The sequence below is a fragment of the Streptomyces sp. ADI96-02 genome, assembly GCF_003846185.1.
Taxonomy (GTDB): Bacteria; Actinomycetota; Actinomycetes; order Streptomycetales; family Streptomycetaceae; genus Streptomyces.
In genome coordinates this window covers 2,448,248-2,505,918 of sequence record NZ_ML123034.1, presented here as the reverse complement: position 1 = coordinate 2,505,918, position 57,671 = coordinate 2,448,248, and the positions used below count along the sequence as shown (strand labels likewise).

Below are 57,671 nucleotides of genomic sequence, written 5' to 3'. Positions count from 1 at the left end.
ACCCGGGCGTACCTTGACGCCACATCTGATGCGTCGTCAGCAAATGAGTGCCGGTGAACGATCCGGCGCGCGCGGCGACTCCCGGCAAGAGGGGAACACGAGGTGTCGAACCAGAAGCGGACAGCGCTCGCGCTGACGGCCGCACTGGCGGGCTCGGCGGTTCTGATGGCCGCGCCCGCCGCGCACGCCGAGGTCGTGAACGTCAACTACCAGTGCCAGACGCCCATCGGGCCCAAGGGAGCCGTGTCGCCCATCGACATCAAGGGCGTCAAGAGCGGCAGCGGCTACCGGCTCACCATGTCCTTCCGACAAGGCGTCTCCTCCAGTCCCGTGGAACTGGGCAAAGGGGCCGTGAACCCGAGCGCCGTGATCCGGCTCGGCGGGGCGGAGCAGGGCGAGGTGCCGGTCTCCGGGCCGGCGAACGCCGCAGCCATCCCGGCCAACTCCCCCATCAAGATCAACGACTTGTCGGGGACGTACACCCCGAAGAAGAGCGGCAAGGTCACGTTCACCGCCGGAGTGCTCACCATCAAGGCACTCGGTACGACCACGACGTGCACGCCCAAGAACAGCCCCGGCCCGTCTCTCGAACTCGACGTCCAGGCACCGGGCGGCTCCTCCTCCGGCGGCGGCTCGACGGGCGGCTCGACGGGCGGTTCCACCGGTGGTTCCACGGGTGGTTCGGCGAGCGGAGGCGCTGCCTCCGGCGGCGGTGAACTGCCCCGGACCGGGCCGCTCGACTCCGCGATGGCGCTCGGCACGCTCGGCGGCACCGTGCTGCTGACGGGTGCGGTCGGCGTGCTCTGGCTCACCCGTCGGGGCCAGCGCCCCACCGGCTGATCCGGCCCGCCGGTCCCGGGACCGACCGCCGCCACAGCCCCCGGAAACGGGACACCGGACACGGGCTCCGGACACGGGCTCCGGACACGGGGCGCCGGGCGCCGGGCACCGGGCACCGGAGATCCGAAAGCCGACCCCGCGCCCCAGGAGCCGACGACCGACACCCGCGCCGCAGGCGCCGGAAGCGTAAGGGAGCCGCCATGCCGCCGCTGACTCCGCCCGCCCATCAGGGACCGCTCGCCCTCATGGCCGTCCTCGCCGCCCTGCTGGGCGCGTTCGCCGCGCCGCCCGCGGCTGCCGACGACCGGCCCGCGCCGCCGGAGGGCTGGACCGCGCGGCCGGCGGGCGGCGCGAGCACCGGCCCGGACGTCCGGCCCTACGTCTATCTGGAGGGCGCTCCCGGAGCCGTCCTCCAGGACCGCCTCGCGGTCACCAACTCCGCGCGCACGCCCCTGACCGTACGGCTGCGGGGTGAGGGCCGGGCCGGGGCGTGGCTCCGGTTCGCCGCCGGGACGGTCACCGTGCCGGCCCGCACCCGTGCCGAGGTGCCGTTCGCCCTCACGGTGCCGCCGGACGCGACGCCCGGAGACCGTTCCGGGGCGGTGGCGGCGTCCGGGCGAGCGGACCCCGGCGAGGGCGGCCGGCCTGCGGTGCCCGGCGAGGTCCGGGTACCGGTGCGGCTGCGGATCGGCGGTCCGACACTGGCTGCGCTCACCGTGGAGGACGTCCGGGTCTCCGGACGCACCATCCACTACGCCCTCGTCAACCGCGGCAACGCCCCGGTCGCGCCGAGGCTGTCCGTACGGGCCGAGGGTCTGCTCGGCGCGCTCCTCGACCGGCCGGCCCGGCCGCTGCCCCTGCGACTGGCCCCCGGCCGGAGGGTGGAGCTGACCGAGCCCTGGCCCGACCCCCCGGCCCTGGACGCGGTCACCGTACGGCTGCGGGTGACCGCGACGGACGCCGTACCGGACGAGAGGACGGCGTCGGCGGCGTACGTTCCGCTCGTCCCGGTGGCCGGCGGAGGGCTGGCGGCGCTCGGCGTCCTCGGAGCGCTCGCCGTCCGGAAACGCCGACGGCGACGCGCCCGGACCGGAGCACTCCGGCCCCGACGCGGTGGCGACCGCGCCCCGGCCACGCGCCCGGCCACGCGCCCGGGAGTGCTCCCGCGCGTGCGGCGACGGCTCATGACCCCGGGGCTCGTCCTGCTCCTCGCCCTCCTGTCCGCCCTGACGGCCCTCGCGACCCCGGGCGCGCCCGAGGCACGGGCCGCCGAGGGCGAACCCTCCGTCAGCCTCTCCAAGAAGGAGGCGGGCAAGGGCGGAGAGATCACCGTCAGCGGCGACGGCTGGCGGCCCGAGACCCTGCTCACGCTGCTGATCTGCGGAGAGGCGACCCCGGAACAGGGCGTGGCCGGAGGCACCAACTCCTGTGCCAACGCCGACGGCCGGGCCGTCACCACGGACGAAAAGGGCGCGTTCAGCAAGAAGCTCCCGGTCGCCGAGCCGCCGAAGCCATGCCCCTGTGTGGTGCACGTCGCGACGGTCACCGGCGAACAGGCACTGGCGGACGCCGAGTTCGCCGTGGCCGGTCACCCGACAGCACCGCTGCCGCGGCGGACCGGCGGCGGGAAGCTCGCGGTCCTGGCCACCACCCGGCTGGAGGGCGACAGTTCGCTGCTCACCTGGTTCGGCGCGCCGCCGGCGCGGCAGTTGGTCCTCACCGTCGGCAACCTCGGGACCGACCCCGTCAAGGACCCGGTCTTCGCGATCGGAACCGCACACGGCGTCTACGCCCCGCAGTGGGAGGAACGCCAGTGGCGCGGCACGGTCGCACCCGGCGGCAGGGCGCAGGTGAAGCTCCCCGTCGAACTGTCCGCAGGCGCGCACGGCGACTACCAGATCTCCCTGCGGTACGGGAAGAGGGTGCTGGCCGAACAGCCGTGGGGCGTCGGCCGGCCGTGGGGCGTCACGCTGTTCTGGGTGCTGCTCTGCCTGGTCGTGCCGGCCGCCGTCTTCCGTACGGGTATGGCGGTCGTGGACAGGGTCCGGCCGCGCCCCGCCGGTTCTGCCGCACACCGCAGGCGGCGTACGAAGCCCCCCGGAACGCCGGAACGCGGCCCGGAACCTGCGGGCGCGCTCCCGTGGTTCACCCCGGACTCGGCCCCGTACCGCGCACCGGCCTCCGCACCGCACTCCGCACCGAACTCCCCACCGCTGGAGAACCGATCCACGACGAAGGGACAACCGTGAACACGCAACGGAGGATGAGCGCGGCCGGAGTCGCGCTGATGCTCGGCGGCGCGGGCATCGTGCTGGCCGCGAGCCCGGCCCGGGCCGCCGACGTCAGTTACGCGACGGAGTGCCTGCCGCCGCCGATCTCGGGGCTGCCGCCCGTCCAGGGAACGACGAAGGTCCGGTTGACCGCGCCGGCCGAGGCGAAGGTCGGCGACGAGATCGAGGTCGTCTGGAAGACGGTCGAGGCCGCGTCCAGGAACCCCGACATCCTGGACCTGGACAAGGACACGGTGAAGCCGACCGGCACGATCACGCTGGGCGGTGCGGCGAGCGGCGAGCTGAAGCTGGAGGGCCCGCGGCAGAACCCGCCGATCCCCAAGAACAGCCCCATGGTGCTGTCCGACATGAAGGCCACGCTGAAGCTGGAGAAGGCCGGCGAGATCACGCTGACGCCGGGCGCGTACAACCTCAACGTGTCCAAGCCCATCTCGACCGACACCAAGTGCGCGCCGACGGCGGCCGTATCGCCGGGCGCCACGATCAAGGTCACGGATGGCGGCTCGACCACCGGCGGGACCACCACGGGCTCCACGACGAACGGCGGCGCGGACACCGGCGGCTCGACCACCGGCGGCACGGCCACGGGCGGCGCGGACTCCGGCGGTACGGCCACCGGCGGGACCACGTCCGGCTCCACCGGCTCCTCCGGCTCCTCCGGCTCCACCGGCTCCAGTGGTTCCACCGGTTCGGGAGGCGCGGACGGCGGATCGACGGGCGGATCGAGCGGATCGAGCGGCGGCACGGGAGGCTCGACGGGCGGCGGGGGCGGTGAGACCGACTTCCCCGGCAAGGAGGTGTCGGTGGACTACACCTGCAAGACGCCGATCGGCGACAAGAACGCCACCTCGCCCGTCCGGATCAGCGCCAAGAAGAACGGCGGGTCCTACGACCTCACGGTGACGTTCGCCGAGTCCGTGATGAACAGCCCGATCGACATCCCCGCCAACCAGGTCAAGCCGTCCATGGCCGTCAAGCTCGGTGGGGCGGACAAGGGCACGGTGGCGGTCGAGGGCCCGCTCAACAAGGAGGTCATCAAGGCCGGTACCCCGATCCAGATCCCGGACCTCACCGGCTCCTACAAGCCCGGCGCCAGCGGCCGGTCGACGCTCAGCCCGGGTGTCCTGACGGTGATGGCCGCCGGTACGACGACGACCTGCACCCCGCCCGCCGACGTGCCCGTCTCCCTGGAGCTCGACACCGCCGCCCAGCCGGGCGGCGCTTCGGGCGGCACGGGCGGCGCGGCGGCCTCCGGCGGTGCGGCGGCCTCCGGCGGCGGCACGGACTCCGGCGGCGGCCTCGCGGCCACCGGGGCCGAGGACGACGGCGCGCTGCGGGCGCTGGGCCTGGTCGCCGGTACGGCGATCCTGCTGGGCGGAGCCGTGTTCACGTTCACCCCGTGGCGGCGGCTGCGCGGCCTGCGCTGACCACGGGCCCCGCCCCGTACGCGTACGGCCGGAGGCAGGCCACGACGGACGGAAGGGCCGCCACGCAACGGCAGCGGGTCCGCACGAACACCTCGTGCGGACCCGCGGCCCAGGGCCGTCCTGTGACGCTCAGGAGCGCGCGGCGGCCGGTGGGACTACTTGACGTTGCCCATGAGCTGCTTGACCTTGCCCCGGTACAGGAAGATCGCGATACCCGCCGACACCGCGAGGGTCGCCTCCAGGGCGACGACTCCGGTGCCGTTGAGCTCGACACCCGCGAGCGAGAGCAGCCCCGTGGTGCAGTCTCCGGCCGTGACCGCGAGGAACCAGACACCCATCATCTGGCCGGCGTACTTGGCGGGAGCCATCTTCGTGGTGACGGAGAGGCCGACCGGAGAGAGCGTCAGCTCGGCGACCGTCTGGATGAAGTAGATCGCGACCAGCCACATCGCGGCGGCCTTGTGGCCGTCGCCCGCGATGGTCAGCGGCATCAGGAAGACGAAGAACGAGGCGCCGACCAGCACCAGGCCGGAGCTGAACTTCACGATGGTGCTCGGCTCCTTGCCGCGCCGGTTCAGCGCCAGCCAGAAGGCGGCGAAGACCGGGGCGAGCGCCATGATCAGGACCGGGTTGACCGACTGGTACCAGGAGACCGGGAAGCCCCAGCCGAAGACGCTGTTCTCCGCCGAGGACTCGGCGAAGATGGCGAGCGTCGAGCCGCCCTGGTCGTAGATCATCCAGAAGATGGCGGCGGCGACGAAGAACCAGATGTAGCCGGACATCTTCGACTGCTCGGTGGCGCTGAGCTCCTTGTCGCGCTTGATGCGGACCAGGACCGTCACCGGAATGACCAGACCCGCCAGGGTGATCGGGACCAGCAGCCAGTTCAGCGTGTAGACGCCGGTGGCGACGGTGACTATGTAGAAGACCGCGGCGACGCCCAGCCAGATCATGGACTTGCGCAGGGTGGCCGACCGCTCGTCCGCGGAGAGCGGCTTCGGGACGACGAGGCTGCGCGGGTTCAGATGGCGGGTGCCGATCATGAACTGGAGCAGGCCGATACCCATGCCGAGCGCGGCCAGCGCGAAGCCGAGGTGCCAGTTGACGCTCTCACCGACGGTGCCGATGATCAGCGGCGCGGCGAAGGCACCCATGTTGATGCCCATGTAGAAGATGGTGAAGCCGCCGTCGCGCCGCGGGTCGTCCGGGCCGTCGTAGAGGTGGCCGACCATCGTCGAGATGTTGGACTTCAGCAGTCCCGAGCCGATGGCCACGAGGCCCAGACCCGCGAAGAACGTGCCGTCGGAGGGCAGCGCCAGGGTCAGGTGGCCGACCATGATGACGGCGCCGGCGACGGCGACGGTCTTGCGCGGGCCCCAGACCCGGTCTCCGAACCAGCCGCCGGGCAGGGCGAGCAGGTACACCAGCGACAGGTAGACCGAGTAGATCGCGGTCGCGGTGGCGGGGTTCATGTCGAGCCCGCCGGGGGCGATCAGGTACAGCGGGAGCAGTGCCCTCATGCCGTAGTAGCTGAAACGCTCCCACATCTCGGTCATGAAGAGAGTGGCCAGGCCGCGAGGGTGGCCGAAGAAGGTCTTTCCGCCAGCGGTGCTGGCCGAGTCCTTCGTCAGGCTGGACGCCATGGTCGATCCTTGCTGGTCGGGACGCGCCGTCTCATGAGCGGTACGCGCCCGGTGGGGGGCAGCCGGCACCGACGCGGACACACCCCGCCCCACGGCTGAGGGGGATGCGCCCCGGGCTCCGGGCTCCACGGCGGAGCGCTCGGCGGCGGGGCGGGGGGAGGAACCGCGTCGGGATCCACGCCCGTCGCGCGTCCTCGCGCTCCGGGCCCGGCTCACAGGTCATTCACTCGACGCCGGGTCGGCGTACCGACCAACACACAAAAGGGACCTTCGGCGGCCAAAACTGCCCAAAGGTCCTTGAGTAGTGCAACAGGCGTCGGAACACCATACGACATGACAGAGCGCCCTATGGAAGGACTTGAGAGATGGATCACAGGTGACGATGGAACCAAGCCCGCACATTCCGAGGTCTCCTGCCGCTTTGATCCACTGACTCACAGGGGTCGTCGCGGCCCTCACTTCCGGCGCTCCGTCCGGACTACCATCACTCCATGACCCGTGTACTGCTCGCCGAGGACGACGCGTCCATCTCGGAGCCGCTGGCCCGCGCCCTGCGCCGGGAGGGATACGAGGTCGAGGTCCGCCAGGACGGTCCGACCGCGCTCGACGCCGGACTCCAGGGCGGGATCGACCTGGTCGTCCTCGACCTGGGACTGCCCGGGATGGACGGTCTCGAAGTCGCCCGAAGACTGCGCGCCGACGGCCACACCGTGCCGATCCTGGTGCTGACCGCCCGCGCCGACGAGGTCGACACCGTGGTGGGCCTGGACGCCGGAGCCGACGACTACGTCACCAAGCCCTTCCGCCTCGCCGAACTCCTCGCCCGGGTCCGGGCCCTGCTCCGCCGCGGCGCGGGCGAGCCCGCTCCGCAGCCGGCCACCCACGGGGTCCGGATCGACGTGGAGTCGCACCGCGCCTGGATGGGCGAGGAGGAACTCCAGCTCACGGCGAAGGAGTTCGACCTGCTGCGCGTCCTGGTGAGGGATGCCGGCCGGGTCGTCACCCGCGACCAGCTCATGCGGGAGGTCTGGGACACCACGTGGTGGTCGTCCACCAAGACCCTCGACATGCACATCTCCTGGCTCCGCAAGAAGCTCGGCGACGACGCCGCCAATCCCCGCTACATCGCCACCGTCCGGGGCGTCGGCTTCCGCTTCGAGAAGAGCTGACGTACAGAGGAAACGTACCGAGGCAAGGCTCAGAAACACCGCAGAGAAGCACCGCCCGGAAGCACCGCCCGGAAGCACCGCCCAGAAGCACCGCAGAGAGCAACGCGCAGAAGCAGCTATGCGCCCTGACGTACGACAGGAGTGCCCATGCGCCGCCGGCTGATCAACTCCACCCTGGCCGTGGTGCTCGTGGTGATCGCCGTCTTCGGCGTGTCCCTGGTGATCGTGGAGACCCGCACCATCAGCAGCAGCGCCCAGGAGAGCGTCGACTCCGAGGCGCTGCGGCTGATCAGCGTGGTCGAGAGCCGGCTGCTCGGCTCCGAGCGGATCAACCCCGGCGTGCTCTCCGAGCAGATCGACCCCAAGCGGTTCGCCCTGATCGAGATTCCCGGACGCGCTCCGATCTCCGTCGGCGACCGCCCCTCGGGCAGCGTCCTGAGGGCCACCGAGACCGGTGAGCGGGGCGAGAAGGTCACCGTCGAGGAGTCCCGCTCGGCCGTCACGCGCGAGGTCGGGCGCACGCTGCTGATCATCGGGGCGGTGGCGCTCCTGGCGATCGTCTCCGCCGTGCTCCTGGCCGTACGCCAGGCCAACCGCCTCGCCTCACCCCTCACCGACCTGGCCGAGACCGCCGAACGGCTCGGCTCCGGCGATCCCCGGCCGCGCCACAAGCGGTACGGGGTCCCGGAGCTGGACCGGGTCGCCGACGTCCTGGACGCCTCCGCCGAACGCATCGCCCGGATGCTGACCGCCGAGCGGCGGCTGGCCGCCGACGCCTCGCACCAGCTGCGGACGCCGCTGACCGCGCTCTCCATGCGGATCGAGGAGATCTCCGTCACCGACGATCCGGAGACGGTGAAGGAGGAGGCCAACATCGCCCTCACCCAGGTCGAGCGGCTGACCGACGTCGTCGAGCGGCTGCTGACGAACTCCCGCGACCCGCGCACCGGCTCCGCCGTCGTCTTCGACCTCGACGAGGTCGTCAAACAGCAGATCGCGGAGTGGCGCCCCGCCTACCGCAGCGCGGGGCGGGCCGTCGTCTGCTCCGGCAAGCAGGGGCTCCAGGCCGTCGGCACACCGGGCGCGGTCGCCCAGGTGCTCGCGGCGCTGATCGAGAACTCGCTCATGCACGGGGGCGGCACCGTCGCCCTGCGCACCCGCGTCACCGGCAACCAGGTCGTCATCGAGGTCACCGACGAGGGCCCCGGCGTCCCCGCCGAGCTGGGGGCGCGGATCTTCGAGCGGACCATCAGCGGCCGCAACTCCACCGGCATCGGCCTGGCCGTCGCCCGCGACCTCGCGGAGGCGGACGGCGGCCGGCTGGAACTGCTCCAGCAGCACCCGGCGGTCTTCGCCCTCTTCCTCAGCCGCATCCCGCACGACCGCGGGGCCCCCGAACGCCCGGTGCGCTGAGCGTGGGGCGGACTCAGTTCCGTACGGGGTCGGGCGCTACCGGTTCCGAGGGCGCCCGGCGCTGCTCCAGAAACCGCTCCGTGCGGAGCACGGCCTCCTCTGCGGGCTGTACGGGCTCTGCGGGCTCTACGGGCAGGGCCTTGAAGACCCAGGTCCGGTAGGACCAGAAGCGGAACAGGGTCGCGATCCCGATGCCGACGATCTTGAAGACGTTGCTCTGGACCGGGCTGTTCCAGCCGAAGCCGTACGTCGCCAGGTACAGCACGCCGGTCTCGACGACCGCGCCCGCCGCGCTGAACAGCAGGAACAGGGTCAGCTCGCGGGTGCGACCGCTCTTGTCGCGGTCCCGGTAGGTCCAGTAGCGGAACCCCACGTAGTTGAAGAGGATCGCGACGAAGGTCGCCAGCAGGCTCGCCCGGACCACCTGGAGGTCCGTCGTGTGCCGCAGCAGGTTGAAGACGCCGATGTTGACCAGCAGGCCGAAGCCGCCGACCGCGCCGAACTTGGCGACCTCCCGGGCCAGCAGACCAAGCCGGGCCCGCAGTGCGCCCCGTTCGCTCATGGTGATGGCACGTCCCGTCCGTCGTGAGGCGTCGACTGGGTTCCGTCAACCCCGTCATGCTAACCAGCACTCCGGTGTGATGCCGGTGGGTCCGAGGGCTCCAGCCCGCGGACGGAGTCGGGGGCCGAGCGGCGCGGCGGATACTCTGGAGGGGTGACGTTCCCGGTAGTCGGCATGGTCGGCGGCGGACAGCTCGCCCGTATGACCCACGAGGCGGGCATCCCCCTCGGCCTGAAATTCAAGCTCCTCAGTGACACGCCCCAGGACTCGGCGGCCCAGGTGGTGAGCGAGGTCGTCATCGGCGACTACCGCGACCTGGACACGCTCCGCGCCTTCGCCCGAGGCTGCGACGTGATCACCTTCGACCACGAGCACGTGCCGACCGAGCACCTGCGGGCCCTGGAGGCGGACGGCATCCCCGTGCGCCCCGGACCCGACGCCCTGGTCCACGCGCAGGACAAGGGGGTGATGCGGGCGAAGCTCCAGGAGATCGGGGCGCCCTGCCCCCGCCACCGCCTGGTGAGCGACCCGGCCGACGCCGCCGCGTTCGCCGAGGAGGTCGGCGGCTTCCCCGTCATCCTCAAGACCGTGCGCGGCGGGTACGACGGCAAGGGCGTGTGGGTGGTCCGCTCCGAGGCGGACGCCGCCGAACCGTTCCGGGCCGGGGTCCCCGTCCTCGCGGAGGAGAAGGTCGACTTCGTACGGGAGCTGGCGGCCAACATCGTCCGCTCGCCGCACGGCCAGGCCGTCGCCTACCCGGTCGTCGAGTCGGTCCAGGTCGACGGGGTCTGCGACACCGTGATCGCCCCCGCCCCGGAGCTGGACGAGGAGCTGGGCGGCGAGGCCCAGCAGCTCGCGCTGCGCATCGCCGCGGAGCTCGGCGTCGTCGGCCACCTCGCGGTCGAGCTCTTCGAGACGCGGGACGGCCGCATCCTCGTCAACGAGCTGGCGATGCGCCCCCACAACTCGGGCCACTGGACCCAGGACGGCGCCATCACCTCCCAGTTCGCCAACCACGTGCGGGCCGTCCTCGACCTGCCCCTCGGCGACCCGCGCCCGCGCGCCCGCTGGACGGTCATGTGCAACGTCCTGGGCGGGGACTACCCGGACATGTACCAGGCGTACCTGCACTGCATGGCGCGCGACCCGCAGCTGAAGATCCACATGTACGGCAAGGACGTGAAGCCGGGCCGCAAGGTCGGACACGTCAACACCTACGGCGACGATCTGGCGGACGTGCGGGAGCGCGCCCGGCACGCGGCCGACTACCTGCGAGGAACGATCACCGAATGACTTCCCCCCGCACCGGACCCGGCACCACCCCGGTCATCGGCATCGTGATGGGGTCCGACTCGGACTGGCCCGTCATGGAGGCTGCCGCCAAGGCCCTCGACGAGTTCGAGATCCCGTACGAGGTCGACGTCGTCTCCGCCCACCGCATGCCCCGCGAGATGATCGCGTACGGCGAGCTGGCGGCCGAGCGCGGGCTCAGGGCGATCATCGCGGGCGCGGGCGGCGCCGCCCACCTGCCCGGCATGCTGGCCTCCGTCACCCCGCTGCCGGTCATCGGCGTGCCGGTCCCGCTGAAGTACCTGGACGGCATGGACAGCCTGCTCTCCATCGTCCAGATGCCCGCCGGGGTCCCCGTCGCGGCCGTCTCGGTCGGCGGCGCGCGCAACGCGGGCCTGCTCGCCGCGCGCATCCTCGCCGCCCACGACCCCGAGCTGCTGGCCCGCATGCGGGACTTCCAGCAGGAGCTGAACGACCAGGCGACGGAGAAGGGCAAGCGCCTGCGGGCCAAGGTCGAGGGCGCCGACACCTTCGGCTTCGGAAAGTAAGGGGCGGCACATGGACCACCTGGAGCGGGCCCGCGAAATCCTCGCCGCCCACCCCGTCGTCGACGGCCACAACGACCTCCCGTGGGCCCTGCGCGAGCAGGTCGGCTACGACCTCGACGTACGCGACATCGCCGCCGACCAGCGCGGCCTCCTACAGACCGACATCCCCCGGCTGCGCGCCGGCGGCGTCGGCGGACAGTTCTGGTCGGTGTACGTGCGCACCGACCTGACCGGCGACGCGGCCGTGAGCGCCACCCTCGAACAGATCGACGTGGTGGCCGAGCTGATCGCCCGCTACCCGAACCACCTGCGGCGCGCGCTCAGCGCCGAGGACATGGAGAAGGCCCGCGCCGAGGGGCGCATCGCCTCCCTGATGGGCGCCGAGGGCGGCCACTCCATCAACAACTCGCTCGGCACCCTGCGCGCCCTGCACGCCCTGGGCGTGCGCTACATGACGCTCACCCACAACGACAACATCGACTGGGCCGACTCGGCGACGGACGTCCCCCGGCTCGGCGGGCTCTCCGCCTTCGGCCACGAGGTCGTCCGGGAGATGAACCGCGTCGGCATGCTGGTCGACCTCTCGCACGTGGCGGCGACCACGATGCGCGACGCGATGGCCACCAGCACCGCGCCGGTGATCTTCTCGCACTCCTCGGCCCGCGCCGTCTGCGACCACCCGCGCAACATCCCCGACGACGTGCTGGCCGCACTCCCGGCCAACGGCGGCGTCGCGATGGCGACCTTCGTCCCGAAGTTCGTGCTGCCGGCCGCCGTCGCCTGGACCCAGGCCGCCGACCGCAACATGCGCGAGCACGGTCTGCACCACCTCGACACCAGCCCGCAGGCCATGCGCATCCACGAGGACTTCGAGGCGGCCCATCCGCGCCCCGAGGCCACCACCGCGACCGTCGCCGACCACCTGGACCACATGCGCGAGGTCGCGGGCGTCGACCACATCGGCATCGGCGGCGACTACGACGGCACGGCGTTCCTGCCGCGCGGCCTGGAGGACGTATCCGGCTATCCGAACCTCATCGCCGAACTCCTGCGGCGCGGCTGGTCGGAGCGCGACCTCGCCAAGCTGACCTGGCGCAACGCCGTACGGGTGCTCCGCGACGCGGAGGCCGTCGCCCGGCACGAGCAGAGCGGGCGGGGCCCGTCCCACGCCACGATCGAGGAGCTGGACGGGCGCGCGCTGCGCTGACGGGCGGACGACCGCGTCCACCGCGTCCGATGGCCGTGGCCGTACGGGGACGCCGCCCGCCCTCGCCCGCGGGGGCGGGCGGCCCGGCGGCGGCGTCCCGCCGCACCCTGTCCTGTTCCGCCGCGCCCTGTTCCGTCCCGGGCTCTACGCCTTCGGACGGCCCATCGCCCGGAAGGTCCAGCCGGCCCCGCGCCAGGCCGCGCTGTCCAGGGCGTTGCGGCCGTCCAGGATGATCCGGCGGGATGCCGCCGCGCCCAGCTCCGCCGGGTCCAGCTCGCGGAACTCGCGCCACTCCGTCAGGTGCAGCACCACGTCCGCGCCGCCCACCGCCTCCAGCGCCGAGTCCGCGTAGCCGAGCGTGGGGAACAGCCGCCGGGCGTTGGCCATGGCCTTCGGGTCGAAGACGGTCACCTGCCCGCCCTGGAGGTGGATCTGCCCGGCGACGTTGAGGGCGGGCGAGTCGCGTACGTCGTCGGAGTCGGGCTTGAAGGCCGCGCCCAGCACCGCCACCCGCTTGCCGAGGAACGAGCCGCCGCCCACCGCCTCCCGGGCCAGCTCGACCATGTGGCCGCGGCGGCGCATGTTGATGGAGTCGACCTCGCGGAGGAAGGTGAGCGCCTGGTCCGCGCCCAGCTCGCCGGCGCGCGCCATGAACGCCCGGATGTCCTTGGGCAGGCAGCCGCCGCCGAAGCCGATCCCGGCCCGCAGGAACTTCGAGCCGATCCGCTCGTCGTGCCCGATGGCCTCGGCGAGCTTGACGACGTCTCCGTCGGCGGCCTCGCAGACCTCGGCCATGGCGTTGATGAAGGAGATCTTGGTGGCGAGGAAGGAGTTCGCGGAGGTCTTCACCAGCTCGGCGGTCGGGAAGTCCGTCACCACGAAGGGCGAGCCCTCCGCGACCGGCACCGCGTACACCTCGCGCAGCAGCTTCTCGGCCCCCTCGCTCCGCACGCCGACGACGATCCGGTCGGGGTGCAGGGTGTCGCGGACCGCGAAGCCCTCGCGCAGGAACTCCGGGTTCCAGGCGAGCTCGGCGTCGGCGCCCGCCGGGGCCAGCTCGGCGAGGCGGGCGGCGAGGCGGGCCGCGGAGCCCACCGGGACGGTGGACTTGCCGACGACCAGGGCGGGCCGGGTGAGGAGCGGGGCCAGCGACTCGAAGGCGGCGTCCACGTAGCTCATGTCGCACGCGTACTCGCCGTGCTTCTGCGGGGTGTTCACGCAGACGAAGTGGATGTCGCCGAAGGCGCCGACCTCCTCCCAGGAGGTGGTGAAGCGCAGCCGCCCGGTGGAGCCCTCGATCCCGACGACGTGCTTCTGGAGCATCTCCTCCAGGCCCGGCTCGTACATCGGCACCCGGCCGCGGGAGAGCAGCTCGATCTTCTCAGGTACGACGTCGAGCCCGAGGACCTCGAATCCCAGCTCGGCCATGGCGGCGGCATGGGTGGCGCCGAGATAGCCGGTGCCGATCACAGTGATCCTGAGGGCCATGGAGTGCTCCTGGGAGGTACGGACGGAGATGCGGATCGAGCATAGTCGGGGACCGGGACGCACTTTCTCCCCGCCCCGTATGCCGGATTGATGATGTTTTGCCCGACCGTTGTCACCAAGCTCACGTGTCGCCCGCATAGGCCGCCGGGCGGCTTGCGCACTAAAATTGAGTTACTTAACGGTAGTTAGCATCTGGGGAGTGAGCGTCTTGGCGGGTTCGACCGATTTCGACCTGTACCGTCCGTCCGAGGAGCACGGCATGCTCCGCGAGACGATCCGTTCGCTCGCCGAATCGAAGATCGCCCCCTTCGCCGCCGCGGTCGACGAGGAGGGCCGCTTCCCGCAGGAGGCACTGGACGCCCTGGTCGCCTCGGACCTGCACGCCGTCCACGTTCCGGAGGAGTACGGCGGGGCCGGGGCGGACGCGCTGGCCACGGTCATCGTGATCGAGGAGGTGGCCCGCGCCTGCGCCTCCTCCTCCCTCATCCCGGCCGTCAACAAGCTCGGCTCGCTCCCCGTGATCCTCTCCGGCTCCGAGGAGCTGAAGCGCAAGTACCTGGGCCCGCTCGCCAAGGGCGACGCGATGTTCTCGTACGCCCTCTCCGAGCCGGACGCCGGCTCCGACGCGGCCGGCATGAAGACGAAGGCCGTGCGCGACGGCGACTTCTGGGTGCTCAACGGCGTGAAGCGCTGGATCACCAACGCGGGCGTCTCCGAGTACTACACGGTCATGGCCGTCACCGACCCGACCAAGCGCTCGAAGGGCATCTCCGCCTTCGTCGTCGAGAAGTCCGACGAGGGCGTCTCCTTCGGAGCCCCGGAGCGCAAGCTCGGCATCAAGGGCTCCCCGACCCGCGAGGTCTACCTCGACAACGTCCGCATCCCCGCCGACCGCATGATCGGCGAGGAGGGCACCGGCTTCGCCACGGCGATGAAGACCCTGGACCACACCCGCGTCACCATCGCGGCACAGGCCCTCGGCATCGCCCAGGGCGCGCTGGACTACGCCAAGGGGTACGTCCAGGAGCGCAAGCAGTTCGGCAAGCCGATCGCCGACTTCCAGGGCATCCAGTTCATGCTCGCGGACATGGCGATGAAGCTGGAGGCGGCCCGCCAGCTCACCTACGCGGCGGCGGCCAAGTCCGAGCGCGTCGACGGCGACCTGACCTTCTTCGGCGCGGCGGCCAAGTGCTTCGCCTCCGACGTGGCGATGGAGGTCACGACGGACGCGGTCCAGCTCCTCGGCGGCTACGGCTACACGCGGGACTACCCGGTGGAGCGCATGATGCGCGACGCGAAGATCACGCAGATCTACGAGGGCACGAACCAGGTGCAGCGGATCGTGATGGCGCGCAACCTGCCGTAGCAGGGTCTTCGCAGGTCAGCGGCGTCTCCGGAAGCCTCCTTCAGCAGGCTTCCGGAGACGGCAAGGCCCCCGGAGCGATGCCGGGGGCTGTTTCCTCCGTACGTCGGTCAGAGCTGGTCGATGAGGCAACGGGTGTCGTCCAGCCACACCCGCTGACCGTCTCCATCCACGGACAGCCCGAAGCGGGCTCGTTTCGGCTTCCCGAGCTCGCGCCACCTCAGGAAGGCGTCGCGCACCTCGTTCCACAGGGCCCGGGGGCCGTACTGCTCCACCTCGTACGCATCCGCGTTCGGCAGGTATTCCACGGTCGCCCACGACGTGCCGTCATCGGAGAAGAACCACAGGGTGGCCTCCTCGCTGCCGTCGTCCGCCGCGCACCACCGGAACCACGCATCGGTGATGCTCAGGCCGATGAAGAACGCCGGATCATCCTGGATGACGTTCTGGGGAGCGATGTCCGTCGCCCCCTTCGCCCCTTCCTCCTCGTGGTATAGGTCCGAGATGCGCCCGGCCCCGCCCCGGTGGGTGCGGTCCCACATGAAGGCCGGAGATCCGGAGAACCTCCCCCGCGCCTTACCGTCCACCACGTCCAGCGTGGCGAACGAACCGCTGAAGAAGCTGCTGCCCCACGGGGTGACGATCCGCCCGTTCGGGCACTGCTCCAACCACGCCTGCGGTACGTCCCGCATGGTGCAGGTGCAGATGATCCGCTCGTACGGCGCCCCCCGGTGATGACCGGCGCGGCCGTTGCCGAGAATCGTCGTCGGGTGGAACCCGGCTCGTTTCAGATTCCCGTTGGCCAGGGCCAGCACCGTCTCGTCCAGTTCCACGCTGGTCACGTTGGTCTCGCCCAGGCGGTGGGAGAGCCATGCGGCGTTGTACCCGGTTCCGGTGCCGATCTCCAGGACTCGATGCCCGGCGCGCACATCCAGCAGGGTGAGCATTTCGAGCATGATCGACGGCATGGACGAGGATGACGTGTGCAGCCGGAAGGCGTCGGTGGCCGTTGGCCTCCCGTCGTTGACCTGGGTGACGACCGGACCGTCCGCGTAGACGATCCGCAACCACTGTTCCGGGTCCTCGGCGAAGTCACCGCCCACGATCACTTCGGGGATGAACAGGGCCCGGTCGACCGCTGCCACGGCGTCCTGCCACTCAAGAGGCAACGCGCCTCTTTCCAGGAGACCTTGAACGAGCTGCCGCTGTGTTCTCATCCGACCTCACTTCTTCTTCGGCGGGGGCTCGTACGGCCGGGTCGGGCCCGGCGGCTTGTCCCGGTGGCCGTCACTGCTGGAGGTGTCCGGCGTGCCGGAGTGGCTTCCGCCCTTCTTGCTCATCTCGGACTCGCTTCCTGTTGATCGCGGGATTCGACGTGACGGGTCAGAAACCGTGGCGCATCTCGGCCTTCTTCCATTCCGGGCCGGGACTTTCTCATCCGTCATGTCAACGACGCTACGGAAAAGCGAAGTTGCCGGTCCACGTCGTTGCAGTTTGTTGCAGGGCAATCAGCCGAGAGCGTCGATGGCCCTGCTGATCAGGGATCGTGCTCGGGGGCCGTACACAGCCATCTCGGCCAACCGGGCGAAAGCCCTCTGATACAACTCCACTTCGGTCGGCGTCGTCACCGTGACCTTCGCGGCCAGCAACTCGATGTGCACCCGCTTGTCATCGAACATCGTGAATGTCTCCGTGCCCCATATGACGCGGCTTCTGGATCGGGGGATGACGCCGAGCGAGACGGCCGGATAGGACATGGCGGTCAGCAGGTACCGAAGCTGGCCGGCCATTACGGCGTCGTGGCCGATGCGGTGGGTGAGAACGTCCTCTTCGATGAGTATGACTACGCGGTGGAGGCCGTCACGGATGATGTGCGACCGGTCCACGCGGGCCGCAGCGGCTTCGCTGACATCGTTCGGAAGGTTGCGGAAATCCGCGATGAGCGAGAGGAGCGCATGGGCGTATCCCTGGGTCTGGAGAAGACCGGGCATGACCCGGGCGCAGTAGATGCGGAAGAGCTGCGTGCGCTCGTACAGGGGGGCGTTCGCCTGTTGCAGCCTGCGCAGGCCGGTGCGTTGCGTGCGTCGCCACTCGACGTACATCGAGTCTGCGGAGCGGGAGGAGGCGATGAGGTCGGCCGCTTGTTCCTCGGCGTCGCAGGCCGCGCACCAAGCCCGGATGTCGGCATCAGAGGGGGTCGTCCTGGCGGCCTCGATGCGTGAGGTCTTCGCTTTGTTCCAGTCGCACCGATCAGCCAGCCCTTGCATCGTCAGGCCGGAGTCCAGACGCAGATCCTTGAGCCGTGCGGCCACGGACTCGCGGGCCGCCTGGGTACTGGAGAAGGGAGACGAAGGCATGAATCGACTGATGGGTGATGTGGACGGATCAGACCTGGTATTCCTCGTGGGGGACGCCGCGCTCCCACGCGGATTCGAACGAAGCTGCGAACAGTTTCAGGATGTGCGACTCCGAAGTGAAATCATCCGATACGAGCGAACCATCCCCGGCGAAGTGGTGCACCCTTGCCAGCCGGTCGTCGAAGAGCCAATAGTCATTGCAAGGGAGCAGGAGGTCCGAGGCGAGACGCCGGGGCACCCATCGGACCTGCTCGCCGGCGGCGCGGTTGGCCCGGGTCATGTAGTGCTCCCAACGAATGTATTCGGATACCGGCTCGCTGATGATCCTGACCCGACGGATGGATACACCGCGCCCCACCGTATCGGCGATCTGATCGTGAAATCCTCGCCACCATGACGACCGCTCGTCCCAGTCGATCCGTTCACCACGTCGCCATGCCGCAAACCGCTCGTTGTCGCCGTAGTCGTCGCGCATCTCCATGTGGACCGCCGAGTGGTCCGTGTCCCGGATGCACTCAGCGAAGCTCGGCTGCTGAGCGTTCTGCGGCATCGCACGCCCTCCTGATCTGCTCCACCATCCGGGCGGGAATCCGGATGACGGCTTCGGTATCCGGGATCGGGCCGGCCTCAAGACACTCCCTCTCTGTCCCGTCGTCGGCTTTCCACCCCTGAAAGACCAGGTCAGCGTTCTGATCGTCCACCCACACGGTGGGGCAGTGGTCCTCGTCCGTGTCGGGGTCCTTGCCGAAGAACAGTAAGGACATGGCGACCTCCCGCGTCGAACATGGTGTGACTTGTTGCACGACCCTCGCCCTCGGAAGGTGGGTCGTCAAGAGGGCCGGAGCGGCCCCGGCAGACGGCCCCGAGACCCGTCGGGCGTGGTTTCCGGCCCCACAGCGCGCGACGCGTCAGCGGACCACGTCGAAGACGTTCTTCTGGATGCCGTTCGCGTACGCCTCGTGCTCGACCAGCCGCAGCTTCTGGGCGTCCTTGTCCGTGTCGCTGAACAGCCGCTTGCCCGCGCCGAGCAGGAGCGGGAAGACGAGCAGGTGGTACCGGTCGATCAGGCCGGCGTCCGAGAGGGCCCGGTTCAGGGCCGCGCTGCCGTGCACGATGATCGGGCCCCCCTCGGTCTCCTTCAGCGCGGCGACCTCGTCGAGCGAACGCAGGATCGTGGTCGCGCCCCAGTCCGGCACCAGGTCGTTTTCGGTCAGCGAGGCGGAGACGACGTACTTCGGCATCTCCTTGTACTCCGCGAACTCCGGCATGCCCGGCCAGACCGGACTGAACGCCTCGTAGCTGGCCCGGCCCAGCAGCAGCGCTGTGGCCTCCTCCTGCTCCCGGCCCTTGATGGCGTACGCCTCGGGGAGGAATTCCACGTCCTTGAACGTCCACCCCGCATTCCGGTAGCCGGGCTCGCCGCCCGGGGCCTCCATGACGCCGTCGAGTGAGACGAAGGCGGTGCTGATCAGGGTGCGCATCAGTGGTCTCCTGGGTGGGTCGCGGCGGGCCCGGTCGCCGCCGGGCGTCCGCCTTACTCTCGGGTCTTGCTCCTACGGTTGTACTGACGGCGCGCCGGGCGAGAACTCATCGGTCCGCCTCCCTCTCCATGGCCGGACTCGGCAGGCTGACGGCAGGCCCTACGCCGCTTCCCCGTTCCGGTCGCGGCAGTCGCGGCAGTGGCCGGGGCGGTGGGAGCGGAAGGCCCGCTCGCAGCCGTCGCAGGTCTGGAAGGGGCTGGCGGCCGGAGCCCGGCGGGGCGGTGTGAGGTCCTGGGTGCTGGGGAGCGGGGGCGGCAGGAGGGCCGTGAGGCGGTGTCTGAGGAGCCTCGCCGGGTGGTTCAACGGCTGCGGGAGGTCGGTGGTGAGGGCGTGCCGGATCGTGTCGGGATGCGCGTCACGTTCGATCCAGGCGGCCACGCCGGGGGCCAGGCGGTCCACATCGGCCTCGGAGAGCACGAGTTGCGGGGCCCGGCGGCGGAGGTCGGCGAGCAGCGCCGTGGCCGTCCGGTGCAGATCCGGGGTCAGCTCGTGCGGCTGGGGCAGCGGGGCGAGCGGCGGCCTGGGCGCGGTGGGAGCCGGTAGGAGAACCGGAGCCGGGGGGTGCTCCGGTACGCGAGCGGGCTCAGGGGCGGAGGGAGCGGAAGCGGGAGGGGGAGCAGGAGCGGGAGCGGTCATCGCGGGCTCCTCGCGCGTCTCGGTGGCCTCCGCCCCGAGCGGCGGCTTCGGGGCGACCGGGGCCGGCTGGCGTACGGGCACTGGGCATGCCGCCGCGCGTATCGCGTCCGGGGCCGGGCGGCGTACGGCCGCCGGGCACGCCGCCGCGCGTACGGCCGCCGGTCGCCCCGGAGTCGCCGCGCGTATCGCGTCCGGCCGGTTGCAGGACACCGTGCGCGTGACGACCCGGCCGTTGGGCAGGCGTAACCGGACGCGGTGCAGATAGCCGTGGGCCTCCAGCTCGCGCAGGGCGGCGGCGATGCGGATCTCGCCCTCGGGGAAGCGGCCTGCCAGGCGTTTGACGCCCACCGGAGCGCCGGTCGGCAGCGACTGGATGTGCACGGCGAGCCCGATCGCGGTGAGCGACAGTTCGGCGTGCTGGGCGAGGTGGTTCCCGACGACCGTGAAGCGGCCGGTGTGCGGGACGGCGAGGTGGATGACGCCGGAGGGCGGGAGAGGCCCGGGAATCCCGGTCAGGGCGTGGCCCAGGGAGGTATCGTGCTGGGTATCCATCAGGAAATGGTTCTTTCCGTGGTGGCTAGGCCCTCGTTCGGGATTGCTGTCCCGGCGGGGGCCGTCGTATGCCTGGTTGTCGGTGGTCAGCGTGAGCATATGCCGGGCAACCCGAAGAAAAGCCAGTCGAGTTGGCACATCTCAGCCTTCCGGGTGACTTGTCCTTCTCGCAGTTGACCACCGGGATCGGGTGGGGTGGGTTGGGTTTTTTCCTGGGTTCTTTACGTAGTTGATGTCGTGGCCCGCCGGGTCGCGGTCGGCCACGATCTGGTGATGCCGCACCGGGTCGTGGCACGCGACGACCTGGTCCGATCAGCTACTTCGGGGGATTTCCGCCGATCCGCTCCCCGGTCGGCCGGACCGTCCCTACGCTGCTGGGCATGGCTGACGAAGACGGCAGGCACGGCGCGGCGGCGGCACGCGAGGCGGAGGCGGGAGGTGACCCGTCCGAGCCGGACCTCGACCTCGACATCGATGCGGCCGACGATTCGAGCGCGGTGGTGGCCGCCGTGGGGCGGCAGATCAAACTGTGGCGCGAGGCGGCCGGGATGCGCGCCGTCGAGCTGGGCAGGGCGATCGGCTACAGCGAGGATCTCGTCTACAAGGTCGAGGGCGGACGGCGCATCCCCAAGCCGGAGTTCCTGGACGCGACGGACGCGGCCGTGGGCGCGGGCGGCAGGATCTCCGCGATGAAGCAGGACGTGGCGGAGGCCCGCTACCCGAAGAAGGTGCAGGACCTCGCCAAGCTGGAACGGGCGGCGGTCGAGTTCGGCGCGTACGACAACCACAACGTCAACGGGCTGCTCCAGACCGCCGAATACGCCCGTGCGCTCTACGAGATGCGGCGGCCGGCCTTCGGGCCCGACGAGGTCGAGCGGTATGTCGCCGCGCGGATGGCGCGACAGGAGATCTTCCGGCGGAAGCCGCTGACCATGCTCACCTTCGTCCAGGAGGAGGTGACGATCCGGCGACCGCTCGGTGGGCGCCCGGTGCTGCGACGCCAGCTCGAACACCTGCTGGAGATCGGGCAGTTGCGGAACGTCGAGATCCAGGTGATGCCGACCGACCGGGAGGACCACGCCGGGATGGGCGGCCAGCTCCAGCTTCTCAAGTTCAGGGACGGCAGCGCGGTGGGACACTGGGAGGGGCAGTTGTTCAACCGCCTGACCTTCGACCCCAAGGAGATCCGCGTCCTGGAGCAGCGGCTCGGTCTTGTCCGTGCTCAGGGGCTCACTCCACGGGAATCGCTGGCCTTCGTCGAGAAAGTGCTGGGAGAGACATGACGCGCAACACGTCCGGGGGAGACGGCTCCGCCCTGGAATGGTTCAAGAGCAGCTACAGCAGCAACGACGGCCCTGCATGCGTCGAGGCCGCCGCCGCCTGCGGCACCGTGCACATCCGTGACTCCAAGGACCTCGCCAGGAAGCCGCTCGGCTTCAGCTCCGCCGTCTGGGCGGACTTCGTCCCGTACGTCTCCGGCGTCTGAGGGACACGCACCACCCGCGCCGCCCTCGCACGCTCCGAACGCGCTCGGCCGGGCCCCCGAGCCCCGGGTGGCCGAGCGCGTTCGTGTGTCCCCGTGGGGTGGCCCCCGTCGCCAGGGGCGTCAGTTGCCGGTGACGGTGACCTTCTCGTCGTTCTTGAGCTGCTCCACCAACTGCTTCACCTTGGCCTTGTCCCAGAGCAGGTTGCCTCCGGTGCTGCCCGCGATCGGCATGTTCATCGACGTGCCCTCGCCGCCCGTCACGCCCTTCATGGCGAAGAACATCTGGCTCAGCGACCAGAGCGACATGTCCTTGTCCACGACCAGGGTGTCCAGGCCCGCGCCCATCGTCGGGTAGAGCGCGAACGGGTTGAGGATCGTGGAGGGCGTGGCCGTCTGGCTCGCCAGCGCCGCGAGGAACTTCTGCTGGTTCTTCGTACGGTCGAGGTCGCTGCCCGCGAACGCGTACCGGGTCCGGACGAAGGCCAGCGACTGCTCGCCGTTCAGCGTCTGCTTCCCGGCCCGGAAGTCGGCACCCGACTTCTTGTCCTTGAACGCCTTCGGGATGTCCATCTCCACCCCGCCGATCGCGTCCACGATCTTGGCGAAGCCGCCGAAGCCGATCTCGACGTAGTGGTCGATGCGCAGGCCGGTGTTGAACTCCACCGTGCGCACGAGCAGTTCGGGGCCGTCCTCGGCGTAGGCCGCGTTCAGCTTCACCTGGCGGCCGGTGCCCTGGAACATCTTCCCGGACTCGGAACCCTTGAAGGACGGGATCTCGACGTTGGAGTCGCGCGGCAGCGAGATCAGCGTCGGGCCGTTGGAGCCCCGGTGCAGGATCATCATCGAGTCGGTCCGCTTGCCCTCGGCCGAGCCGGTGTGCAGCTTCTTCTTGTCCTCCGACGTCATGCCCTCGCGGCTGTCGGACCCGACGATGAGGTAGTTCGTCCCCTCGCCCTCCTCCGGCCGCTCGATGACCTTGGACAGGTCCACCTCGCGCTTCAGCTTCGAGTCGGCCCAGAAGTACGTCGAGATGGAGACCGCGAGCACCACGACCACCAGGGTCAGCGCGCCCAGTTTGATCCGGCGGCGCCAGTCCGGCGCGGGGCGGCCCTGGACGTAGCCTCCGTCACCGCCGCCACGGCCGCCGCCCCGGCCGGAGCCGTTGCCGCCGCCTCCGCCGCCGTAGACCTGGCCCGTGTTGTACCCGCTGTCGTAGCCGGTGCCGTTCCCGTTGTCGTATCCGGGGGAGCCGCCCTGTCGCGGGTCGGCGTACCCCTGGCTCTGCGGCGGCACCTGCGGCCTCTGCGGCGGGGCCTGGGGGCGCCGGATGTGCGGCATGGCGCGGGCTCCCTCGGGCCGGGGGCTGGTGCTGCCCTGCCCGTAGTGCTCGCTGCGGTCGCCGGTCCGTCGATCGGGCCAATCGTTCATGCCGACCAGTGTGCCGTCCCGGTGCGCAGGTATTACAGGGTGTAAGGGAAATCGCACCAGGGCTGTTGCGAACCTGATGCATTCCGCGGAATCCGGGCCCCCGCATAAGGTGGACGGTATGACAGATCAGGCCACCCGCCCGGACAGCGCGATTCCGGGCAAGCCGACCGCGGCGTCCCGGACCACCCTCAGCCACATCATGACCGGCAGCGACACCAACCTCCTGGGCACCGTGCACGGCGGCGTGATCATGAAACTGGTGGACGACGCGGCGGGCGCCGTGGCCGGCCGCCACTCCGGCGGACCGGCGGTGACCGCGTCGATGGACGAGATGGTCTTCCTGGAGCCGGTGCGCGTCGGCGACCTCGTCCACGTACGCGCGCAGGTCAACTGGACCGGCCGCTCCTCCATGGAGGTCGGCGTCCGCGTGATGGCCGAGCGGTGGAACGAGTCGACCCCCGCCCAGCAGGTCGGCAGCGCCTACCTGGTCTTCGCCGCGGTGGACGGCGACGGCAGGCCCCGCCCCGTACCGCCGGTGATCCCCGAGAGCGAGCGCGACAAGCGGCGCTACCAGGAGGCGCAGATCCGCCGCACCCACCGGCTCGCCCGCCGCCGCGCCATCAGGGAGCTGCGCGAGAAGCGCGCAGCCGACGGCATCGACGACTGAGCCGTAGCCGGGTCGCGGACCAGGCCGGGACGGGACCAGGCTGGGTCGTGGTCAGGCCCGGGAGAGCCCTCACGGGCAGCTCTCACGGGCAGACGACCTCGTCGCCCGTCACCGTGGAGAACTCCCCCTCCTGCGCGCTCTCCGCCCTGACCCGCCGCACCTCCGTGAAGTCCGAACCCGCCGTCACCTGCATCGTGCCGCCCTGCCCCGCCACCGGCCTCAGCTCGCTCCCGGGCAGCGCCGCCCCCAGCGACTTCGCCGAACGGTCCCAGCGCGGGTCGTACGTCACCAGCGTCCGCTTCACGTCGCGCAGCTTCCCGTTGAGCGGGACCCTCGTGGTGTTGAACCCGGTGGCCCGCAGCGCGGTGTCGACGTCCTTGGCCAGACCGTCCTTCGGAGTGCCGTTGTAGACCTGCACGCGCACCTGCGCGGGCGCGACGTCGACGAGCGCGGCCCGCGGCTGCCGCGGCCGGTTCGCCTTCTCCGGCGCCAGCGGCCTGTCCTCGCGCAGCGCCCGGAACAGCTTCTTCGACTTCTTCGCGTCCCACTGGACCGTGGAGCCGATGCCCTTCACCGCGAAGCCCGGGTTGCCGATCGGTACGGAGGTGAACTCCGACGAGGACGGGCTGAAGTCCCGCATCGCCCTGCCGAGCGCCACCATCTGCTCCGTGCCGAATCCCTGGTCCGCCCGGACCGAGCCGAGCACGGAGGCGGAGACCTGCTGGAACCTCACCGGGTTCAGCAGCACCCCGCTGCCGGTGGCCTGCTTGATCAGCGCCGCCACGAACTTCTGCTGGCGCTGCATCCGCCCCAGATCGGAGGCCCCGTCGACGTGCCGGGACCGTACGTACTGGAGCGCCTGTCCGCCGTTCAGCTCGTGGGAGCCCGCCGCCAGGGTCAGCCCCGTGTAGGTGTCCTTCATCGGCCGGGCCGTGCAGATCTTCACCCCGCCGACGGCGTCGACGGTCTTCATGAAGCTGGTGAAGTCGACCTCCACGTAGTGGTCGACCTTGACACCCGTCATGTGCTCGACCGTCCGCACGGTCAGCGTCGGCCCGCCCTCCGCGTACGCGGCGTTCAGCTTCACCGGGTGGCCCGCGTGGTGCTTGCCCGTGTTGCGGTCGGTGTGGGCGGGGATCTCGGCGTAACTGTCGCGGGGGAGGCTGACGACGCTCGCGCGCCGTTTGTCCGCCGACAGATGGACCAGCATGATCGTGTCCGTGCAGTGGCAGGGAGCGCCGCCCAACCGGTATTTCCGCTTCTCCGCCTTCGTGATGGTGTCCCGGCCGTCGGTGCCGACGAGCAGCAGGTTCATGCCGTGGCCCGACTGTGGGCGGTTCTTCATGTCCTTGAACGGGTCGACCCGGCCGATCCCGGTCTCCAGGCTGCTCACCACCGCGTGCCCGATCCCGCCCGCGCCCAGGACCAGCACGGACAGCCCGGTGGCCACCCGCATGCCCCAGCGCGGGCGTTCGTCCTGCCTCCGGGAGCGGACGGGCCGGGTCTGCGCCGGTCCGCGGCGCGGCGGTGCCGGGCGCTGCGGTGCGGGGCGGGCGTACGGGGGAGTGGCGCGGGGGTGCGACGGACGCTGAGGTCGCTGGGGGCTGGGCACGGGGGGAGACACCTCCGCGGTGCAAGGGGGACCATCGCACGGTAGGCCCATACGATCTCCACTCCGGCCCACGACCCGGCGGCGCGCACCGGTGTTCCCCCATTCGCGGTAACGTGGCGGCCCGGATAACGCCGCCTCCAGGGGTGCGAACCCCCGGCGTCCCCGAGGACCGTCGCCGAGGGCCACATGTCTGCCGCGCAGTGCCCCGCCGTCTCCGGCGGCTACGCGGCGGCTACGCGGCGGTGATCGTCGCCGGATCGGTGCCCGCGGGCAGGGGGCTCTCTCTCAAGGCCCGCGCGGATCATCCCGGTGGCGCTGACGACCATGCACATGTCCTGAGGGTACGGGTTCCTCACCAGCCCGCGCCCGCCGGCCAGGAAGGTCATCGCCGGCCGCCGCCGGGCCCTTCGCGGCGGCCCGGCGTCCGCCGCGTCACCAGGCGCAGGTCGCGTCACCAGGTGTAGTTCGGGTTGACGCGCATGCAGCTCTTCTCCTCGCCGTTGAGGGCCTCGGCCGAGTCCGGGGTCTTCTCCTGGCCCTTGGCCGCGGGATAGGCCCGGTCCTCCCGCCAGTCGGCTCCCACCGCGAGCGAGATCCCGGACACCTCCGTGGACTTCTTCACCTGACCCAGCGGAATGCCGAGAGCCTTCGCGACCGCCTGGGCGTCGCCCTCCAGGTCCGCGCTCGGATACAGGACCGCGGTGCGCACCGCGCCGCTCACGTTCCCCGAGTCGATGGTGGTCTTCCCGAAGCCCGCGTCCTTCAGCTGGTCCGACACGTGACGGGCGCGGCCGGACGCCGGACCGAGCGCGTCGGTGGCCGTCGCGTTCCGTACGGCGACCGCGATCTCGCCCACCGGCGCCGACGGGTCCTTGGTGACCTCCGGCTTCCGCTTGGACGCCTTGCCGTCCAGCGGTACGTCGTCGCGGACCATCCGGAACAACTGCTCCGCGTCGCCCGCCTTCGGATAGACCCGGCCGGCGTTCACGCCCGTGCCGTACACGTTCGGCATGGTCGACATCGTGATCCGCTTCGTCGGGACCTTCTTGAGCTCCTCGGCCAGGTCGTACAGCTTGGTGACCGTGTCCAGCCCCTTGTCGACCGTCAGCGCCTCCGTGGCGGCCTCGGCGAGGTTCATCAGCTTGGTCGGGTCGGAGAGCTTGGTGCCCTTGCGCAGCTCACGGACCATCGAGTTCATGTACTGGTGCTGGGCCTTGGCCCGGCCGAGGTCGCTGTTGTCCTCGAAGCCGTACCGGGTGCGCAGCCACTGGAGGGCCTGCTCGCCCTTGATGGGAGTGGTGCCCTTCTTCAGCTTCAGCCCGGAACCGCCGCGTCCGTCGCGACCGCGCGAGAGGATGTTGGCGTCGACGCAGACCGGGACGCCGCCTATCGCGTCGGCCATCGAGACCACACCCGCGAAGTCGATCATCATGAAGTGGTCGATGGTGATGCCGGTCAGCTCGTACCAGGCGGCCACCGTGCACCCCGGACCACCGCGCCCCAGGCTCTCGTTGGTCTGCACGTCCACGGTGCTGGCCGGGTAGACCTTGCCGTCCGGGGCCGTGCACTTGGGCATCTTGAGCATGGTGTCGCGCGGCATGCTGATCACGGAGAGGTTGCTGCGGTCCGCCGAGAGGTGGAGCAGCATCTGCACATCGGCGAGCGGCATGCCGCCGAAGGTCTCCTTCGCGCCGCCGAGGGCCTGGTTGGCCTTCGAGTTACGGGCGTCGGAGCCGATGAGCAGGATGTTGAGCGGGGTCTGACCGGCGGCATTGGCCTTGTGGTCGGCCATCGGCTTGTCGCCGAGGGTCAGATCCTCCTTCTTGATATTGCCGTTGAGATGGTCGTAGTACAGATAGCCGGCCCCACCGGCGCCGAGTATGAGCACCGCCAGAACGGACGCCCCCCAGCGCAGCGCCCGCCGCCGGCCGGTCTTCGGGGCCCGGCGGCTGCCGCGTACGTCTTCGCCGCCTATGCCGCCTGTCCCGCCCTTGCTGCTCTTGGCGCCTTCAGCGCCCTTGTCACCCTTGTTGCCCTTGTTGCCCTTGTTGCCTCTGCCGTTGCGCCGGGGCCCGCCTCCGGACCTCCCCGCGCGTCTGCCCCGCGCCGCCCCGGACCGCGCCGCCGCGGCGTCAGCGGTGTCGGCGGCGGCCCGGTCGGTGTCGTCGCCGTCGCCCGCGCGGTCGTCGTCCGGTGCGTACAGGCTCTCGTCCCAGCCGCGTTGGCTCGCGTGCCGGACGCGCGAGCGCGTTCCCTCCCCGGGTGTGCTGCTGCGACCCACCGGACCCCCCATATGCTGTTCAGATTTCCGCTGTGGCGCGGTGACCCGGTGTCACGCTGCGCATTCCGCCTTGTCGGCGCTTGCCTGCTGGATGCCCTCCGGCGCCTTCGCCGGTCCGGAGACGGGTATGCCGACGCCCTTGAAGTCCGCCCCCAGCGTCAGCACCATCGCCTGCAAACCCTCGGCGTCGGCGGTGCCCCGCTTCATGGCCCCGGCCGGCAGCCCCATCATTTCGGCGAGCGCCCGTGCCTGGTCGGCCTGGTTCGGCGCGTACGCCAGGGTCGTCTTCTTGATCTTCGCCGGGGCGTTGGCCTTGTTGGTCGACTTCAGAACGCCCTGACTGTTCTGGAGCCAGGTGACGGTCGCGCCGGCCGCACCCGCGATGTCACCGCCGTTGAGGACGTCGACGCGTACGTCGGCGGGCTCGGCCTTCGGCCCCTTCAGCAGCGCGGCCTGCTTGCTCTTGGCGGCCTTCTTCTTCTGCTTCACCTCGGTGAGCGAGGTGTCGGAGCGCATCATCGCGAACAGCTGCTCCGCCTTCTCGGGCTGCGGAACCACGGTGGCCTTGACCGTCTCGGCCGGGTTGTCGATGACCGGCAGCGTCACGAAGGTGATGTTCTTCGTGTTGACCTTGCCGAGCTCCTGGGCCAGCGTCATCAGCTTCTTCGCGCTGCCGATGCCGGAGTCGACCGTCAGCGCGTTGGTCGCCGCGTCGGCCAGGCTGAACAGCTTCTTCGGGTTGGTGAGCGTGTCGCTCGACTTCATCTCGCGGATCATCGAAGCCAGGAACTGCTGCTGCACCTTGATCCGGTCGAGGTCGCTCTCGTTGCCGAAGCTGTGCCGGGTGCGCAGCAGGGCCAAAGCCATCTCGCCCTGCACCTTCGACTCACCCTTGGGAAGCTTGAGTTGGGACTTCGGGTCGTCGACCGGCTTGGCCATGCAGACCTTGACGCCGCCGACCGCCGTGGTCAGCTCCTTGACCGCGTTGAAGTCGACCATCATGAAGTGGTCGGGCTTGACGCCGGTGATGGCCTCGACCGTCCGCATGGTGCAGCCGGGGTCGCGCCCCTCCTGGCCGAGGCTGATGTTGAAGCGGACGCCGGGAGTCCCCGGGATCGTCTTCTTCGATCCGTCCGGCTGGGTCGTCTCGCAGTCCGGAATGTCCGTCATCAGGTCGCGCGGGATGCTCAGTGCCGTCGCGTTGGTGCGGTCCGCGGAGACGTGGAAGAGGATGTTGGTGTCGGCGTGGCCCTCGCTGCCCTTGTCGCCGTACCCTCCGTTGCCCTTGCCGGTGCGCTTGTCGGTGCCGATGACCAGGATGTTCATCGGACCGTCGGTGAGGACGTCCTTGTTGCCCGCGTTGCCCACGTCGACCGTGTCGATGTTGCCGTTGAGCCGCTGGTACAGCGCGTACGCGCCGGCCGAGCCGGCGACCACGACGAACGCCATCACCCCGCCCGTCCACAGCAGCGCCTTCTTCCGGCGCGCCTTCGGGGACTTGCGCTTGCGCCGGCCCGCGGCGGCCGGCTCCGGGCCGCGCCCGCTCTGGGAGGAGCGGCGGCTGCGCTGGCCGGGCACCTCGCGGCGGGGACCGCCGGCGGAACCGTCGCGCGCACCCGCTCCGCGGCGGCCGGAGCCGTCACGGGGAGCACCGCTCCGCGAACCGCTCCGCCGGGCGGAATCCGAGGCGTTGGACCGGCGCACCGCGCCGGACGACTCCCCTGCGGATTGATCCAGTCGCAGTTCGTAGTTGCCGGTGTGCGGGTTGAGCACCCACTGGTCTGCGGGGTCGATCTCGTCCGCCCGCCCACGGCTTTGCGCATCCACGGTTGCCTGAGTCCTCCGTCGGTGCCACGCGAGGCGCCCTCCCCCGGCAGGGCGCTCGTTCTTTCGCTCCAGCAGTGCACGACCTGGCGGCCGGAAGCACCGGATCGCGTCACACTATCCGGCTGCTTCGGAGTGGAGCGACGCGCGTGACCTATTCCACGCCCCTTACAACTGGGCATTCTTCCCAATACGCGTCGATTGTGTCTGTTGTCTTGGCAATTGCTTTACTGCTTGCACAGGTCGTCCGCCGCACTCGAACCCGAATAGGTGGGTGTGGGCGTCGGACTCTCGGAGCCGGTGTCGTCGGGCTTTCCGTCCTGGCCGGCCTTCTCGCTCTTCCGATCGCGCTTGAGCTCGTCCGCCGGGACCACGGCCACCGGCCGGTCGTCCCGCAGTTGCTCGAACAGCTCGCTCGCGTCCGGTTCGACGAGTTCGTCCCGGTTCGGGTCCTGGCGGTACGGCTGTCGGGGCACGGTCAGGAACTGCACCTGGTCGGTGGGCACGTTGCGCATCCCGCGCACCAGGTCGTACAGGTCCTTCAGCGTGTTCAGCCCCGGGTCCGTCGTCAGCGACTTGGTGGCCGCGTCCAGGACCGGGTAGAGCCGGGTCGGGTTGAGCAGGACGCCGTTGCTCTGCATCTTGTTCACCAGGGCGCCGAGGAACTTCTGCTGGCGCTCCATCCGCTCGGTGTCGCTGCCGTTGCCGATGGACTTGCGCGCGCGTACGTAGCCGAGCGCCTCCTCGCCGTTCAGCTTCTGCCGTCCGGCGGGCAGCCGCAGGTGGGCGTCCTTGTCGTCGATCGGCTCCTTGAGGCAGATCTCGACACCGTTCACGGCGTTGACCATGTCCTTGAAGCCGTTGAAGTCGACGACCATGTGGTGGTCGATGCGGATGCCGGTCATCCGCTCCACGGTGCGGATGGTGCAGGCGGTGCCGCCCAGCTCGAAGGCCGAGTTGAACTGCGCCTCGCGGGCCCGCGTGGTCTTGCCGTCGGCGGTCCGGCAGCTGGGCACCTCGACCATCAGGTCGCGCGGCAGCGAGACCGCCGTGGCGCTCTTCCGGTCGGCCGCGAGGTGCAGCAGGATCGTCGTGTCCGAGCGCTGACTCCCGCCGTCGTCCCGGCCGTACTCGCGGTTGTCGCCGGCCCGGCTGTCGGAACCGATGAGCAGGATGTTCTGCGCGGCCCTCACGACCGGCGCGGGCCGCTCCTTCTCGTACGCCTTGAGCTCGGCGGCGGCGCTCGTGTCGGTGGTGATGTTGCCGTCGAGCTTCTTGTACAGCCACCAGCCCGCGCCCGCGGCGACGAGGACGAGGAACGAGGCGGCGAGGGCGGTCCAGCGCAGCCAGTGGCTCTTGCGCACGCCGTCCTTGGGCCGCTCGGCCCAGGTCTGCGCACTGCGGTCGTCGTCGTTGCCGCCGCCGCTGCCGCCGCCGCTGCCGCTGCCGCTGCCGCTGCCGTTGCTGTTGCTGTTGTCGCTGTCCGGGTCCGCGTCGGTCCCGGCCCCGGTCTCCGTACCGGCTTCGGGCTCCGGTTCGCGTTCGGGTTCGGCCTGAGTGTCGGCCTCGGCGTCGAGGGGTGCCCCCGCGTCACTGCTCTCGCTGCCCGCGCCGGCCTCCGGTGCCCGCTCCGCCGGCTCCTCGGCGGGCCGTTCCGCCGTCGACTCCTCCGCAGGCTTCTCTTTCGAGCCCCCGGCGTCCTCGGCGTCCTTCGCGTCCCCGGTGTCCCCGGCGTCGTCGGATTCCTCGGAATCCTCGGAGTTCTGCGTGTCCTCGGCGTTCTTCGCGTTCGAGGCTCCGTGCCGTCCGGAACGGCCGCGTGACCCGCCCTGCGTCGTGTCCCCGGTCGGCTCGTCCGGGTTGTCCGGGTCGGCCGGCGTGCCAGCGCTGTCGGTCACGTCTGCGTCCATCCTTCACGTTCGGCGGCGCGATGGGCCGCCGGTCGCAGGAGTAGACGGCTGAACCTCACGCTTGGTTGTGCATCACGGGAGAGTGGTCCCCAAGGGTTGTCCCGCAATCCCTGGTGGGCGCGCGACGACGGCTACGGCACCTCGCCGCGTTGTCGGAATGTGCGCATACGTCCAGTATGCGGACGCTCCTCCGCTGTGCGATGCACGGCATCCGACGCCGCACGCTGATCCACCAGAGATCGCGGGACAACCCTTAGCGCCGATCATGGCCCCGCGCAGGTGCGCAGTCCCGGGGGCTCGGCCCTCTGTGGTCCGGACGAGTGCACCTCGGAGCGCTTGTCATACCGCGCTGTCGGTGACCCGCTCGCTTTCGACCCGCTTCGCCAGCGCTTCCGCGTCCAACTGGTCGAGGTGACGGCAGAGCACCACGGACCCGCCTGCGGCGAGCGGAGCGAAGAGCCCGGCGCTCAGCCCGTCCCAGTCGTCGTACGTACGACCGGTCAGCAGCCGCGATCCCGGGGCGAGCCCGAGGGCTCCCGCGTCCTCGCGCGCCCGCGCGACGAGCTGCGCCCCCGTCAGCTCGATCCCGCCCACGGCCAGCGCGGGCGCCTGCGGGTCCACCGGCGCGTACGGCGCGAAGCGGTCGCCCTGGCTCGGCACCTCGACGGCGTAGTCCGCGAAGCCCTCCGGCGTCTGCGGGAACCGGCCGCCCAGCGGACGCAGGGCCAGCGCGACCCGCTCGCCCCGGCAGGCCCGCGCCCGCTCCAGCGTGTCGGGGCCGGTCACGACGAGGTCGGCGGCGGCCGGGTCGCCCTGCACGTCGGCGACCACGCCGACCGAGGAGCAGGCCAGCAGCCAGACCGCGGACTGCCAGTGCGCGGGAAGCAGCAGCGCGACCCGGTCCCCGGGCTCGGCGGCCAGGTCGCCCTGGATCAGGTTGGCGGTCTTGGCCACCCAATTGGCGAAGGTGGCCACCGACAGTTCGACGCGTTCTCCGGTGGCGTCGTCGTAGAAGGTGACCAGGGGGCGGGCCGGGTCCGCGGCAAGGGCGGAACGCAGCAGGTCGGCAGGGGTGCTGTCGCTGGAGTTCATCCGCGCAAGCGTACGCGGGGGCTCCACGCGCGGCGGGCCGAACGGGTGTCACGGACACCGGTTCGGCAGACGGTGCGTCACTTTCGGGTAGGTGTCCGAGGTAGCCGGAGTGGTCCGAATATGTCAAGGATCAGCCGTATGCGTGCACTACTGGCAACTTCGATCGGCGTCACCTGTGCGGCGGCGCTCACCCTGCCCCTCGCCGTCCCCGCGTCGTCCGCCCCCACCCCCCAGGACGCCTCGGCCCGGCCTCCCTCCGCGGCCCCCGAATCGCCGGGCTCCGGCCCGCCCGAAACCCGGGAGGCGGTGACGGAACCTCACGCCACCACCTCCGACGCGCCAACCCCCGACGCGCCAACCCTCGACGCGCCGACCCTCGACGCGCCAACCTCAGACGCGCCGACCCCCGACGCGCCAGCCTCCGGCACGACCGGACCGGACACGACGGCCGCCGACCCGGCCCAGCGCGGGACCGATCAGCCCTCCGCCCCCGCCCGGTCGGCGGCGGACCTCCCCGGATCGACCCAGTCGCTCCCGATGGCCCGCCTCTCCTCCCCCTCGGACCGGGCCTCCGGCGCTGCCGCGACCCAGGGGCTGACCCGGCGCGACGCCCGCCCGTTCTCGCTGGTGGGCGTGGTGTGGGACGACGCCGGGACGGAACTGCACGGCACGGTCCAGATCCGCACCCGCGCGACCGGTACCGGAACATGGTCCGACTGGCAGGACGTGGAGACCCACAACTCCGAGCACGCCGCCGACCTCGGCAGCGCGGAGCGCGAGTCCGGCGCGGTGCGCGGTGCGACCGCTCCGCTCTGGGTCGGCGACTCCGACGGAGTGGAGGTGCGCGTACGGCCGGAAGCGCCCGATCCGCAGGACCGGGCGTCCACCCCCCTGCCGCTGCCCGGCGGGCTGCGCCTCGAACTCGTCGACCCCGGCGAGGACCCGCCGCGGGACCCGGCACAGGCGACGGCCCGGGAGGCCGGGCGGAAGACCGCCGGGAGCGACACCCCGGCGGCCTCGGCCGGTACCACCGCCGCCCGCGCCGCCGCCCGCGCGAGGCCGTACATCGGCCCGCGACCGCGCATCGTCACCCGCAAGGGCTGGGGTGCGGACGAGCGGCTGCGCGAGCGGAACTTCGCGTACACGAGGACGGTGAAGGCGGCCTTCGTGCACCACAGCGCGACCGGGAACAACTACACCTGCCGGCAGGCCCCATCGGTGCTCCGCAGCATCTACCGCTACCACGTCAGGAGCAGCGGCTGGCGCGACTTCGGCTACAACTTCGCCGTCGACAAGTGCGGCACCATCTACGAGGGCCGCGCGGGCGGCGTGACGAAGGCCGTGCTCGGGGCGCACACACTCGGCTTCAACACGAACAGCATGGGCATCGCGGTGCTTGGCACGTACTCCTCGTCGAACCCGCCGGCCGCCGCCGTCACCGCCATCGCGAAGCTGACCGCCTGGAAGCTCGGACTGTTCGGGGCCAACCCCAAGGGCAAGGTCACCCTCGTCTCCGGAGGCAGCAACAAGTACAGGAAGGGCAAGCGGGTCAAACTGAACGTGATCTCGGGACACCGGGACGGGTTCGCCACCGAATGCCCCGGAGCACGTCTCTACAAGAAGCTCGGCAAGGCCCGGACCAGTTCCGCCAAGCTGCAGGGCCGCTGACCCGGGGCCCGTCCGCCGCGTCGGACGGGGTCCGAGCCGTACGTCGCCGGCGGTTCCCGCTCGGCCGGCCCACCTCGTACGTCGCCGGGCGGGGAACCGCCGTACTCTCGAAGAGGCCCGGAGAAGGCCGCCCAGGCGCTCGGCTCCCACGACCCACCCCGACCGTCAGGGCGTGGACGGCCGATGACCGACGACCATGACCGACGACCAATGACCGACGACCCGGCGAACGACGACGAGGCTTCCATCCGTGGCAGGACGATTCGCGCCCCGCACCGCACGAGCGGCCCTCCCGCACCAGGCCGCCCCGACCCGGTCGGACGAGCCGCCGCGCACCCGTGACTGGTCCCCGCCCTATCCGCTGGACCTCCGCCTCGTGCTGGGACCGCTGCGCCGGGGCCCGGCCGATCCGACGTTCCGGATGACCTCGGACGGCACGGTGTGGCGGACGACCCGTACGCCCGAGGGGCCCGGCACCCTGCGCGTCACGGCCCATGGGGCCTCGATCCGCGCGGCGGCCTGGGGGCCGGGCGCGGACTGGCTTCTGTCCGGGCTCCCCACGCTCCTCGGCGCGGACGACGACCCGGACGCCTTCACTCCGCGCCACCGCCTGCTGGCCCTGACCCGGCACCGCCGCCCGGGGCTGCGGCTGCTGCGCACGGGCCTGGTGCTCGAATCGCTGATCCCCTCGATCCTGGAGCAGAAGGTCACGACGGACGAGGCGTACCGGGCCTGGCGGCTGCTGGTCCGCGGCTACGGCACTCCCGCCCCCGGCCCCACCGCCGACCTCGGCCTGTACGTCGTGCCGGACCCGCGTACGTGGGCCATGGTCCCGTCGTGGGAGTGGCACAAGGCGGGGGTGGACGCGAAGCGCTCCGCGACGATCCTGCGCGCGGTACGGGTGGCCCACCGGCTGGAGGAAGCGGCGGCGATGGACCTGCCCGAGGCGCGGGCCCGCCTGGAGCTGATCCCGGGCATCGGCCCCTGGACCTCGGCCGAGACACTTCAACGTTCCAACGGAGCCGCCGACGCGGTCACCGTCGGCGACCTCCACCTCCCCGGCATCGTCGGCCACGCGCTCGCGGACAACCGACACGCGGACGACGAGGAGATGCTGGCCCTGCTCGCCCCCTACGCGGGCCAGCGCCACCGGGCGACGCGCCTGATCCTGCTCTCGGGCCACACCCCGAAACGCCGCGCACCGAGGATGACCCCGCGCAACATCGCCGCCCTGTGACCGGCGCCTTTCCACCCCTGGCCGAGTTCCCACCCTGGCCGAGCCCCCTACTCAGCCCCTCCGGCGCCTGAGGAGCTGGGTCCGGGGCAGAGCCCCGGTTACGGGAAGGGACGGGGAGGGGACAAGCCCCGCGCAGCGGCACCACACCCGGACCGCACCCGGAAGCCCGCCGCCGTCTCACCCCCGCCCCCGCCTCCCCCTACCCCGCCTCACCGCACGGTGAGAAACGCCTCCGCATCCCGCACCCCCCGCTCCCGCGGCGCCCCCGCCGGCCGCCCCACGGCCACCGCGCCCAGCGGATCCCACGACTCCGGCAACTCCAGCACCTCCCGCACCACGGACCGGCAGAACATCGTCGAGGACACCCACGCCGACCCGAGCCGCTCACCCGCCAGCGCCACCAGGAAGTTCTGCACGCCCGCACCGGCGGCGACCACGAACATCTCGCGCTCCGCGGCGTCGCGCCGCTCGTCCCCGTACGTGTGGGAGCCGTCCATCACCAGGCACGGCACGACCAGATACGGCGCGTTGCGCAGCACGTCGCCCCGCCGCACCCGCTTCGCGATGGACTCCTCGCTCTTGCCGTCCCGCCGGAGGTCCGCGATCCACGCGTCCCGCATCGCGTCGAGCAGCCGCACCCGCGACTCCGGCGACTCCAGCAGGACGAACCGCCACGGCGTCGTGTGATGCGGCGCCGGAGCCGTCACGGCCGCGGCGACCGCCCGCCGCACCGCACCCGGGTCCACCGGATCGTCGGTGAACTCGCGGACCGTGCGCCGCAGCGTCACCGCCTCCCGCACCGCCTCCGACGTACCGAGCCGGAACATGTCGTCGGCCGCGCCGCGCACCAGCGCACGCGCTCCCGGGTCCGCCTCGTCCGCCGGAACGACGACCTGCGGCAGACCTCGCACCACGGCGACCGGCAGCCCGGCCGCCTTGCCCTTGACCAGATCGCCCGCCGCCGCCAGCTCGTCGGCCGTGGCCACGACGGTCGCGGAGAGCGGGTTGCCGTGGGAGTCCGTGCCGCCGCGCAGATCGTCGAGCACCCGCACTCCGGCCGCACCGATCGCGACATCCGTCAGCCCGGCGCGCCAGGGCCGCCCGAAGGTGTCCGTGACGACGACGCCGATCTCCACGCCGAGCGTGTCCCGCAACCCGTTCCGGATCCGGCGGGCGGACGCGTCGGGGTCCTCGGGCAGCAGGAGCACCGTGCCGGCCGGGGTGTTCGAGGCGTCGACCCCGGCGGCGGCCATGATCAGCCCCTGGCGGTTCTCCACGATGCGCAGCGTCCCGCGCCGCGCGACCAGCCGGACGGTCTCGGCGTCGATGGCCGCCTCGCGGTCCGCGGCCTCCATGATCCGGCCCTCGGCCTTGGAGACGATCTTCGAGGTGACGAGCAGGACGTCACCGTCGACCAGCCCCGGCTCCGTACCGGCGATCAGCTTCGCCAGATCGTCCCCCGCCCGGACCTCGGGCACACCGCCCAGCGCCCAGACCCGGAACGAGGGCGCGCCACCGGAGGCGGCGGCTCCGTCGACACCGGCCACCGACCCCGAACCGCCCACCGACACGGCACCGGCCACCGACCCCGAACCGGCTTCCGACCCCGAACCGGCTTCCGACGCCGTAAGCGCCCCCGGCTCCGTACCGCCGCCCGACCCCGGGCCGCGCCCCGACTCCGTACCGCCGCCCGTCGGCGCGCTCACGCCCGGACCTCCTCGGCCAGGGCCAGCGCCTGCCGGGCCATCTCCGCCGTGGCGTCCACGTCCGTCATCATCAGCGGCACCGCCCGGCAGCGGATGCCCGCGCCCTCCACCTCGTCCACCGCACCGGCGTCCACCGTGTCGACGAGCCAGCCGTCCAGCAGTCCCGAACCGTAGTGCTGGGCGACCGCCGCGGCCGTCGACTCGACGCCCACCGCGGCGAGCACCTTGTCCGCCATACCGCGCACGGGCGCGTCGCCGACGATGGGCGAGAGGCCGACGACCGGCACTCCGGCCTCGGCGATCGCCTCCCGGATGCCGGGCACGGCGAGGATGGTGCCGATCGAGACGACCGGGTTCGACGGCGGGAAGACGATGACGTCGGCGGAGCCGATGGCCTCCAGCACGCCCGGCCCGGGCTTGGCCTGCTCGGCCCCGACCGGCACGATCGCCCGCGCCTCGACGGAGGCCCGCAGCTTCACCCAGTACTCCTGGAAGTGGATCGCCTTGCTCTCGCCGTCCGTCTCGACGGCGACATGCGTCTCGACGCGGTCGTCGGTCATCGGCAGCAGGCGCACGCCCGGCCGCCAGCGCGCGCAGAGCGCCTCGGTGACCGCGCTCAGCGGATAGCCCGCGCCGAGCATCTGCGTACGGACGATGTGGGTGGCGAAGTCGCGGTCGCCGAGCCCGAACCAGCCCGGCCCGACCCCGTACGCGGCGAGCTCCTCCTTCACCCGGAAGCTCTCGTCGCTCCGGCCCCAGCCCTGCTCCTCGTCGATGCCACCGCCGAGGGTGTACATCACGGTGTCGAGGTCGGGGCAGACCTTCAGCCCGAACAGATGGATGTCGTCACCCGTGTTGCCGATCACCGTGATGTCCGCGTCGGGCGCGGCCTGCTTGAGGCCGCGCAGAAAACGGGCACCGCCGATACCGCCGGCCAGAACAACAATGCGCATGGCAGCAGTTTGTCAGGCGGGTACGACATCCACGGCCGTCGGGGCGTTTTGCGTCGGGTGCATGGGCATCTCGGTCAGGCCCGGGTAGTAGACGTGCAGACTCACGGCGGGTTCGAGCGAGTCGTTGACCACTTCGTGGACGTAGCCGGGCGCGAAGACGCGCTGCGCCCCGGGTCCGAGCGTGCGGGTCCCGCTCGCGGTGTGCTCGGTCAACTCGCCATCCAGCACCGTCAGCACGCCCGCGGAACGGCCGTGGTCGTGGCGTCCGCTGCCCTGGCCCGGCACCCAGCTGAGCAGCCACACCTCGTAGCCGAGCGGTGTCTCCTCCGCTCGGGCGGAGCCGGGAGCCGCCGGAACGGTGTGCAGGCGGTGGTACCAGCGGGTGGTGCTGTCGTACCGGACGAGACCGGCCCATCGAGCGCGGTCCGCGGCGATGGATCGGGCGAGGCCGACGAATTCGGAGACGGTGGAGGGATGCTCGCGGGCGGGGCGCAGGAGGTGCTGGACCTCAAGGATGTCGCCGGCGATCTGGAGGTCGCTGTCGCTGTTCATGGGGTGCGGTGGTTCCTCGGCATGGGGGGTGCGCGTGCGGGGGAGTCGCGATGAGCGTGAGCAGCCCGCGCCAGGGCTGACGGGCTACGGGAGAAACGCGGGAGCAAGGAGGCTGGATCAGAGCTGGAGCGCTAGGGCTTCAACAGCTGTGACAGCTGGAACAGCAACAGCGGGCCTGGACAGCGCTGCGGAACCCACGGACGTGGGTGACGTGCATCGCTGCGATCGCTGACATGCGGTCCAGGAGACCGGCTCAGGTGCACCTCTGTCAACTCGATGCCCGATTTGGGGGCAATCTTTCACCTCTTCCGGTTGCCTCGCAGGAAGAAAGGTTTGCGCGCCCGCCTGCGCGGAGACATGGCGCATCAGCCGTGTGCCCAAACATGGTTGAGACCCCGTGATCTGACTGTGATCTTGGTCGCTTCAGTGATCGAATCGCAACGTATGGGCACCTTCGATCGTCTTCAGCAGGAGAAGGCCGGAGAAGGTGCGTCATGGCGACGCCGGTGGCATATGTCAGGTTTTTGGCGATTTGGACACTTTCCGCATACGCTTGGTTCCGCAGAGTGAATCCCTGGGCCGATAGCAGATCCTCGCTTGACTGGCCTGGAGCTACACACTTGTAATTTCACTCGTGTCGTTCGGCCGTCGGCAAGGGCCGGACCACGGGACGCAAGAGACAGACGAGGGGCGCACATGACCGAGCTGTTCCAGCAACTGCTGGTCGAGGACGCGGACGAGGAACTCGGCTGGCAGGAGCGCGCACTGTGCGCCCAGACCGATCCCGAGTCCTTCTTCCCCGAGAAGGGCGGTTCCACCCGCGAGGCCAAGAAGGTCTGTCTCGCCTGCGAGGTGCGTTCGGAATGCCTCGAATACGCCCTCGCCAACGACGAACGCTTCGGAATCTGGGGCGGGCTCTCCGAGCGTGAACGGCGGCGTCTCAAGAAGGCCGCCATCTGACGGGCGCGAATCCCCGCGCCCCTGCCACACCTGAAGCACCACTCCGGCCGGCACCGGCCCACCCCGGCTCCGCCCGACGGCTCTGCCCGACGGCCCCGCCCCGTACCACCCCGACGCGGCCCGCCCGGCCGCCAGGACGTACCGCTCCCAGGACGTACCGCTCCCAGGACGTACCGCTCCCAGGACGTACCGCTCCCAGGACGTCCCGTCCCCAGGACGCCCTGTCGCGACCGCCACCGCCACCGGCGGCAGCCGCCCCGCACTCCCGCCGACGGCCCGTTCGCCCGCCCCTCGCGCAGAGGGGCCGGACCACGGGCCGTCAGCACGTCCGCGACCGGGGCCTTCACGCGCTCGGGGCCACCACCACGTATCCGTACCGTTAGTGTGGGGCCCCGTCCGAGACGCGCCAACGCCCCGCCGGGGCACGCGTGTACACCGATGCAGCCCCCGGGGATACGCCCCCGGACCCGGCCGGAGGGCCCGTACCTCGATGTCCGTGCACAGCCACTCGGCGGCGCCGAACGCGGTCGCCGCCGCCCCAGAGTTCCCCCGGCACGTCGTCACCGCCGTGCTCGTCTCCCACGACGGCGCCCGCTGGCTGCCCGACGTACTGGCCGGGCTGCTCGGGCAGGAACGCCCCGTACAGAACGTCGTCGCCGCCGACACCGGCAGCGCCGACGACTCCGCCCGGCTGGTCACCGAGGCGCTCGGCGGCGAACGCGTCCTGCACCTCGCACGCCGTACGAGCTTCGGCACCGCCGTCGAGGAGGCGGCGCGCACGGCGGGCGAACCGACCCCCGACGACCTGCCGTACCTCAAGCGCCCCGGCGGCTGGGACCCCGTCGGCCGGACCTGGGTCGACGAGAACTACGACCTGCCCGAACTGCCCCACGGCGAACCGGTGCAGTGGCTCTGGCTGCTCCACGACGACTGCGCCCCCGAACCGGACGCGCTCGCCGCGATGCTGCGCGTCGTGGACACCGACCAGCACGCCGCGATCGTCGGACCCAAGCTGCGCGGCTGGTACGACCGCAAGCAACTCCTCGAAGTCGGCGTCTCCATCGCCAACAGCGGACGCCGCTGGACCGGACTCGACCGCCGCGAACAGGACCAGGGCCAGCACGACCAGGTCCGCACCGTGCTGTCCGTCTCCACCGCCGGCATGCTCATCCGCCGCGACGTGTACGAGGAACTGGGCGGCTTCGACCGCGGACTCCCGCTGATGCGCGACGACGTGGACCTCTGCTGGCGCGCCCACCTGGCCGGCCACCGGGTCCTCGTCGCCCCGGACGCCGTCCTGCGGCACGCCGAGGCGTCCGCACGCGAGCGCCGCCCCATCGACTGCGCCGGCCGGTCGGTCGTCGGCCCGCACCGCGTCGACAAGGCGGGCGCGGTCTACACGATGCTCGTCAACGCGCGGGCCAAGGCCCTGCCCTGGATCCTGATCCGGCTCGTCGTCGGCACCCTGCTCCGCACCCTCGCGTACCTGGTCGGCAAGGTGCCGGGCCAGGCGCTCGACGAGGTCACCGGCCTGCTCGGCACCCTCCTGCGGCCGGGACGCATCCTCGCCGCGCGCCGCAGCCGCGGAAAGGGCGCCGTCGACGCGGCCGAACTGCGCGCCCTGTTCCCGCCGCCCGGCGCCACCGTCCGGGCCACCGTCGACCAGGTCGCCGGCAACTTCGGCGGCCGTGCGGACACCGACACCGGAGGCTCACGGCACGGAGCCGTCGAGTCCGGCCCCGGCGGCGACGACGCCGACTTCCTCGAAGTCGACCAGTTCGCCCGGCTCAAGCGCATCGGCCGCAAGCCCGGCCCCCTCCTCTTCCTCCTGCTCCTCGTCGTCTCCCTCATCGCCTGCCGCAACCTGCTCGGCGGCGGCGCACTGGCGGGCGGAGCACTCCTGCCCGCGCCCGAGGGCGTCGGCGAGCTGTGGGGACGCTACGCGGACGCCTGGCACACCGTCGGCACCGGCGGCACCCAGACCGCACCGCCCTACCTGGCCATGCTCGCCGGCCTGTCGGCCCTGTTCCTCGGCTCCACCGGCCTCGCCGTCGGCCTGCTGCTCATCTGCTCGGTCCCGCTGGCCGGGCTCACCGCGTACTTCGCCTCCCGGCCGCTGCTCCCGTCGAGGCTGCTGCGGGCCTGGGCGAGCGTCGCGTACGCCTTCCTGCCCGCCGCGACCGGAGCTCTGGCCACCGGCCGCCTCGGCACCGCCGTCCTCCTCGTGCTGCTGCCGCTGATCGCCCGCGCGGGCGTCGCCGCGCACGGACTGCGGTCCGGCGGCGGCCCCGACGCGACACGCGGCAGCTGGCGCGCGACCTGGGCGTACACCCTGCTCCTCACCGTCACGACGGCGTTCACCCCCGTCGTCTGGCCGCTCGCCGCGGTCCTCGGCCTCGGCGTGCTGGTGCTCCGCCGGAGGGACATCACGGCGTACGCCCTGCGCTTCCTGGCCGCCGTCGGCACCCCGATGCTGGTCCTCGCCCCCTGGTCGCTGACCCTCCTGACGAACCCGGCCGCCTTCCTGGACGAAGCCGGCCTGGACATCGGCACGGGCGGAGCCTCCGCGCTCGACCTCCTCTCCCTCAGCCCCGGCGGCCCCAACGCCGCCGGAGGCGTCCTGCTCCTCGGCATCGTGCTCGCCGCGCTCGCCGCCCTGCTGCGCGACGAACGGCAGTTCGCGGTGCGGTCCGCCTGGGCGGTCGCGCTCGTCGCCCTGCTCTTCGCGGCCTTCGCCAACCAATCGGCCTGGGCCGGACCCGCCACCCTCGTCTACGGCATCGCGCTGATCGCCGCCGCCCTGGTGGGCGCGGACGGGGCCCGCATCCGGGTCGCCGAGCAGAGCTTCGGCTGGCGTCAGCCCGTCGCGGTCCTGATCGCGCTGGCCGCCGGCCTGGCCCCGGTCCTGGCCGCGTTCGGCTGGATGATCGGCGGCGCGGACGGCCCACTGGAGCGCCGCGACCCCGTACAGGTGCCGGCGTTCGTGGCCGAGGAGAGCACGACCCGCGACCAGCCGCGCACCCTCGTCCTCGGCGGCACCTCGTCCGAGTCGGTGGCCTACAGCCTGGTCCGCGGATCCGGCGTCCGGCTCGGCGACGCCGAACTGACCGAGGCTGGCGGCGGCAACAGCCACCTCGACAAGGTGGTCGCCAACCTGGTCGCGGGCTCCGGCGCCGACCAGGGCACCCAGCTCAGCGGGTTCGCGATCCGGTACGTCCTCGTCCGCGACGGCGCGCCCCGCCGGATGAGCCGCGTCCTCGACACCACCCCCGGCCTCAGCCGCCTCAGCCAGCTCGACGGCAGCGCCCTGTGGCGCGTCGACCGCCAGGTGGCGCGCGTCATGATCGTCCCGGCGTCCGGCGAGGGCGAGCGCGTCCCCGTCGGCTCACTCGCCGTCGAGGCCCGCACGGAGATCCCCGCGGGCGCGGCCGGCCGGGTGCTCAGGATCGCCGACGCGGCCGACCCCGGCTGGCGGGCCACTCTGGACGGAAAGCCGCTGACGGCCAAGACCGTCGACGGCTGGGCACAGGGCTTCGAACTGCCCGCCGAGGGCGGCCGTCTGGACCTCGCGTACGACGCCCCGATCACGCACTCCGCCTGGATCTGGACCCAGGCCGCGCTCGTCGTCGTCCTGATCGTCATGGCCCTGCCGGGCCGCCGCCGGGAGATCGACGACGACCTGCCCGAGGAGGCCCCCGTCCCCGCCGAGGAGCCGGCCGACGGCGAGGGACGGCGCGCCCGCCGGCTGCGTGCCGCCGCCCAGGCGGAAGCCGCGGGCGAGCACAACCCGCAGGACGGCCCCCGCGACCCGGGCCCCGGCGCACCGGAGCCCGCCACCGCGGGCGCGGCGCACGGCCCCGGACAAGCGGCTGCGGCAGACCCGGGGGAGTACGCCCCGGCCATCCCCGCCCAGCAGACCGGCGATCCGTACGCCGACCCCTCCGGTTACGGGACCCAGCCCGGCTACGACACGGCCACCGGCCACGCCGCTCCGCCCGGCCACGACGCCCAGGACGCCTCCGGCGGCTACGCGGCCGTTCCGCGCCAGCAGCGGTACGACGAGTGGACCGGCCGGCAACAGGGCGGCGGCGACTACAACGCCCCGTACCCGCAGGGCGATCACACCGCGTACGGCGACGACCCGTACCAGCAGCGGAACGCCGGATACCCCGGCGGCTACGGAGACCCGAGCGGCTACCCGGCCCCGGACCCGTACGGACAGCAGCAGCCGCCCCGACAGCAGTACGACGGGCAGGGCGACGGCGCTCCGCACGGCGGCCCGTACGAGCAGCACGACCAGTACGAGCAGCACGACCAGTACGACCAGTACGGGCAGTACACCGGGCGGCAACAGCCGCAGCAGTACCCCGATCCCGACCATCCCGCCGGGAACGGCGAGCACGTCGACCCCCCGGCCCCGGGCCAGGCCCCGTGGCAGACCGGTAACGCATCGCGAGGCGAGTCCGAGTGAAGTCCACCCACCTGTCCCTCATCGCCGCCGCCGTCGCGCTGGCCGCCGTCACCGGCGTCGCCTCGCTGACCGAGCCCGGCGACCCGGCCACCGAGGCGACGACCGCCTCCGTCCTGCCGGTGGAGCGCTCCAGCCTGGTCTGCCCGGCGCCCGGCGGCTCCGACCTCGCGGAGACGCGGTACACCTCCTTCACCCCGGCGGGGAAGGGCGGCGGGGCCGAGGGCGCCGCCGAACTGAAGCCGGCCCTGCCGGTCCTCGACGAAGAGCAGGACGCCGGGACCGACCCGGAGAGGACGGAGAAGAGCGAGAAGGCCGAGGAAGCCGCGAAGAAGGCGAAGGAGAAGGCCGACAAGCCGGTCCTCGCCGTGCGGGAGCCCGGCAGACCGGTCACCGCCGAGGCCGACGGCTCCGACGCCCCGGCGCTCGTCGGCACCGCCACCGGCCGCCTCGCCCCCGGCTGGGCCGCCCAGCAGACCACCACGATCACCGCGGGAACCGCCCGCGGCCTGCTCGGCGTCGGCTGCACCGCCCCGGACACCGACTTCTGGTTCCCGGGCGCGAGCACCGCGAAGTCCCGCCAGGACTACGTGCACCTGACCAACCCGGACGACGCCGCGGCCGTCGCCGACATCGAGCTGTACGGCCCCGGCGGCGCGCTCAAGTCCGACGTGGGCGACGGCATCACCGTGCCCGCCCGCTCCAGCGTCGCGCTCCTGCTCTCCACGCTCACCCCGGACGCGGTGAAGGACCTGACCGCCCACGTCACCACCCGTTCCGGACGGATCGGCGCGGTGATCAGGACCGCCGACGAGTCCGCGGGCACGGACTGGCTCACCGCCTCCGAGGACCCGTCCGCCTCGCTCGTGATGCCCGGCATCCCGGCCGACGCCACCTCCGTACAGCTGGTGGCCTACGCGCCCGGCGAGGACGACGCGGACGTGAAGGTCCAGCTCATGGGCAAGACGTCCACGTTCTCCCCGGCCGGGAACGACACCCTCCACATCAAGTCGGGGATGACGGCGACCGCCGACCTCAGGGACGTCACCCGCGGCGAGGCCGGATCCCTGCGCCTGATCCCCGTCGAGAAGAACCGGGCGACGGAGATCGTGGCCGCGCTGCGCGTGGTCCGGGGCACCGGGGCCGGGCAGGAGATCGCCTACATCCCCGCCACCGCGCCGGTCGGAGCGCGGGCGAGCGTTACCGACAACCGGGCCAAGGGCTCCACGCTCTCCCTGACCGCGCCCGCCGCCGGGGCCCGGGTGAAGGTCACCGCGTCGGCGGGCAGCGGGGGCGGCGAGCCGGCCGTCGCGACGTACACGGTCAAGGCCGGCACGACCATGGCCGTCACGCCTACCCCTCCGGCCGGGCTCAAGGGCACGTACGCGCTGACCGTCGAGACGGTCTCCGGCGGCCCGGTGCACGCCTCGCGCACCCTCATGGTCCCGGGAGGCGGCGTCAAGATGTTCACCGTGCAGACGCTGCCCGACGACGGCGGCACGGTACGGGTCCCGGCGGCCCGGCAGGACCTCTCGGTCCTGGACGACTGACCGACCGCCGTTCCACCCGCCGCCGTTCCACCCGCTGCCGCCGCCCGACCCGGGCCGCACGCCGGACCGTCCCCGGCCCGGGGGCGGTGCCGACCAGGCGCTCCCCCCGGGGGACGGACCTCAGTCCTGCCCGTACCGCGGGTCGACCGACTCGGGGGCGAGCCCCAGCAGCTCCGCGACCTGCTCCACGACGACCTCGTGCACCAGCAGGGCGCGTTCGTCGCGGCTCTTGGTGCGGATCTCGACGGGACGCCGGTAGACGACGATCTGCGCGGGCCGGCCCTTGGCGGCCGAGAGGGCGCTGCCCAGCGGAACGACCTCCTCCGGAGTGCCCGGCACGTCCATGACGACGAAGTCGACCTCGGCCAGCTGGGGCCAGCGCCGCTCCAGCCGCTCCACCGAGTCCTGGACCAGGTCGCGGAACGTCTCGCCCCGGCTGACCGACAGCGGCACCTGCGGCGGCGCGACCGGCCCGCGCATACCGCGGCCATGACGGTCGCGACGCCGGGGCCGCGGCTCGGACGGGTGGGAGGAAGGTACGGAGCTGTCCATCACCGACGCAGCGTAACGCCCGACCGGACGACCCGTCGGCGACGGCGACACGGGACGGACAGGGGACGACGCGGGACCGCGTGGGACGGCCCCGGGGCGGTCCGGAGCCCTGTTCGGGATGTCCGCAGTTGAACATTCCGGCCAAGGATGAGCCCTTTTCAGGCGTGTGATCCGATCATCGACGACTCGCCCGAGGTGACCATCCACCGGGTCCGGCGATCCCAGCGGCCTCCGCGTGGCCGTCGCGCCCGCGTCGCGGCGCAGGTCAGGGTGGCCGTCCGGCCGCCGCCCGGGCCACGGACCACCGGCCGACACGGCAGGGTGACCCGAGGGAGAGTCGTCGCAGCCCGCTCAAGAGTGCGGTACCGTCCAACATCGTGAGCCCTGTACGTCGCTGTTCGCGCACCGCGTGCGGCCGCCCTGCCGTCGCGACACTGACGTACGTCTATGCCGACTCGACTGCGGTCCTCGGCCCGCTCGCCACCTACGCCGAGCCCCACTGCTACGACCTCTGTGCCGAGCACAGCGAGCGGCTGACCGCGCCACGGGGCTGGGAAGTGGTCCGGCTCTCCGACGGATCGGCCCCCGCGCACCCCAGCGGCGACGACCTCGAAGCCCTCGCCAACGCGGTACGGGAAGCGGCACGGCCCCGCGAGCGCGGAGCCGACGGCGGCGGCCGGGGCCCCCGCTCCGCCGACCCGGTGGAGGTGGCCCGCCGGGGCCACCTGCGGGTGCTCCGCTCACCCGACTCCTGAGGCGCCGCCCGGCCGGGTAGTTTGGGCGCTCCGCAGAATCATCAGGAGGACCGGCCGTGGTTGCTGATCTGTCCCAGCTCGTCAAGGCGTACGACGTGCGCGGCGTGGTGCCCGACCAGTGGGACGAGTCGTTGGCCGAACTGTTCGGAGCCGCGTTCGTCCAGGTCACGGAGGCCGAGGCCATCGTCGTCGGCCACGACATGCGCCCCACGTCACCGGGGCTCTCCGGCGCGTTCGCACGCGGCGCGGCGGCCCGCGGCGCCGACGTCACGCTGATAGGGCTCTGCTCGACGGACCAGCTGTACTACGCCTCGGGGGCACTCGGCCTGCCGGGCGCGATGTTCACCGCCTCGCACAACCCCGCCCAGTACAACGGCATCAAGATGTGCCGGGCCGGAGCCGCGCCGGTCGGCCAGGACACCGGCCTGACCGAGATCCGGACCCTGGTCGAGACGTGGTCGCAGGACGGAGCCCAGCGGCCCGCCCCCGCCGTCACACCGGGCACGGTCACCGAACGCGACACCCTCGACGACTACGCCGCCCATCTCCTCGGCCTGGTCGACCTCTCCGCGATCAGGCCCCTCAAGGTTGTCGTGGACGCCGGCAACGGCATGGGCGGCCACACCGTCCCGACCGTCTTCGGCGGCCTTCCGCTCGACCTCGTACCGATGTACTTCGAGCTGGACGGCACCTTCCCGAACCACGAGGCCAACCCGCTCGACCCGAAGAACATCGTCGACCTCCAGGCCCGCGTACTCGCGGAGGGAGCCGACCTCGGTCTCGCCTTCGACGGCGACGCCGACCGCTGCTTCGTGGTCGACGAGCGCGGCGCGGGCGTCTCCCCGTCCGCGATCACGGCCCTGGTGGCCGCCCGCGAGCTGGCCCGCAACGGCGGCAGCGGAACGGTCATCCACAACCTGATCACCTCCGCGTCCGTCCCCGAGGTCGTCCGCGAGAACGGCGGCACCCCGGTCCGCACCCGGGTCGGCCACTCCTTCATCAAGGCGGAGATGGCCGAACAGGGCGCGATCTTCGGCGGCGAGCACTCGGCGCACTACTACTTCCGCGACTTCTGGAACGCCGACACGGGCATGCTCGCGGCCCTCCACGTCCTCGCCGCGCTGGGCGGACAGGACGCCCCACTCTCCGAGCTGGTCGACGTCTACGACCGGTACGCGGGCTCCGGCGAGATCAACTCCACCGTGGACGACCAGGCCGGCCGGCTGGCGGCGGTCAGGGCCGCCTACGGCGACCGCGACGACATCGCCTTCGACGACCTGGACGGCCTCACCGTCACCTCCCCCGACTGGTGGTTCAACCTCCGCGCCTCGAACACGGAACCCCTCCTGCGCCTCAACGTCGAGGCGGGGGACGAGACGACGATGGCGGCGGTACGCGACGAGGTCCTGGCGCTGATCCGCGTCGCCTGAGCTGCGAGAACCGCGGGCATGGAGCTGCGGAAACCGCGGGCATGGAGCTGCGGGAACCGCGGGCCTTGAGCTGCGGGATCGGCAGGGCCGGTTCGGGGAGGGAGGCACGGGAGCCGGGGGGCGCGGCGCGCGGATCCGGCCGCCCCCGCTCCCGAGCGCACCCCTCCCCACCTTCCCCGTTTCCGCACCCCGGGCCGGGCCGCGTCCCCGCCACCCCGGCGGTAGGCTGACGACGCCTGATCCATGTGGATCGGACCACGCATGCTCGAAGGGACTCACCTCATGCCGCTCGAAGCCGGCCTCCTGGAGATCCTGGCCTGCCCGGCCTGCCACTCCCCGCTCGACGACCGTTCGGCGGACGCCGAGCCGGAGCTGGTCTGCACCGGCGCCGACTGCGGCCTCGCCTACCCGGTACGGGACGGCATCCCGGTCCTCCTCGTCGACGAGGCCCGCCGCCCCGCCTGACCACGAGGCGACGCGCGCCGGGCAGCGTACGGTGCACGACCCCCGGGCCGGACCGGACACCGTTCCACCGTCCGGGCCCGCGACCGCGCCACCCGCCCCGCACCCGTAGCCCACAAGGTGATCGGAGGCTCACCGCCATGCTCGACGAGTCCCTGCTCGACGCCCCGGAGGCGCTGGCCCGAGCCGACCGCCGCGACCTGCTCCGCGGCGCGGCCGAGGCAGGCGCACGCGTCCGCACCGCCGCCCGGAACGCCGCGGAGGCGGGCATCGGCGGACTGAACCCCGAGGGCCGGCCCCGAGCCGTGCTCGTCGCGGGGCCCGGCACCGCGGCGTCCGGCGTCGCGGACCTGATCGGTGCGCTGGCCGGGGCCGCCGCCCCCGTCACCCGTATCCGTCCCACGGGCGTCGCACCGGCGGCGGGCGCCCTGCGGTGGACGCTGCCCGGCTGGGCCGGATCCGTGGACCTCCTCCTCATCGTGACCGCCGACGGCTCCGAGCCCGGCCTCGCGCTCCTCGCCGAGCAGGCATACCGGCGAGGCTGCACCGTCGTCGCCGTCGCCCCGACCCGCTCGCCGCTGCGCGAAGCGGTCGACGGCGTGCACGGCCTGGTCGTGGCGTTGGCCGCCGCCCCGCACGGCGAGTACGACGCGGAGGCTTCCGCCGCGGGACCCGGCACCCTGTGGGCGCTGCTCACCCCGCTGCTGGCCCTCCTCGACCGGGTGGGCCTGCTCACCGCCCCCGCCGAGGAACTGCGCAAGGTCGCCGACCGCCTGGACCGCACCGCCGAACGCTGCGGCCCGGCCATCGCCACGTACAGCAACCCCGCCAAGACGCTGGCCGCCGAGCTCGCCGACAGCCTGCCCCTTGTCTGGACGGAGGGCGAGGCGGCCGGCCCGGTGGGCCGCCGGTTCGCCGCCGTCCTGTCCGAACTCGCCGGCCGCCCGGCCTTGACCGCGGAGCTTCCCGAGGCGCTGCCCTCGCACGGCACGCTGCTCGCCGGGGACTTCGCCGCGGGCGCGGACCCCGACGACTTCTTCCGCGACCGGGTCGACGAGGGCGAAACCCTCAGGGCCAGGGTCGTCCTCCTGCGGAACCGGCCGACGGGCGGCCTCAGCGCCTATCCGGCAGCCCGCGAACTGGCCCTGGGACACGACACACCCGTCAGCGAGCTGGAACCGGAGGAGGGCAGCGAACTGGAGGCCCTCGCCGAGCTGCTGGCGATCACCGACTTCGCCGCCGTCTACCTGTCCCTGGCCGCCGCTCCCCAGCCCTGAACCGGCAGTCACGAACCGCTAGTTCTGATCCCGCAGTCCTGATCCGGCAGTCACGGACCCAGGCCCGCCGCCCCGACACGCCACCCGCCGTCGCCACCACCCCCTGCGCACCTCCGCCCCTCCGCCCCTCCGCCTCTTCGCCCCTCTGCCCTCCGCATCGCACCACCGAGGACGACTCCATGGACCGGCTGTCCAACACCGTGCGCCCCTACGCCTGGGGCTCCACCACGGCCATTCCCGCGCTGCTCGGTACCGCCCCCACCGGTGAACCGCAGGCCGAGATGTGGATGGGAGCCCACCCCGGCGCCCCCTCCCGGATATTCCGCCGCCCCACCACCGAAACCACCGCCACCCCTGACGGGGACCTCACCGCCGACGATGCCGCCGCCGCGGCGACGGAGCTCGCGGGGGCGGAACTCGCCCTCACCGACGTCATCGCCGCCGACCCCGTGGGCGAGCTCGGAGCGGCCACCGTCACCAGGTTCGGCCCCCGCCTCCCGTTCCTCCTGAAGATCCTCGCCGCGGGCGCGCCGCTCTCCCTCCAGGTCCACCCGAACCTCGACCAGGCCCGCCGGGGCTACGCGGACGAGGAGGCCCGGGGCGTCCCGATCGACGCCGCCCACCGCACGTACAAGGACGCGAACCACAAGCCCGAACTGATCTGCGCCCTCACCCCCTTCGACGGCCTCTGCGGCTTCCGCAGGCCCACCGAGGCGGCGGACGCGATGGAGTCCCTGGGCGTCGACTCCCTCAAGCCGTACGTGGACCTGCTCCGCGCCCATCCCGAGGAGGCGGCCCTGCGCGAAGTGCTCACGGCCGTCCTCGGCGCCGACCCGGCCGAGATGGCCGAGACCGTGGCCGAGGCGGCTGCCGCCGCCGAGCGGCTCGGTGGGGCCCACGCCCCGTACGCCCGCATCGCCCACCACTTCCCGGGGGACCGGGGCGTCATCGCGGCGATGCTGCTGAACTACGTACAACTCCAGCCCGGCGAAGCCCTGTTCCTCGACGCCGGAGTCCCGCACGCCTACCTCGACGGCCTCGGCGTCGAGATCATGGCCAACTCGGACAACGTGCTGCGCTGCGGTCTCACCCCCAAACACGTCGACGTACCCGAACTCCTGCGCATCGTCCGCTTCGAGGCCACCGAACCGGGCGTGCTGCGCCCGGAGGCCGCGCCCTCCGGCGAGGAGCTGTACGAGACGCCCGCCGACGAGTTCGCCCTGTCCCGTTACACCCTCGCCGCCGGCGGCGACCCCGCCGAACTGACCGCGGCCGGCCCGCAGATCCTGCTCTGCACGGCCGGGGCCCTCCGCGTCGGCGACCTCGAACTGGCTCCGGGGGAGTCCGTCTTCGTACCGGCCGGCGAAGCGGTCGAAGCCTCAGGAGCGGGCACACTCTTCCGTGCCACCGTGGGCGCCTGACCCACCCTCCGTCCCGGCGGCTGCAACAATGTGCCGCCGCCGTACCGCGGCGGCACGTGCCGCACACCGACGAAGGGACACCACGCACTCATGAGCGCGTCAGGCGGAACCAGGGCGATCGTGGCGGCACTCGCCGCCAACCTCGCGATCGCCGTGGCCAAATTCGTGGCGTTCCTCTTCAGTGGCTCGTCGTCGATGCTCGCGGAGAGCGTCCACTCGCTCGCCGACTCGGGCAACCAGGGGCTTCTCCTGCTCGGCGGCAAGCGAGCCAAGCGCGAAGCCACTCCTCAGCACCCCTTCGGCTACGGCCGTGAGCGGTACATCTACGCCTTCCTCGTCTCCATCGTCCTGTTCTCGGTGGGTGGCATGTTCGCCGTCTACGAGGGTTACGAGAAGATCAAGCACCCCCACGCGATCGAGGCGTGGTACTGGCCGGTCGGCGTGCTGATCTTCGCGATCATCGCGGAGAGCTTCTCCTTCCGTACGGCGATCAAGGAGTCCAACGCGACGCGGGGCGACCGCTCCTGGACGGAGTTCGTCCGCCGCGCCAAGGCCCCGGAACTGCCGGTCGTCCTCCTGGAGGACCTCGGCGCCCTGATCGGCCTGATCCTCGCGCTGGCGGGCGTCGGCCTCGCCCTCGGAACCGGCAACGGCGTCTGGGACGGCATCGGCACCCTCTGCATCGGCATCCTCCTCATCGTCATCGCGATCGTGCTCGCCGCCGAGACGAAGTCCCTTCTGCTCGGTGAGTCCGCGGGCATCGAGGACGTCGAGAAGATCAAGTCGGCCGTGGTCGACGGCGACACCGTGACCGCCCTCATCCACATGCGCACCCTCCACCTCGGCCCCGAGGAACTGCTCGTCGCCGCCAAGATCGCGGTCCGGCACGACGAGACCGCTGCCCAGGTCGCCGACGCCATCAACGCCGCCGAGACCCGGATCCGCGACGCCGTCCCGATCGCCCGGGTCATCTATCTGGAGCCGGACATCTTCAACGCGGCGGCTGCCGCTGACGGCACCAACCCCGGCCGGCCCGCCCCCGCCGCCGTCCGTGAGGCCGGGAACCGGCCCGGCCCGGACGACCCCGCCGCACCCCTGGACAAGGACCGGGGCACGCCCCCGAACCCCGACCCGGACAACGGCCCGGCCTCGGCGAATTCCGGCCACTGACCCCCTGCGCATCGGCCCGATCGCCCCGGAGACAGCCCCCGGCCCGTTCCGCTCCCTGAACGGGCTGGGGCTCGGTGGGCCGTTCGGTGTAGATTCGGAGGCGAGACAGACGTCGCTGCTGATGGCGGTCGAGCGGTCCGCTGGAGCGGGCCGGCCGAGGGACAGAGGGCCTCCGACGGACTGCACTGCGAACTCTCGGGCATTCGTGTGCCCGAGGCCGCAGAGCCAGCCCAGCCCACCCTCGACCCAATACGAGGAGCAGCCCGTTATGACGACGGCCGCCAATCGCCAGGACTTCAAGGTCGCCGACATCTCCCTCGCCGCTTTCGGCCGCAAGGAGATCACCCTCGCCGAGCACGAGATGCCCGGCCTGATGTCGATCCGCAAGGAGTTCGCCGCCGCCCAGCCGCTGGCCGGCGCGCGGATCACCGGCTCGCTGCACATGACCGTGCAGACGGCCGTGCTCATCGAGACGCTCGTCGCCCTCGGCGCCGACGTCCGCTGGGCCTCCTGCAACATCTTCTCCACCCAGGACCACGCCGCCGCCGCCATCGCCGTCGGCCCGAACGGCACGCCGGAGGCCCCTGCGGGCGTTCCGGTCTTCGCCTGGAAGGGCGAGACGCTGGAGGAGTACTGGTGGTGCACGGAGCAGGCCCTGACCTGGCCGAACACCCCCACCGGCGGCCCGAACATGATCCTCGACGACGGTGGCGACGCCACCCTCCTGGTCCACAAGGGCGTCGAGTTCGAGAAGGCCGGCGCGGCCCCGGACCCGTCGACCGCGGACAGCGAGGAGTACGCCCACATCCTCACCCTGCTGAACCGCACCCTCGGTGAGGCCCCGCAGAAGTGGACGCAGCTGGCGTCCGAGATCCGCGGTGTGACCGAGGAGACCACGACCGGTGTCCACCGGCTGTACGAGATGCACCGTGACGGCACCCTTCTCTTCCCGGCGATCAACGTCAACGACGCCGTCACCAAGTCCAAGTTCGACAACAAGTACGGCTGCCGCCACTCCCTGATCGACGGCATCAACCGGGCCACCGACGTCCTGATCGGCGGCAAGACCGCCGTCGTCTGCGGCTACGGCGACGTGGGCAAGGGGTGCGCGGAGTCGCTGCGCGGCCAGGGCGCCCGCGTGATCATCACCGAGATCGACCCGATCTGCGCGCTGCAGGCGGCGATGGACGGCTACCAGGTCGCCACGCTCGACGACGTGGTGGAGCAGGCCGACATCTTCATCACCACGACGGGCAACAAGGACATCATCATGGCCTCGGACATGGCCCGGATGAAGCACCAGGCCATCGTGGGCAACATCGGCCACTTCGACAACGAGATCGACATGGCCGGCCTGGCGCAGATCGACGGCATCGTCAAGGACGAGGTCAAGCCGCAGGTCCACACCTGGACGTTCCCGGACGGCAAGGTCCTCATCGTGCTCTCCGAGGGCCGCCTGCTGAACCTCGGCAACGCGACCGGTCACCCGTCGTTCGTCATGTCCAACTCCTTCGCCGACCAGACGCTCGCGCAGATCGAGCTGTTCACGAAGCCGCAGGAGTACCCGACCGACGTGTACGTGCTGCCCAAGCACCTGGACGAGAAGGTCGCCCGCCTTCACCTCGACGCCCTCGGCGTCAAGCTGACGACCCTGCGTCCGGAGCAGGCCGCGTACATCGGCGTCGAGGTCGACGGCCCGTACAAGCCCGACCACTACCGCTACTGAGTCCCACCGCTTACTGATCCGGCGCCGCCGGTGGCCGGGCGCGTCATGCGCACCCGGCCGCCGGAGGCACCGAACCCGGCGGCGGACGACAGAGCGGACCGACAGAGCAGGCCCCCGCACCCCCGTGTCGGGGGCCTGCCCCGTTACCGCCCCCGCACCGCCGGAGGAACCCGAAGGACCCCATGCCCCGCGGTAGGTATTCGCTCCACGACCTTCACGATCACACCCCCCTCGGCGAAGAACACTTCCACTGCGCGCCCGGCCCGTCCGGCTGGCGCTATGTCTCCCAGACCACGACCCCCTCGGGCGACCACCTCGGGTCCGTCGACCTGACCCTCGACGAGCTCGGCCGCCCGCTCCGGCTCGAACTCCACGCCTCCGGCTGGCAGGTGCGAGGAGCCGCCCTCGAAGGCGTCACCTGGGTCCGGTCCGATCCCACCGGAGCTCACGCCACCGAAGGCAACGTCCGCGCCCACGCCTTCTCCGGCACATCCCCCTCGTTCCTCGTCGCCCTGACCCGTCTGCTGCGCCTCACCCCCGCATCCTCCGAAACCCGCGTCCGCGTGGTCACCTTCACGGACCCGGTCCTCGCGCCCCGTACCGTCGACCAGTCCTGGGCTCTGGTGAACAGTGAAGCGCACCCCACTGACAACGGACCCCTGATGGTGGACGAATACCAGGTCAGCGCCCTGGACACCGGTGAACGGCACACCGTTCACGTAGCAGGGGACGTGGTCCTCTCCGCCCCCGGCATCGAGCTGGAACACCTGGAGACGCCCCCCTCACCCCGCCCTTAGGCCGGAGGCGCGAAACCGGACGGCGCACGGCCCGCCCCACCGTCGGGCCCCACCGAATCCGACGAACGTCCGCTCCCCGGCGCCCTCTTGGGAACCTCGCCGGGCGCGGCAGCGGCAACCTTGGATGTACCAGGGGCTCCCAGAGCCCCATGAGCCCCATCAGCCCCAAGGGCTTCCTGAGGCCCAACCCCACCAGCCGCGCCGGACACGGGCGCAACGGGCCTTGGCGCGGCCGGCAGAGCCCTCACCGAGAACACGCGCTGCGCGTCGCGCGCCTGCCGTTCGTGCACCACCGCCGCCAGGAACGCCGCAGCGGTCACGCCCTGCGGCGCCGTCGTCCCCGTCCGCGCGACCAGGTCGCCGGCCAGCCTCTCGGAGATCGCCCGACCGACGCCCGGATCCAGTTGGTGCATCCGCGTCAGGTACTGCCGTACGGAGAGCCAGAGTCCGTCCGGCACCGCCGACAGATCGAGGTGCGCGAAGGCGCCGACCAGCCACGGCGGAGGCGGAGGCACCGCGACCGACTGCCCCGTCACCACACGCTCCCGCACGACCAGCGTTCCCGCGAACACGTCACCGAGCCGCCGCCCGCGAGCGGACACCAGCGACGCGATACAAGCCAGGACGCCGAACGTCGTGAGAATCTCGACGACCCCCATCGCCCCGCGCACGAGCGCGTGCCGGAACCGGATCGGCCCACCGTCGTCCCGCACCACACGCAGCCCGCAGGCCAGTTTGCCCAGGGAACGGCTCAGCGTCTCCACCGCGACGGGGCCGCCGACCAGCACCAGAAGAAACGAGGCGACCCCGATCGCCGCGACGGCCGCCTCGTCCAGCGACCGGGAGGCGATCCCCAGAGCGACCGAGACGACGAGGAAGGCGGCGAAGAGCACCGCCAGATCGATCGCCGAGGCCAGGGCCCGGCTCGGCAGCCTGGCCGGCCGCAGTCCCAGAACAACCGCGTCGCCCGTCACCAGCTCACTCATGGCCCCCACCCTCCGCCGACCTTCCCTGCCCGAGCCCGGCCCAGTCTGCCAAGCTGACCGACAGCGCGCCGCAGTAGTACGGACCCGTACGCACCCATGCCTGGAGCAACAGCCGCCCATGGACCTCGACGTCTTCGTCACCGCCCACCGCACGGAGTGGGACCGCCTGGACCATCTCCTGCGCCGAGGACGCCGCCTGACCGGCGCGGAAGCCGACGAACTCGTCGTCCTCTACCAGCGCACGGCCACGCACCTCTCCCTGATCCAGTCGAGCGCGCCGGATCCTCTGCTCACCGCTCGCCTGACCCAGCTCGTGGCCCGCGCCCGGTCGACCGTGACGGGTACCCGCAAGGCTTCGTGGCGTGACGCGACCCGCTTCCTGACGGCGGGCTTTCCGGCCGCCGTCTACCGCTCGCGGCACTGGTGGGTCCCCGTCGCGGTGTTGTCGACGGCCGTGGCGGCACTCATGGGCTGGTGGATAGGCGCGCACCCGGAGGTGCAGGCGGCGATCGCCGCTCCGGAGGACCTTCGGAACATGACACGGCCGGGCGGCGAGTACGAGACGTACTACTCCAGCCACCCGGCGGCGTCGTTCGCCGCGCAGGTATGGACGAACAACGCTCAGGCCGCGGCGATGTGCCTCGTGCTGGGCGCGTTCCTGTGCGTACCCGTGATCTGGATCCTCTTCGTCAACATGCTCAACCTCGCCGTCGGCATCGGGCTGATGTCGTCCGTCGGCCGTCTGGACACCTTCCTCGGCCTGGTCCTCCCTCACGGCCTACTGGAACTGACCGCGGTCTTCGTGGCCGCCGGCACCGGCCTGCGCCTCGGCTGGACGGTGATCGACCCCGGACCGCTCACCCGCCGCGCCGCTCTCGCACAACAGGGACGCGCCGCACTGGGCATGGCCCTGGGCCTCGCTCTGGTGCTGTTCGTCTCCGGAGCCATCGAAGGGTTCGTGACCCCGTCGGGTCTTCCGACCTGGGCCCGCATCACCATCGGCGTAGTCGCTGAACTGGCCTTTCTCGCGTACGTCTACATCCTGGGCCGCCGCGCGGTGCGGGCCGGCGAGACCGGTGACCTCGCGGCGGTCGAACGCAGCGCCGAACTTCCGTCTGCGGCGTGACCACCGATGTGCGACCGCCCCTGCTGAGCTGCTAGTCTCCTCTTCGCCCACAAAGCCGTTGACACGGTGGACGTGGGGAGGTAGATTCGAACGGTTGCCTCGGACTGGACAAGTTCGGGATGACCGCGTAGTTTCACATCTCGCTCGTGCTGCGGTAACTGAGTTATCCCGCCGAGCCGCACGATCCTCTTATCGAAAGCCTTCCGGTTGTTTATTTCGACCGGCGCGTTTCTGATAAGGTCGGGTCA

46 protein-coding genes and 1 pseudogene are annotated in these 57,671 nt (G+C 71.8%); 27 read left to right on the top strand and 20 right to left on the bottom strand.

Going from position 1 to position 57,671, the window contains the following annotated elements; translation table 11 throughout:
* Positions 1-102 precede the first annotated feature (102 nt).
* The 3 genes from EES43_RS10825 to EES43_RS10810 all read left to right on the top strand — a co-directional run bounded on the left by EES43_RS10825 (position 103) and on the right by EES43_RS10810 (position 4,558).
* Positions 103-840 (top strand): peptidase, encoded by a 738-nt coding sequence (locus EES43_RS10825; protein WP_124268538.1) that lies wholly within the window; start codon positions 103-105, stop codon positions 838-840.
* 1,184 nt (positions 841-2,024) lie between these two features.
* Positions 2,025-3,089: a hypothetical protein gene (locus EES43_RS10815; protein WP_124271900.1), complete on the top strand. Its 1,065-nt coding sequence runs from the start codon at positions 2,025-2,027 to the stop codon at positions 3,087-3,089.
* 14 nt (positions 3,090-3,103) lie between these two features.
* Positions 3,104-4,558 (top strand): hypothetical protein, encoded by a 1,455-nt coding sequence (locus EES43_RS10810; protein ID WP_124271899.1) that lies wholly within the window; start codon positions 3,104-3,106, stop codon positions 4,556-4,558.
* Positions 4,559-4,713: 155 nt separating this feature from the next.
* Here the strand turns inward: EES43_RS10810 and EES43_RS10805 are convergent, their stop codons facing one another.
* Positions 4,714-6,201, bottom strand: coding sequence for an oligopeptide:H+ symporter (locus tag EES43_RS10805; protein ID WP_124268537.1), 1,488 nt, complete (start codon positions 6,199-6,201; stop codon positions 4,714-4,716).
* A gap of 491 nt (positions 6,202-6,692) precedes the next feature.
* Here EES43_RS10805 and EES43_RS10800 point away from each other — a divergent pair, with 491 nt between their 5' ends.
* Positions 6,693-7,370, top strand: a complete 678-nt coding sequence (locus EES43_RS10800) for a response regulator transcription factor (protein ID WP_124268536.1) — start codon at positions 6,693-6,695, stop codon at positions 7,368-7,370.
* 147 nt (positions 7,371-7,517) lie between these two features.
* Positions 7,518-8,783, top strand: a complete 1,266-nt coding sequence (locus EES43_RS10795) for an ATP-binding protein (RefSeq protein ID WP_124268535.1) — start codon at positions 7,518-7,520, stop codon at positions 8,781-8,783.
* Between the two features lie 13 nt (positions 8,784-8,796).
* Here EES43_RS10795 and EES43_RS10790 read toward each other — a convergent pair whose 3' ends face one another.
* Positions 8,797-9,345 carry a GtrA family protein gene (locus EES43_RS10790; protein WP_124268534.1) on the bottom strand — a complete coding sequence of 183 codons (549 nt, stop codon included), beginning with the start codon at positions 9,343-9,345 and terminating at the stop codon, positions 8,797-8,799.
* 153 nt (positions 9,346-9,498) lie between these two features.
* Between EES43_RS10790 and EES43_RS10785 the strand changes: the two genes are divergently transcribed.
* From EES43_RS10785 to EES43_RS10775, 3 genes are read left to right on the top strand one after another with little or no spacing between them, the layout of a single operon-like run.
* Positions 9,499-10,638, top strand: a complete 1,140-nt coding sequence (locus EES43_RS10785) for a 5-(carboxyamino)imidazole ribonucleotide synthase (protein WP_124268533.1) — start codon at positions 9,499-9,501, stop codon at positions 10,636-10,638.
* Positions 10,635-11,183, top strand: a complete 549-nt coding sequence (gene purE / locus EES43_RS10780) for a 5-(carboxyamino)imidazole ribonucleotide mutase (RefSeq protein WP_124268532.1) — start codon at positions 10,635-10,637, stop codon at positions 11,181-11,183. The genes EES43_RS10785 and purE overlap by 4 nt, the downstream gene beginning before the upstream one ends.
* Positions 11,184-11,193: 10 nt before the next feature.
* Positions 11,194-12,390 carry a dipeptidase gene (locus EES43_RS10775; protein ID WP_124268531.1) on the top strand — a complete coding sequence of 399 codons (1,197 nt, stop codon included), beginning with the start codon at positions 11,194-11,196 and terminating at the stop codon, positions 12,388-12,390.
* Positions 12,391-12,534: 144 nt separating this feature from the next.
* Here EES43_RS10775 and EES43_RS10770 read toward each other — a convergent pair whose 3' ends face one another.
* The gene (locus tag EES43_RS10770; RefSeq protein WP_124268530.1) at positions 12,535-13,878 is read right to left on the bottom strand and encodes a UDP-glucose dehydrogenase family protein; all 1,344 of its coding nucleotides are present in this window, start codon (positions 13,876-13,878) and stop codon (positions 12,535-12,537) included.
* Positions 13,879-14,086: 208 nt separating this feature from the next.
* On the opposite strand from EES43_RS10770, the gene EES43_RS10765 reads away from it, so the two are divergent.
* Positions 14,087-15,244 (top strand): acyl-CoA dehydrogenase family protein, encoded by a 1,158-nt coding sequence (locus tag EES43_RS10765; RefSeq protein ID WP_124271898.1) that lies wholly within the window; start codon positions 14,087-14,089, stop codon positions 15,242-15,244.
* A 107-nt stretch (positions 15,245-15,351) separates the two neighbouring features.
* On the opposite strand, the gene EES43_RS10760 is transcribed toward EES43_RS10765, so the two are convergent.
* From EES43_RS10760 to EES43_RS10735, 6 genes are all read right to left on the bottom strand, one after another.
* Positions 15,352-16,410, bottom strand: coding sequence for a methyltransferase domain-containing protein (locus tag EES43_RS10760; RefSeq protein ID WP_241192371.1), 1,059 nt, complete (start codon positions 16,408-16,410; stop codon positions 15,352-15,354).
* A 339-nt stretch (positions 16,411-16,749) separates the two neighbouring features.
* Entirely contained in the window at positions 16,750-17,598 is an 849-nt protein-coding gene (locus EES43_RS10755; RefSeq protein ID WP_124268528.1) for a helix-turn-helix domain-containing protein, read from the bottom strand.
* Between the two features lie 28 nt (positions 17,599-17,626).
* Entirely contained in the window at positions 17,627-18,148 is a 522-nt protein-coding gene (locus EES43_RS10750; RefSeq protein ID WP_124268527.1) for a DUF6879 family protein, read from the bottom strand.
* Entirely contained in the window at positions 18,114-18,362 is a 249-nt protein-coding gene (locus EES43_RS10745) for a hypothetical protein (protein ID WP_124268526.1), read from the bottom strand. Before EES43_RS10745 ends, EES43_RS10750 begins: the two co-directional genes overlap by 35 nt.
* Before the next feature lie 144 nt (positions 18,363-18,506).
* Positions 18,507-19,079 carry a dihydrofolate reductase family protein gene (locus tag EES43_RS10740; RefSeq protein ID WP_124268525.1) on the bottom strand — a complete coding sequence of 191 codons (573 nt, stop codon included), beginning with the start codon at positions 19,077-19,079 and terminating at the stop codon, positions 18,507-18,509.
* Between the two features lie 159 nt (positions 19,080-19,238).
* A complete protein-coding gene (locus EES43_RS10735) occupies positions 19,239-20,327 on the bottom strand; it encodes a hypothetical protein (RefSeq protein WP_124268524.1) in 1,089 nt (362 codons plus the stop codon).
* Between the two features lie 380 nt (positions 20,328-20,707).
* On the opposite strand from EES43_RS10735, the gene EES43_RS10730 reads away from it, so the two are divergent.
* The gene (locus EES43_RS10730) at positions 20,708-21,610 is read left to right on the top strand and encodes a helix-turn-helix domain-containing protein (protein ID WP_124268523.1); all 903 of its coding nucleotides are present in this window, start codon (positions 20,708-20,710) and stop codon (positions 21,608-21,610) included.
* Complete coding sequence (locus EES43_RS10725; protein ID WP_124268522.1) at positions 21,607-21,813, top strand: DUF397 domain-containing protein; 207 nt, start codon at positions 21,607-21,609, stop codon at positions 21,811-21,813. Before EES43_RS10730 ends, EES43_RS10725 begins: the two co-directional genes overlap by 4 nt.
* A gap of 120 nt (positions 21,814-21,933) precedes the next feature.
* On the opposite strand, the gene EES43_RS10720 is transcribed toward EES43_RS10725, so the two are convergent.
* Positions 21,934-23,241: an LCP family protein gene (locus EES43_RS10720; protein WP_124268521.1), complete on the bottom strand. Its 1,308-nt coding sequence runs from the start codon at positions 23,239-23,241 to the stop codon at positions 21,934-21,936.
* Between the two features lie 118 nt (positions 23,242-23,359).
* On the opposite strand from EES43_RS10720, the gene EES43_RS10715 reads away from it, so the two are divergent.
* Entirely contained in the window at positions 23,360-23,908 is a 549-nt protein-coding gene (locus tag EES43_RS10715) for an acyl-CoA thioesterase (RefSeq protein WP_124268520.1), read from the top strand.
* 82 nt (positions 23,909-23,990) lie between these two features.
* Here EES43_RS10715 and EES43_RS10710 read toward each other — a convergent pair whose 3' ends face one another.
* The gene (locus EES43_RS10710; protein WP_124271897.1) at positions 23,991-25,364 is read right to left on the bottom strand and encodes an LCP family protein; all 1,374 of its coding nucleotides are present in this window, start codon (positions 25,362-25,364) and stop codon (positions 23,991-23,993) included.
* Between the two features lie 386 nt (positions 25,365-25,750).
* Between EES43_RS10710 and EES43_RS31840 the strand changes: the two are divergent.
* Positions 25,751-25,994: pseudogene (locus EES43_RS31840) on the top strand (hypothetical protein); the annotation flags it as partial.
* Here the strand turns inward: EES43_RS31840 and EES43_RS10700 are convergent.
* From EES43_RS10700 to EES43_RS10685, 4 genes are all read right to left on the bottom strand, one after another.
* Positions 25,972-27,495 (bottom strand): LCP family glycopolymer transferase, encoded by a 1,524-nt coding sequence (locus EES43_RS10700; RefSeq protein WP_124271896.1) that lies wholly within the window; start codon positions 27,493-27,495, stop codon positions 25,972-25,974. The pseudogene EES43_RS31840 and the gene EES43_RS10700 overlap by 23 nt on opposite strands.
* 357 nt (positions 27,496-27,852) lie before the next feature.
* Complete coding sequence (locus EES43_RS10695; protein ID WP_241192369.1) at positions 27,853-29,628, bottom strand: LCP family protein; 1,776 nt, start codon at positions 29,626-29,628, stop codon at positions 27,853-27,855.
* 224 nt (positions 29,629-29,852) lie between these two features.
* A complete protein-coding gene (locus tag EES43_RS10690) occupies positions 29,853-31,535 on the bottom strand; it encodes an LCP family protein (RefSeq protein WP_124268519.1) in 1,683 nt (560 codons plus the stop codon).
* A 339-nt stretch (positions 31,536-31,874) separates the two neighbouring features.
* The gene (locus EES43_RS10685) at positions 31,875-32,627 is read right to left on the bottom strand and encodes a TIGR03089 family protein (protein WP_124268518.1); all 753 of its coding nucleotides are present in this window, start codon (positions 32,625-32,627) and stop codon (positions 31,875-31,877) included.
* 138 nt (positions 32,628-32,765) lie between these two features.
* Here EES43_RS10685 and EES43_RS10680 point away from each other — a divergent pair, with 138 nt between their 5' ends.
* Together EES43_RS10680 and EES43_RS10675 are read left to right on the top strand one after the other, a co-directional pair.
* Positions 32,766-34,295, top strand: a complete 1,530-nt coding sequence (locus tag EES43_RS10680) for an N-acetylmuramoyl-L-alanine amidase (RefSeq protein WP_124268517.1) — start codon at positions 32,766-32,768, stop codon at positions 34,293-34,295.
* A 250-nt stretch (positions 34,296-34,545) separates the two neighbouring features.
* Positions 34,546-35,532: a DNA-3-methyladenine glycosylase family protein gene (locus EES43_RS10675; protein WP_124268516.1), complete on the top strand. Its 987-nt coding sequence runs from the start codon at positions 34,546-34,548 to the stop codon at positions 35,530-35,532.
* A 209-nt stretch (positions 35,533-35,741) separates the two neighbouring features.
* On the opposite strand, the gene EES43_RS10670 is transcribed toward EES43_RS10675, so the two are convergent.
* From EES43_RS10670 to EES43_RS10660, 3 genes are all read right to left on the bottom strand, one after another.
* Positions 35,742-37,097 (bottom strand): coenzyme F420-0:L-glutamate ligase, encoded by a 1,356-nt coding sequence (locus EES43_RS10670; RefSeq protein WP_124271894.1) that lies wholly within the window; start codon positions 37,095-37,097, stop codon positions 35,742-35,744.
* Positions 37,098-37,234: 137 nt separating this feature from the next.
* Positions 37,235-38,191 carry a 2-phospho-L-lactate transferase gene (cofD, locus tag EES43_RS10665; protein WP_124268515.1) on the bottom strand — a complete coding sequence of 319 codons (957 nt, stop codon included), beginning with the start codon at positions 38,189-38,191 and terminating at the stop codon, positions 37,235-37,237.
* Between the two features lie 12 nt (positions 38,192-38,203).
* Positions 38,204-38,743, bottom strand: coding sequence for a cysteine dioxygenase (locus EES43_RS10660; protein ID WP_124268514.1), 540 nt, complete (start codon positions 38,741-38,743; stop codon positions 38,204-38,206).
* 696 nt (positions 38,744-39,439) lie between these two features.
* Here EES43_RS10660 and EES43_RS10650 point away from each other — a divergent pair.
* The 3 genes from EES43_RS10650 to EES43_RS10640 all read left to right on the top strand — a co-directional run bounded on the left by EES43_RS10650 (position 39,440) and on the right by EES43_RS10640 (position 45,721).
* Positions 39,440-39,703, top strand: coding sequence for a WhiB family transcriptional regulator (locus EES43_RS10650; RefSeq protein WP_014046372.1), 264 nt, complete (start codon positions 39,440-39,442; stop codon positions 39,701-39,703).
* 490 nt (positions 39,704-40,193) lie between these two features.
* Positions 40,194-44,174: a glycosyltransferase gene (locus EES43_RS10645; RefSeq protein ID WP_124268513.1), complete on the top strand. Its 3,981-nt coding sequence runs from the start codon at positions 40,194-40,196 to the stop codon at positions 44,172-44,174.
* Positions 44,171-45,721, top strand: coding sequence for a DUF5719 family protein (locus EES43_RS10640; protein ID WP_124268512.1), 1,551 nt, complete (start codon positions 44,171-44,173; stop codon positions 45,719-45,721). Before EES43_RS10645 ends, EES43_RS10640 begins: the two co-directional genes overlap by 4 nt.
* 120 nt (positions 45,722-45,841) lie before the next feature.
* Here the strand turns inward: EES43_RS10640 and EES43_RS10635 are convergent, their stop codons facing one another.
* Positions 45,842-46,273: a metallopeptidase family protein gene (locus EES43_RS10635; RefSeq protein ID WP_124268511.1), complete on the bottom strand. Its 432-nt coding sequence runs from the start codon at positions 46,271-46,273 to the stop codon at positions 45,842-45,844.
* A gap of 377 nt (positions 46,274-46,650) precedes the next feature.
* Between EES43_RS10635 and EES43_RS10630 the strand changes: the two genes are divergently transcribed.
* The 8 genes from EES43_RS10630 (at position 46,651) to EES43_RS10595 (ending at position 55,311) form a co-directional block, all read left to right on the top strand.
* Entirely contained in the window at positions 46,651-47,028 is a 378-nt protein-coding gene (locus EES43_RS10630) for a DUF3499 domain-containing protein (protein ID WP_206430030.1), read from the top strand.
* Positions 47,029-47,084: 56 nt separating this feature from the next.
* Positions 47,085-48,458: a phosphomannomutase/phosphoglucomutase gene (locus EES43_RS10625; protein ID WP_124268509.1), complete on the top strand. Its 1,374-nt coding sequence runs from the start codon at positions 47,085-47,087 to the stop codon at positions 48,456-48,458.
* 282 nt (positions 48,459-48,740) lie between these two features.
* On the top strand, positions 48,741-48,923 hold the full coding sequence (locus EES43_RS10620) for a Trm112 family protein (RefSeq protein WP_124268508.1): 183 nt from the start codon (positions 48,741-48,743) through the stop codon (positions 48,921-48,923).
* A gap of 137 nt (positions 48,924-49,060) precedes the next feature.
* Complete coding sequence (locus EES43_RS10615; protein WP_124268507.1) at positions 49,061-50,197, top strand: SIS domain-containing protein; 1,137 nt, start codon at positions 49,061-49,063, stop codon at positions 50,195-50,197.
* 179 nt (positions 50,198-50,376) lie between these two features.
* A complete protein-coding gene (gene manA, locus EES43_RS10610; protein WP_124268506.1) occupies positions 50,377-51,618 on the top strand; it encodes a mannose-6-phosphate isomerase, class I in 1,242 nt (413 codons plus the stop codon).
* A 90-nt stretch (positions 51,619-51,708) separates the two neighbouring features.
* Positions 51,709-52,788: a cation diffusion facilitator family transporter gene (locus tag EES43_RS10605; protein WP_124268505.1), complete on the top strand. Its 1,080-nt coding sequence runs from the start codon at positions 51,709-51,711 to the stop codon at positions 52,786-52,788.
* Between the two features lie 268 nt (positions 52,789-53,056).
* Entirely contained in the window at positions 53,057-54,514 is a 1,458-nt protein-coding gene (gene ahcY, locus EES43_RS10600) for an adenosylhomocysteinase (protein WP_124268504.1), read from the top strand.
* A gap of 182 nt (positions 54,515-54,696) precedes the next feature.
* Positions 54,697-55,311, top strand: coding sequence for a hypothetical protein (locus tag EES43_RS10595; RefSeq protein ID WP_124268503.1), 615 nt, complete (start codon positions 54,697-54,699; stop codon positions 55,309-55,311).
* Here EES43_RS10595 and EES43_RS10590 read toward each other — a convergent pair.
* Positions 55,308-56,297 (bottom strand): RDD family protein, encoded by a 990-nt coding sequence (locus EES43_RS10590; RefSeq protein ID WP_124268502.1) that lies wholly within the window; start codon positions 56,295-56,297, stop codon positions 55,308-55,310. The genes EES43_RS10595 and EES43_RS10590 overlap by 4 nt on opposite strands.
* A gap of 118 nt (positions 56,298-56,415) precedes the next feature.
* Between EES43_RS10590 and EES43_RS10585 the strand changes: the two genes are divergently transcribed.
* Positions 56,416-57,423, top strand: coding sequence for a stage II sporulation protein M (locus EES43_RS10585; RefSeq protein WP_124268501.1), 1,008 nt, complete (start codon positions 56,416-56,418; stop codon positions 57,421-57,423).
* The last annotated feature ends 248 nt before the right edge of the window (positions 57,424-57,671 follow it).

Excerpts from the sequence above, each read along its gene's own strand:
- EES43_RS10815 (WP_124271900.1), top strand. The coding sequence starts at position 2,025 with ATGACCCCGGGGCTCGTCCTGCTCCTCGCCCTCCTGTCCGCCCTGACG.
- EES43_RS10810 (WP_124271899.1), top strand. The coding sequence starts at position 3,104 with ATGAGCGCGGCCGGAGTCGCGCTGATGCTCGGCGGCGCGGGCATCGTG.
- EES43_RS10805 (WP_124268537.1), bottom strand. The coding sequence starts at position 6,201 with ATGGCGTCCAGCCTGACGAAGGACTCGGCCAGCACCGCTGGCGGAAAG.
- EES43_RS10800 (WP_124268536.1), top strand. The coding sequence starts at position 6,693 with ATGACCCGTGTACTGCTCGCCGAGGACGACGCGTCCATCTCGGAGCCG.
- EES43_RS10795 (WP_124268535.1), top strand. The coding sequence starts at position 7,518 with ATGCGCCGCCGGCTGATCAACTCCACCCTGGCCGTGGTGCTCGTGGTG.
- EES43_RS10790 (WP_124268534.1), bottom strand. The coding sequence starts at position 9,345 with ATGAGCGAACGGGGCGCACTGCGGGCCCGGCTTGGTCTGCTGGCCCGG.
- purE (WP_124268532.1), top strand. The coding sequence starts at position 10,635 with ATGACTTCCCCCCGCACCGGACCCGGCACCACCCCGGTCATCGGCATC.
- EES43_RS10775 (WP_124268531.1), top strand. The coding sequence starts at position 11,194 with ATGGACCACCTGGAGCGGGCCCGCGAAATCCTCGCCGCCCACCCCGTC.
- EES43_RS10770 (WP_124268530.1), bottom strand. The coding sequence starts at position 13,878 with ATGGCCCTCAGGATCACTGTGATCGGCACCGGCTATCTCGGCGCCACC.
- EES43_RS10755 (WP_124268528.1), bottom strand. The coding sequence starts at position 17,598 with ATGCCTTCGTCTCCCTTCTCCAGTACCCAGGCGGCCCGCGAGTCCGTG.
- EES43_RS10750 (WP_124268527.1), bottom strand. The coding sequence starts at position 18,148 with ATGCCGCAGAACGCTCAGCAGCCGAGCTTCGCTGAGTGCATCCGGGAC.
- EES43_RS10745 (WP_124268526.1), bottom strand. The coding sequence starts at position 18,362 with ATGTCCTTACTGTTCTTCGGCAAGGACCCCGACACGGACGAGGACCAC.
- EES43_RS10740 (WP_124268525.1), bottom strand. The coding sequence starts at position 19,079 with ATGCGCACCCTGATCAGCACCGCCTTCGTCTCACTCGACGGCGTCATG.
- EES43_RS10735 (WP_124268524.1), bottom strand. The coding sequence starts at position 20,327 with ATGGATACCCAGCACGATACCTCCCTGGGCCACGCCCTGACCGGGATT.
- EES43_RS10730 (WP_124268523.1), top strand. The coding sequence starts at position 20,708 with ATGGCTGACGAAGACGGCAGGCACGGCGCGGCGGCGGCACGCGAGGCG.
- EES43_RS10725 (WP_124268522.1), top strand. The coding sequence starts at position 21,607 with ATGACGCGCAACACGTCCGGGGGAGACGGCTCCGCCCTGGAATGGTTC.
- EES43_RS10720 (WP_124268521.1), bottom strand. The coding sequence starts at position 23,241 with ATGAACGATTGGCCCGATCGACGGACCGGCGACCGCAGCGAGCACTAC.
- EES43_RS10715 (WP_124268520.1), top strand. The coding sequence starts at position 23,360 with ATGACAGATCAGGCCACCCGCCCGGACAGCGCGATTCCGGGCAAGCCG.
- EES43_RS10710 (WP_124271897.1), bottom strand. The coding sequence starts at position 25,364 with ATGCGGGTGGCCACCGGGCTGTCCGTGCTGGTCCTGGGCGCGGGCGGG.
- EES43_RS10690 (WP_124268519.1), bottom strand. The coding sequence starts at position 31,535 with ATGGACGCAGACGTGACCGACAGCGCTGGCACGCCGGCCGACCCGGAC.
- EES43_RS10685 (WP_124268518.1), bottom strand. The coding sequence starts at position 32,627 with ATGAACTCCAGCGACAGCACCCCTGCCGACCTGCTGCGTTCCGCCCTT.
- EES43_RS10680 (WP_124268517.1), top strand. The coding sequence starts at position 32,766 with ATGCGTGCACTACTGGCAACTTCGATCGGCGTCACCTGTGCGGCGGCG.
- cofD (WP_124268515.1), bottom strand. The coding sequence starts at position 38,191 with ATGCGCATTGTTGTTCTGGCCGGCGGTATCGGCGGTGCCCGTTTTCTG.
- EES43_RS10660 (WP_124268514.1), bottom strand. The coding sequence starts at position 38,743 with ATGAACAGCGACAGCGACCTCCAGATCGCCGGCGACATCCTTGAGGTC.
- EES43_RS10650 (WP_014046372.1), top strand. The coding sequence starts at position 39,440 with ATGACCGAGCTGTTCCAGCAACTGCTGGTCGAGGACGCGGACGAGGAA.
- EES43_RS10645 (WP_124268513.1), top strand. The coding sequence starts at position 40,194 with ATGTCCGTGCACAGCCACTCGGCGGCGCCGAACGCGGTCGCCGCCGCC.
- EES43_RS10635 (WP_124268511.1), bottom strand. The coding sequence starts at position 46,273 with ATGGACAGCTCCGTACCTTCCTCCCACCCGTCCGAGCCGCGGCCCCGG.
- EES43_RS10620 (WP_124268508.1), top strand. The coding sequence starts at position 48,741 with ATGCCGCTCGAAGCCGGCCTCCTGGAGATCCTGGCCTGCCCGGCCTGC.
- EES43_RS10615 (WP_124268507.1), top strand. The coding sequence starts at position 49,061 with ATGCTCGACGAGTCCCTGCTCGACGCCCCGGAGGCGCTGGCCCGAGCC.
- manA (WP_124268506.1), top strand. The coding sequence starts at position 50,377 with ATGGACCGGCTGTCCAACACCGTGCGCCCCTACGCCTGGGGCTCCACC.
- EES43_RS10605 (WP_124268505.1), top strand. The coding sequence starts at position 51,709 with ATGAGCGCGTCAGGCGGAACCAGGGCGATCGTGGCGGCACTCGCCGCC.
- ahcY (WP_124268504.1), top strand. The coding sequence starts at position 53,057 with ATGACGACGGCCGCCAATCGCCAGGACTTCAAGGTCGCCGACATCTCC.
- EES43_RS10595 (WP_124268503.1), top strand. The coding sequence starts at position 54,697 with ATGCCCCGCGGTAGGTATTCGCTCCACGACCTTCACGATCACACCCCC.
- EES43_RS10590 (WP_124268502.1), bottom strand. The coding sequence starts at position 56,297 with ATGAGTGAGCTGGTGACGGGCGACGCGGTTGTTCTGGGACTGCGGCCG.
- EES43_RS10585 (WP_124268501.1), top strand. The coding sequence starts at position 56,416 with ATGGACCTCGACGTCTTCGTCACCGCCCACCGCACGGAGTGGGACCGC.